Annotated in this window: 38 protein-coding genes (1 of these 38 only partly in view); 17 read left to right on the top strand and 21 right to left on the bottom strand. The window is 40.6% G+C overall.

Translation table 11 applies throughout. The features are described from left to right. A protein-coding gene (ftsH, locus tag H6G73_RS02350) for an ATP-dependent zinc metalloprotease FtsH (protein WP_190601338.1) crosses the window boundary here: on the bottom strand, positions 1-321 show its start. Its footprint begins 1,617 nt before the window's first position; the window shows 321 of its 1,938 coding nt (coding positions 1-321); the start codon lies at positions 319-321; the stop codon falls past the left edge of the window. Between the two features lie 332 nt (positions 322-653). Between ftsH and H6G73_RS02345 the strand changes: the two genes are divergently transcribed. Both H6G73_RS02345 and H6G73_RS02340 read left to right on the top strand, forming a co-directional pair. Beyond that, positions 654-845 carry a hypothetical protein gene (locus H6G73_RS02345; protein WP_190601337.1) on the top strand — a complete coding sequence of 64 codons (192 nt, stop codon included), beginning with the start codon at positions 654-656 and terminating at the stop codon, positions 843-845. Between the two features lie 191 nt (positions 846-1,036). Then, entirely contained in the window at positions 1,037-2,164 is a 1,128-nt protein-coding gene (locus H6G73_RS02340; protein ID WP_190601336.1) for an AI-2E family transporter, read from the top strand. 92 nt (positions 2,165-2,256) lie between these two features. Here H6G73_RS02340 and H6G73_RS02335 read toward each other — a convergent pair whose 3' ends face one another. From H6G73_RS02335 to hisD, 4 genes are all read right to left on the bottom strand, one after another. Then, a complete protein-coding gene (locus H6G73_RS02335; protein WP_190601335.1) occupies positions 2,257-4,947 on the bottom strand; it encodes a pentapeptide repeat-containing protein in 2,691 nt (896 codons plus the stop codon). A 123-nt stretch (positions 4,948-5,070) separates the two neighbouring features. Beyond that, complete coding sequence (locus H6G73_RS02330; protein WP_190601334.1) at positions 5,071-9,261, bottom strand: PAS domain S-box protein; 4,191 nt, start codon at positions 9,259-9,261, stop codon at positions 5,071-5,073. 610 nt (positions 9,262-9,871) lie between these two features. After that, complete coding sequence (locus H6G73_RS02325; RefSeq protein ID WP_190601560.1) at positions 9,872-10,300, bottom strand: universal stress protein; 429 nt, start codon at positions 10,298-10,300, stop codon at positions 9,872-9,874. 174 nt (positions 10,301-10,474) lie between these two features. Beyond that, complete coding sequence (gene hisD, locus H6G73_RS02320) at positions 10,475-11,776, bottom strand: histidinol dehydrogenase (RefSeq protein ID WP_190601333.1); 1,302 nt, start codon at positions 11,774-11,776, stop codon at positions 10,475-10,477. 434 nt (positions 11,777-12,210) lie between these two features. Here hisD and rpsT point away from each other — a divergent pair, with 434 nt between their 5' ends. The 5 genes from rpsT to H6G73_RS02295 all read left to right on the top strand — a co-directional run bounded on the left by rpsT (position 12,211) and on the right by H6G73_RS02295 (position 23,912). Next, complete coding sequence (gene rpsT, locus H6G73_RS02315; protein WP_190601332.1) at positions 12,211-12,504, top strand: 30S ribosomal protein S20; 294 nt, start codon at positions 12,211-12,213, stop codon at positions 12,502-12,504. 198 nt (positions 12,505-12,702) lie between these two features. After that, on the top strand, positions 12,703-13,488 hold the full coding sequence (locus H6G73_RS02310) for a TatD family hydrolase (RefSeq protein WP_190601559.1): 786 nt from the start codon (positions 12,703-12,705) through the stop codon (positions 13,486-13,488). Positions 13,489-14,343: 855 nt separating this feature from the next. Further along, entirely contained in the window at positions 14,344-17,700 is a 3,357-nt protein-coding gene (gene rpoB, locus H6G73_RS02305) for a DNA-directed RNA polymerase subunit beta (protein ID WP_190601331.1), read from the top strand. A 117-nt stretch (positions 17,701-17,817) separates the two neighbouring features. After that, positions 17,818-19,695: a DNA-directed RNA polymerase subunit gamma gene (locus H6G73_RS02300; protein ID WP_190601330.1), complete on the top strand. Its 1,878-nt coding sequence runs from the start codon at positions 17,818-17,820 to the stop codon at positions 19,693-19,695. A gap of 152 nt (positions 19,696-19,847) precedes the next feature. Next, positions 19,848-23,912: a DNA-directed RNA polymerase subunit beta'' gene (locus tag H6G73_RS02295; RefSeq protein WP_190601329.1), complete on the top strand. Its 4,065-nt coding sequence runs from the start codon at positions 19,848-19,850 to the stop codon at positions 23,910-23,912. Positions 23,913-24,045: 133 nt separating this feature from the next. Here H6G73_RS02295 and H6G73_RS02290 read toward each other — a convergent pair whose 3' ends face one another. Beyond that, a complete protein-coding gene (locus tag H6G73_RS02290; protein ID WP_190601328.1) occupies positions 24,046-24,465 on the bottom strand; it encodes a hypothetical protein in 420 nt (139 codons plus the stop codon). 18 nt (positions 24,466-24,483) lie between these two features. Next, positions 24,484-26,748, bottom strand: coding sequence for an ATP-dependent helicase (locus H6G73_RS02285; protein WP_190601558.1), 2,265 nt, complete (start codon positions 26,746-26,748; stop codon positions 24,484-24,486). A 384-nt stretch (positions 26,749-27,132) separates the two neighbouring features. Between H6G73_RS02285 and H6G73_RS02280 the strand changes: the two genes are divergently transcribed. Then, a complete protein-coding gene (locus tag H6G73_RS02280) occupies positions 27,133-30,030 on the top strand; it encodes a PAS domain S-box protein (RefSeq protein ID WP_190601327.1) in 2,898 nt (965 codons plus the stop codon). A gap of 26 nt (positions 30,031-30,056) precedes the next feature. After that, a complete protein-coding gene (locus H6G73_RS02275; protein WP_190601326.1) occupies positions 30,057-31,178 on the top strand; it encodes a hybrid sensor histidine kinase/response regulator in 1,122 nt (373 codons plus the stop codon). Between the two features lie 67 nt (positions 31,179-31,245). On the opposite strand, the gene H6G73_RS02270 is transcribed toward H6G73_RS02275, so the two are convergent. Then, positions 31,246-32,325, bottom strand: a complete 1,080-nt coding sequence (locus H6G73_RS02270) for a RuBisCO accumulation factor 1 (RefSeq protein WP_190601325.1) — start codon at positions 32,323-32,325, stop codon at positions 31,246-31,248. 344 nt (positions 32,326-32,669) lie between these two features. Here H6G73_RS02270 and H6G73_RS02265 point away from each other — a divergent pair, with 344 nt between their 5' ends. The 3 genes from H6G73_RS02265 to H6G73_RS02255 all read left to right on the top strand — a co-directional run bounded on the left by H6G73_RS02265 (position 32,670) and on the right by H6G73_RS02255 (position 35,651). After that, positions 32,670-33,572: a response regulator gene (locus H6G73_RS02265; RefSeq protein ID WP_199317579.1), complete on the top strand. Its 903-nt coding sequence runs from the start codon at positions 32,670-32,672 to the stop codon at positions 33,570-33,572. A gap of 122 nt (positions 33,573-33,694) precedes the next feature. Beyond that, complete coding sequence (gene ubiE, locus H6G73_RS02260; protein WP_190601324.1) at positions 33,695-34,384, top strand: bifunctional demethylmenaquinone methyltransferase/2-methoxy-6-polyprenyl-1,4-benzoquinol methylase UbiE; 690 nt, start codon at positions 33,695-33,697, stop codon at positions 34,382-34,384. Positions 34,385-34,409: 25 nt separating this feature from the next. After that, complete coding sequence (locus tag H6G73_RS02255; protein WP_190601323.1) at positions 34,410-35,651, top strand: DUF445 domain-containing protein; 1,242 nt, start codon at positions 34,410-34,412, stop codon at positions 35,649-35,651. Positions 35,652-35,869: 218 nt separating this feature from the next. Here the strand turns inward: H6G73_RS02255 and H6G73_RS02250 are convergent, their stop codons facing one another. The 5 genes from H6G73_RS02250 to H6G73_RS02230 form a co-directional block, all read right to left on the bottom strand. Further along, on the bottom strand, positions 35,870-37,459 hold the full coding sequence (locus tag H6G73_RS02250) for an iron uptake porin (protein ID WP_190601322.1): 1,590 nt from the start codon (positions 37,457-37,459) through the stop codon (positions 35,870-35,872). A gap of 142 nt (positions 37,460-37,601) precedes the next feature. Next, positions 37,602-38,192 carry a Crp/Fnr family transcriptional regulator gene (locus H6G73_RS02245; RefSeq protein ID WP_190601321.1) on the bottom strand — a complete coding sequence of 197 codons (591 nt, stop codon included), beginning with the start codon at positions 38,190-38,192 and terminating at the stop codon, positions 37,602-37,604. A gap of 555 nt (positions 38,193-38,747) precedes the next feature. After that, the gene (phoU, locus tag H6G73_RS02240) at positions 38,748-39,416 is read right to left on the bottom strand and encodes a phosphate signaling complex protein PhoU (protein WP_190601320.1); all 669 of its coding nucleotides are present in this window, start codon (positions 39,414-39,416) and stop codon (positions 38,748-38,750) included. 30 nt (positions 39,417-39,446) lie between these two features. After that, positions 39,447-40,781 carry a sensor histidine kinase gene (locus H6G73_RS02235; protein WP_190601319.1) on the bottom strand — a complete coding sequence of 445 codons (1,335 nt, stop codon included), beginning with the start codon at positions 40,779-40,781 and terminating at the stop codon, positions 39,447-39,449. Positions 40,782-40,840: 59 nt separating this feature from the next. After that, entirely contained in the window at positions 40,841-41,593 is a 753-nt protein-coding gene (locus H6G73_RS02230) for a winged helix-turn-helix domain-containing protein (RefSeq protein ID WP_190601318.1), read from the bottom strand. Positions 41,594-42,202: 609 nt separating this feature from the next. Here H6G73_RS02230 and H6G73_RS02225 point away from each other — a divergent pair. Both H6G73_RS02225 and H6G73_RS02220 read left to right on the top strand, forming a co-directional pair. After that, on the top strand, positions 42,203-43,180 hold the full coding sequence (locus H6G73_RS02225) for a hypothetical protein (protein ID WP_190601317.1): 978 nt from the start codon (positions 42,203-42,205) through the stop codon (positions 43,178-43,180). A 192-nt stretch (positions 43,181-43,372) separates the two neighbouring features. Next, the gene (locus H6G73_RS02220) at positions 43,373-44,467 is read left to right on the top strand and encodes a hypothetical protein (protein WP_190601316.1); all 1,095 of its coding nucleotides are present in this window, start codon (positions 43,373-43,375) and stop codon (positions 44,465-44,467) included. 772 nt (positions 44,468-45,239) lie between these two features. Here the strand turns inward: H6G73_RS02220 and hisA are convergent. From hisA to H6G73_RS02205, 3 genes are all read right to left on the bottom strand, one after another. Further along, positions 45,240-46,013, bottom strand: a complete 774-nt coding sequence (hisA, locus tag H6G73_RS02215) for a 1-(5-phosphoribosyl)-5-[(5-phosphoribosylamino)methylideneamino]imidazole-4-carboxamide isomerase (protein ID WP_190601315.1) — start codon at positions 46,011-46,013, stop codon at positions 45,240-45,242. Between the two features lie 87 nt (positions 46,014-46,100). Continuing rightward, a complete protein-coding gene (locus tag H6G73_RS02210) occupies positions 46,101-46,403 on the bottom strand; it encodes a DUF3593 domain-containing protein (protein WP_190601556.1) in 303 nt (100 codons plus the stop codon). Further along, positions 46,400-46,735 (bottom strand): DUF2499 domain-containing protein, encoded by a 336-nt coding sequence (locus H6G73_RS02205; protein WP_190601314.1) that lies wholly within the window; start codon positions 46,733-46,735, stop codon positions 46,400-46,402. Before H6G73_RS02205 ends, H6G73_RS02210 begins: the two co-directional genes overlap by 4 nt. A gap of 32 nt (positions 46,736-46,767) precedes the next feature. On the opposite strand from H6G73_RS02205, the gene csaB reads away from it, so the two are divergent. Both csaB and H6G73_RS02195 read left to right on the top strand, forming a co-directional pair. Beyond that, complete coding sequence (gene csaB, locus H6G73_RS02200) at positions 46,768-47,811, top strand: polysaccharide pyruvyl transferase CsaB (RefSeq protein ID WP_190601313.1); 1,044 nt, start codon at positions 46,768-46,770, stop codon at positions 47,809-47,811. A gap of 69 nt (positions 47,812-47,880) precedes the next feature. Continuing rightward, on the top strand, positions 47,881-48,456 hold the full coding sequence (locus tag H6G73_RS02195) for a Uma2 family endonuclease (protein ID WP_190601312.1): 576 nt from the start codon (positions 47,881-47,883) through the stop codon (positions 48,454-48,456). A gap of 11 nt (positions 48,457-48,467) precedes the next feature. On the opposite strand, the gene H6G73_RS24320 is transcribed toward H6G73_RS02195, so the two are convergent. Both H6G73_RS24320 and H6G73_RS02190 read right to left on the bottom strand, forming a co-directional pair. Beyond that, positions 48,468-48,923 carry a sensor histidine kinase gene (locus tag H6G73_RS24320; protein WP_242034095.1) on the bottom strand — a complete coding sequence of 152 codons (456 nt, stop codon included), beginning with the start codon at positions 48,921-48,923 and terminating at the stop codon, positions 48,468-48,470. A gap of 6 nt (positions 48,924-48,929) precedes the next feature. Further along, positions 48,930-50,306, bottom strand: coding sequence for a c-type heme family protein (locus H6G73_RS02190; RefSeq protein WP_242034094.1), 1,377 nt, complete (start codon positions 50,304-50,306; stop codon positions 48,930-48,932). A 378-nt stretch (positions 50,307-50,684) separates the two neighbouring features. Here H6G73_RS02190 and H6G73_RS02185 point away from each other — a divergent pair, with 378 nt between their 5' ends. Beyond that, positions 50,685-51,551, top strand: coding sequence for a hypothetical protein (locus H6G73_RS02185; protein WP_190601311.1), 867 nt, complete (start codon positions 50,685-50,687; stop codon positions 51,549-51,551). 137 nt (positions 51,552-51,688) lie between these two features. Here the strand turns inward: H6G73_RS02185 and H6G73_RS02180 are convergent, their stop codons facing one another. The 3 genes from H6G73_RS02180 to H6G73_RS24695 form a co-directional block, all read right to left on the bottom strand. Beyond that, positions 51,689-56,365 (bottom strand): phytase, encoded by a 4,677-nt coding sequence (locus H6G73_RS02180; protein WP_199317576.1) that lies wholly within the window; start codon positions 56,363-56,365, stop codon positions 51,689-51,691. A 530-nt stretch (positions 56,366-56,895) separates the two neighbouring features. Then, positions 56,896-57,315 (bottom strand): NUDIX hydrolase, encoded by a 420-nt coding sequence (locus H6G73_RS02170; protein ID WP_190601310.1) that lies wholly within the window; start codon positions 57,313-57,315, stop codon positions 56,896-56,898. A 27-nt stretch (positions 57,316-57,342) separates the two neighbouring features. After that, positions 57,343-57,468: a hypothetical protein gene (locus H6G73_RS24695; protein WP_256443759.1), complete on the bottom strand. Its 126-nt coding sequence runs from the start codon at positions 57,466-57,468 to the stop codon at positions 57,343-57,345. Positions 57,469-57,671 lie beyond the last annotated feature (203 nt).

Raw genomic sequence — 57,671 nt, 5'->3', positions numbered from 1 at the left:
GTCGCGGAGGATTTTGGGTAAATCTAAATCTATAGCTACAGGAGTAGTTAAAAATACTTGTGGTGCTGACTTACCATCGGGAGTTTCAGCTTTGATAGAATATTCAATGCGATCGCCCCCCACAATTGCTTTGTCTACTTTACCAGCTTCTACCTGAGCAATAAAATCACTATAGGGAACTTGTGGTAACCGTGGCCCAAACAAGCTAGGAACTATAAAGTTCAACAGTAATAACAATGTCAACAAAATTAAGAAACTGCCACCAAACTGACGTAATTTCGGCTGTTTCAACTTATTCTTATTATTAGTTTCTACGGGCATTTTGATTTAACCTCATTACTCATTAGTCCAACAAATTTGGATTTTAGATTTGTCATTTGAGATTTTTTACACCTACCAGTGGAGGGAAATAAACCAAACTACCTCAATCCAAAATTCACAATTTAAAATCTAAAATTGGCATTGGCCATAGCATCATTTTGGCAATCACACCTACACAATCTATCTGGCACTGGCTATAAAGTAGAAAGTGACAATAGCAGAGTAAAAATGTGATTATGTAAAGTTTTGTATCTGATGACTATTGTAGAGATGAAATAGTAGACTCTAAATTCGTGTACACCCCACCAAAAAATGTGTATTGCCGTACTTCCATGAAGAATCAACTAGTATTTTTACTCAAATTACTGTTATTATCAGCCTTGCTGTCGGCTCTGATTAAATATCTGGGGCCAAGTTTATTCATTCCCGCCACAGATTTAAACGCACTAATTATAGTATTATTACCTACCGTCATCGTGGCAACTATATTGATATCACGGATGACTACACAGCAACAAAATTAAATTTCTATCCACAAGGAGAATTGCTAAAATCAGCTTACCTGTTGTCACTGGGCAAAAATTACTAGCCAGTTACCGCAGATTGATTTGATTTTGGATTGGCAGTTGTTCAGTCTCTCCAGAATTTTCCTACCTGCTAGCAATAGCTACAACACCAGAAAATAGCATCTCATCCAAGCTTTGGGAGTTAGCCTGTGAATCTCGGTCAATGGATCGGTTTAATTGCCATCATGATATCTTTGTATATATTGTGGCAAATCCGTGAAGTATTATTACTTATTTTTGCTGCGGTAGTTTTAGCAACGACCTTAAATCGGTTAGCACTGCGTTTCCAAAAATTTGGGATGAAGCGAGGTCTGGCAGTTTTATTGTCAGTGGCAATTTTTTTTGCTGGAGTCATAGGCTTTTTCTGGTTGATTGTGCCACCCTTTGCCCAACAGTTTCACGAATTAACTTATCGGGTGCCCCAAGGTTTTAACCGCTTCAATATGTGGGTGGATGAGTTAAGAAATAGAATTCCAGAACAGATAGCGCCCTACATCCCTGATATTAATAGTTTAATCGAACAAGCCCAACCTTTATTAAATCGGGCTTTAGGTAACTCTTTCGCCTTTGTTTCTGGTTCTTTAGAAGTAGTCTTAAAAATTTTATTAGTGTTAGTTTTAACAGGCATGTTATTAACTGACCCTACCGCTTATCGCAAAGTATTTGTGCGGCTTTTTCCATCATTTTATCGCCGTCGGGTAGATGGAATTTTAGATAAATGTGAACTCTCTTTAGAGGGATGGATTACAGGTGCTTTTTTTGCTGTGTGTGTAGTGGGATTGATGAGCATGGTCGGCTTATCAGTGTTAGGAGTTAAAGCCGCATTAGCCTTGGGTGTGTTAGCAGGATTTATGAATTTAATTCCTAATTTAGGCCCAACAATGAGTGTAGTTCCAGCTATGGCTATTGCTTTATTAGATAACCCTTGGAAAGCAGTAGCTGTATTGATTTTGTACTTTTTTATCCAACAGATAGAAAGTAATTTTATTACGCCTGTAGTCATGGCACACCAGGTATCTTTGCTGCCAGCAGTAACTTTAATTGCTCAACTATTTTTCGTCACATTCTTTGGTTTCTTGGGTTTATTTTTGGCTTTGCCTTTGACAGTGGTCGCCAAAATTTGGGTGCAGGAAGTGTTAGTTAAAGATGTGTTAGACCAATGGGGAAAGCAGGAAGAAGATGATACAGAAAATAATACAGAATTGGTCATAGTTTCCGAGTTTGCCGTAGTTAGCGAACATCAGGAAGTTGAAGGTAATAAAGATGAGGAATCATAAAGTAAATTTTAGTAGGGTACTTTATAGCAACGCTTAACGCACCGAAAAGAATAGAAGGCGAAATATTTTCAATACCTATTGAGTCGAATTGATTAAATTTTCCCTTCAAGAATAGTCCCCTGAAGATTAGCTCCTTGAAGATCAGCACCTTGAAGATTAACTCCTTGAAGATTAGCCCCTTGAAGCTTCGCTATTTGAAAATTAGCACCTTCAAGATTAGCACCTTCAAGATTAGCTACTTGAAGATTAGCTCCTACGAGATACGCTTCTACAAGATTCGCCCTTTGAAGAATAGCTCCTTGAAGATACACTCCTGAAAGAATAGCTCCTTCAAGATTAGCACCTTCAAGATTAGCTAATTGAAGAATAGCTCCTACGAGATACGCTTCTACAAGATTCGCTCTGTGAAGATTTGCTCCATAAAAATCTTGAAAACAAAGAATGCAGCCTTGTAAGTTTAAAAAACTCAGTAACTCTAAACAAAATACATTGCTAAACCCCAATCTTTGCCCCCGTAAACGAGAGATCCAAATGCCAAAAGTTTCAGCAGCAGGCCATTGAATGTTTGATACTTTTTTTGTGAATCTGGCACAAGCATTTAAAACGGCTAACAACAATTCTTCTGCATTGCGGGCCTGTTGATTTTCTTCTTGAAAATTTGGTCGAGGAGTCAATCGTTCCATTGGCATTCCGTGGCGTAACATAAAACCAATGAGATGAGATAATTTATCCTGCCAAGCTTCCACATCAGCTATATTTTGCTGTATTTCATCCGCTAAAAATCGAAACAGATAATCATCTATGGGGGATGCACCACAAAGAATTGCCCAGCGTGTTAAAGCCTCCTTTTCATCCCACCCTTCATCTGGATCATTTTTTCTTTGTTCTAACTTTTTAGCAATGAGTTTGACTTCCCTGACAATACGTCTAGATGTTAAATATTCACCAAAACTTTTGTGAGTAAATTCAAAGGTTTTATCTCCTTGGTAATTAGTACCACTTTGACGGAAATAAAAGGCAGCTAAAAGGCGAGTTACACCTGATTTTGCACCTTCTTGAGAATTTTCTAATAAATTCTTTAACCCACTATGTTGACAATGGCTTTCAATTTCTTTCACAGTGGTAGTACGTCCATTGCCATGCCAGGAAGACAAAGCAATTTCCTCTAAAATTCTGATAAAATCTTTCTCTTCTATTCCTGCTAATGCGCGATGTCTATGACGTTCCCAACCACGTTTGTAAACGGCTTTAAGCAAATCTTCATAAATAACGTTGAGGTGAATATCTTCAGAAAACTGAACTTTACCCCTGACATAACTCAAAGCCACTAAATAATTAAGTAAAGGCTGAGTAGTAATTTCTATCAAATTTTCTCTGTCTAATTCTGCTGGTAAACAATTATATTTCTGACCTGTAGCTCTACCATATTTGCACCACCAATCTTGCCTTTGGTCTGTTGTTAACAGCTTTTGCCCATCAACATAATTTTTTTCATTTTGCTCTTTTTGACCAACAAAATAGGGGAGAATATGTAATATTTGTTGTGGTTTGCGAAAATCACTACTATTAGCTTGAATTACTAATTCTCGACCACTAATTAATACTCTTAATCGTATTTGATTACTACTGTTAAACCTCTCTGTTTTTCTTTGTACTTCCTGAATGAATTGTTGAGCAGTTTCAGATGCTATTTTGCCTTGCATGGCTAGTTCATCTAAGCCATCAAAAATAATTAATAATGTTGGTTCGGATTTATCCCTTTCTAATGGATTAGAGGGCAAAAATCCATCATCTCGAACAAACTTACCCACAGCATCAACTAAATCATCAGAAGGATTAAATTGATGCAAGGGGATAAATAAAACTGGGATATCTCCTTTTTCAGCTTGGGTAGCGGCAAAGATTTTAGTGAAGGAAGATTTTCCACTTCCTGGTCCACCACTAATCACGCGAATAGCATCATCATGGTCAGTCGTTTTTAACCAATTTGTTAATTCTTGCTCTAAGTCAACAACTATTCGCTGATATTGATCCTGATCTCGTAACCCTCCATCAAAATCATCATCTTTGTTTCTTTCAAGTCGTTGCTTATAGTAAGCACGTAGCGGCACATAAATCTGTTTTAAACTAAATACTTCATCAAATATAGGTTCTTCTACTTGTTTTTGTAGCCATGCTAAATATAGTTGCCATGCTTGCTCTTTTTCAACCATTGTGGTGAATGGTGTATCTCCTGTTTTTAAGCAAGCGTATTTTTCAGGATGTTTTGACCATTCTTGATGAAGAGAAAAAATAAAATATGCAGGGAAACGATTACTGATAGTTTTGGCTTTATCTGCGTTAAGACTAAAATATTTTAACCAATGCTCTAAGGCTGTTTGTATTGGTTGAATAATCGATAATTGTTTGGGGTTTTTGAAAAAATCTTTATCAATACTTACTGCTTGAGATTCTAGAGTCTGGTCGAGAAAGTCATAAAATAATTCAAAATCACTGTCATTTGGTTGTTCAATTAGTGAATCTTTGTTACCTGCCACTAAATCAAATAATGCCTGTTTCAATGAACTGTAAATTAATAACCAGGCAATTTCTTCAGGTGTTGCTGTTAATCCCAGTGCTGTGGTAGCTTCAACCACATCCTTTGTTACCTCTCCCCAGTTACCCAAAGCACCATCGATTGTCGCTTTTCCTAAAGACTTAAATAGTTCTTTAAAATCAGCATTAATACTTTTGTTCCAAACCCTAACCGGCTTACTCACTGAAAGTCCAGATTCTGCACCCATTGTTCTGATGTGTTGTCAAACTCAAATATTTATTAACCGCAGATAAACGTAGATAGACACAGATGTAAAAGAGATGTTTTGACAGAACGTCTCTACATTGATTTTCACTCGCTTTTAACTGTATCATCTAAAACCAAGATTAAATAAAGCCTTTTGCAATACTTCAATTTTGACTGGTTTGCAGATAAAATCATTCATACCGATGGCTAGACATTGGTGACGAGTTTCTGTAGACACATCGGCAGTTAAACCAATAATATATGGTTGGGAGTCGCTACACAAATTGCGAATTTTTTCTGTTGTCGCTAACCCGTCCATTCCAGACATTTGTACATCAATGAAGATAATGTCAAAGTTCTGCTGTTGTAATATCTCTATTGCCGCTTCACCACTTTCTACTGCTATAGCTTCATAACCTAAGCGTTTCAACATCATTAAGGCAAATTTGCAGTTAATGACATTATCATCAACAACTAAAACTCGAACAGCATTTTTTGAAGATGAAATATTTGCTGCCCAAGGTTGTTTGATAGTTGCAGAAGTGGAAGAGGGAGGTAATTTGACTTGAATATCAAACCGAAATGTACTACCAACACCAAGGGTACTTTGTACAGTCAGTTCTCCACCCATTAATTGAACAAATTTGCGGCTAATGGGTAAACCTAACCCCGTTCCACCTTGCTGCTTTTTGCCAACTTCTGATTGTCCAAATACTTCAAAAATGGTTTCTAATTCTGGAGTGGCAATACCATATCCAGTATCTTCTATGGTAAAGAATAATCGACATTCTGGACTGGTGGCAACTAATGTTTTTTCTGGGTGGACACGCAAGGTTACACTGCCCTGAGTGGTAAATTTAATGGCATTACCCAATAGATTAATCAACACCTGACGTAATTTCGCGTCATCGGTGATAATTTCTTCCGGCAAGCGATCGCTCATTTCTAATTGTAGAGACAAGTCCTTAAATTTCGCTTGTTGACTGAGCATATCAATAACATTAGTCAGCAGTTGTCGGAGATGAAAGCGATTCTCTTGCAAAACAACTTTCCCGGCTTCAATTTTTGACATCTCCAACACATCATCAATCAAGGATAGTAGATGTTGACCGCTACTATAGATTGTGCTGATAAAATCTTTTTGTTCGTCTTGCAGGGACTCATCAAATTCTAGTAACTGGCTAAAACCAATAATGGCATTGAGGGGAGTCCGTAATTCGTGACTCATACTAGTCAAAAATTGGCTTTTAGCACGATTAGCTGCTTCTGCTACTTCTTTAGCAACGATTAATTCCTGTCGCCCTTGCTGACTTTCTAAATGGGAAGAAATAGCTGCCGCAGCCGCACTAATTAAGTTGACTTCTGCCTGTTCCCAAATGCGGGCATGGAGGCAATTATCAAAGCCAATCAAACCCCAAAATTGACCATTTACTAACAATGGCAAAATGAGAATTGCTTTAATATCTTGCTGTTCCAAATGTTCTCTTTCATTGATGGGCAAATCAGCAACCACAGCATTAATAATCTTGCCATTAGATAAGTTGTCTAACCAAGGAGAAGAAAAGTTTGTGTAGGGTAAATTTTGTAAAGAGGGATTATCTAGCTCTGACTTCACACCTGTCTGACACCATTCAGAACGCTGACTCATGAGTAAATTGCCATCAGCATCAAAATGATTTTCAAATAAATAAACACGGGATGCCGCAGAATTTTCCCCTAACCATTGGAGAATTTTTTGATAGTAATTGATATCAAGTTCATGCACTAGGAGATAATTTTGGACATTCACTAATGCAGACAGAAACCGTTCTCTTGCTGCTACAGATGCTTCTGCTAATTTGCGCTCAGTTAAATCTGTATTTGTCCCAGAAATACGCACAGGATGACCAGATTCATTCCGCAAAATGAAACCACGGGAATTGACTGGTACATAATCGCCATTTTTATGGAGGAGGCGAAATTCTACTTCATAGGCATCAACATTTTGTTCTAGCTGCTGATTGAAAAAGTGATTAACTCTATCTCTATCCTCTGGGTGCATCAGCTTTTGCCAAAGTTCAGCATCTGCATCAAGTTCACCTTCCGTGTAACCCAACATATCCCACCAACGGGGGGAATAATAGAGTTGATTGGTCAGCATATCCCAGTCCCACCAACCATCGTTTGCCCCTTTTAAAACCAAAGCAAAACGTTCTTCACTTTCTTTTAGAGCAATTTCTGCTAGTTTGCGATCAGTGATATCTTGTCCGACAGATTGCAATTCAATGAAGCGATTTTCTGCATCGAAAATCATACATTTATTCCACTGCGTCCAACGGACTTCCCCTTGAACAACTACTCGATTTTCCATAGTCAACCTTGGGTTCTCCGGGGACATAGTGGCTAATTGGGCCATGACTGCCTCGAAATCATCTGCATAGACTAATGGTTTATAGCTTTGTCCTAGAAAGTCTTGAGCATTAATCTCAAAATAGCGACAAAAGGCATGATTAACAAATGTGATTGTGCCATCAGGACGACTGCGGACAATTAATTCAGTTTGTGACTCGACAATGGCACGAAATAGGGCTTCTTGTTGATGTAATTCTGCGGTTTTGATGGCAATCTGTGTTTCTAGTTCTGCATTATAGTTAGTGAGAATGTTTTCAGCTTTCTTCCGTTCTGTAATATCTTGAAAGGCGGTAATAGCGTAGGCGATCGCTCCATTTTGATCAAAAATTGGTGTAGCCCATACCTCTATGGGTATGATTTGGTAGTTGCAGTAAATTCCTAAGTCTTCATTCTGCACATACTCGCCTTGTAAGGCTAAGATAGCTGGTAATTCCGCTTCGGGACACAGTTGATTACTGCTAATTTTGTAAATTTGATAGGCAGCTGCTAGATTAGCATCATCTTCTTCAGGAATTTGTTCTAGTCCCAGTAAAGACTTTGCCACCCTATTCAAGTACAAAACCGAACCATCCCGTTGATGGACTCCCACCCCAATGGGTAGACCTTCTAGAAATTGGGCCAGTTGGGCTTTACTATCTGCTAGTTCTGTAAATGAACGCTGCAACTGTTGGGACATTTGGTTAAAGGATTGTGAAAGTTCACCAACCTCAGCGATGGGAGTGATAATAGCTAGTTCTGCTTGAAAGTTACCTTGGGCAATTTCTTTAGCCGCAGCGTTTAATTGGAGGAGGGGACGGGCTATTAATTGTGTGGTTAATAATCCAAATGCGGTAGAGAGCAAAAAAGCTACACTAGACAAGAAAACAGTTTTCTTAGTCATAGCGTGAATTTGCTGCATAAAGTCTGATTCTGGTAAGACTACCACCACAAACCAGTTCAACCCCAAGCGATCGCGCCAAGGAGAAATTAAGATAAAATATTCTTGACCATGAATATTTATGTGGATGCGTTGGTCGGCAGTAATAGCGGCTAAATCAGCAAATTTTTCCTTGATTTTGAGACCAATTTGCCGAATCACAACATTGTTGCTTTCAATAATAGCTAGGCGTTTGGCTTCTCCCTTTTCCATCCGATAGGGTCTGGTTTTGACCGAACTAGCCACCAGCATTCCTGATTTTTCCACAATAAAAGCTTGACCAGAAGTGCCTAGTTTAATCTTGCTCAAAAACTTGCTGATGTGAGACAAACTCAAATCAATTCCCAAGGCACCGATAAACTTACCTTGACGGTCATAGAGTGGATGACTAGCGGCAATGGACATAATTTCTGGGTTGGTATCCCAGTTGTAAATCTTACTCCACAAGGGTTTACCGCTTTTGACAACATCACTGTACCAAGCTTCATTAGCTGGGTTAAATTCCTGAACAGAAACGAGTTTAGTGCGATCGCCTACTCCATTCGTATCATACTTATAGGATTTCCCTGGTTCCCCTCCCAAGGGAATCTCTTCAATTTGCACCCGACCTAAACCATAATCACCTGCCCCTATGTATTCCCCTCTCGCTGTGGCAAATTGAATATAACTAGCACCAAAAATTTGCAGTTGTTGAGCAAAATATTTCCCTGTTGCCTGAAAATTAAATAAATTCAGTTGTCTAGCTTGATAGGCTTGTGCATTTAGTTGATTAACTTTTAAAGGCATTTCCAGATAATTGACCAAATTTTGCTCAATCCGGCTATCAATTTCTGACTGCAAATTGACTATTAGTTGATTAACGGCCTGTTTGCCATTTTGATAGGAAAAATAACCTACCAAAGCTACAACACCCGTAATTTGTAATACAAAAGGAATTACCAATAAGCGTTTTAATGATGCTGTACCGAGTTTATTGACAATCCACAACTGAGAGGGGCGGAAGTTCATAACGTGGGCAAGCTGGACCTATACCATTACTGAGTATTTATTAGTATAGCCTTTCACTTTGATCCCTTACAGTGGTGTAAGCACAGGTGCTAGGTCAAGAAAAACCCAGTCAGGGGGACTATATTCGTCCATAGATTTAGAGTTACTGAGTCAAAATATGCCGTTGCTGAAACCAAATATGAATTTAGTAGTAGAGGCTTTCTATAGAAGGTTTATACAAGGGTTTTGACAGCATCAAAAATCATTTTTATATCTCAAATCAGCAACGCCCAACATAAATTTTATATTTAGGAGAAGGAACAGATAAGGAATACAGATTTTTGCGTACATTTTATGTACTCGAATCATAAATAACTCTATGCTATGCGAGGGCTTTCAGGTTTTGAAATTTTTCATACATTCAATCTTTGATTTAAATGCAGTAGCATAAAACCATCACAGGAACCAAATATATCAAGTTAATAAATCAGGACTGACGCAAAATATCTCTTAAGCCCTCTATCCTTCATCTTCTATATTCTGTGACTTGTGCTTAAGTCCTAACTTTGTCTAGGGATTTAGCAATGCTAAACCCCTAATAGAGTTTTTATTGCGAATAATGAATTAAGAATTACCTACCTGGTTTAACTACTAACACCGAACAATTAGCTTCCTCCATCACTTGGGTACTGACAGAACCTAAAACGATTCGTTTCATTCCTGTTAACCCCCGACTACCAATGACGATTAAGTCAGCCTTGTAAATGTTAGCCAAACGAATAATTTCATCTGCTGGCTCACCTGTTACCAATTCTAATTCTGTTTTAACTGATATTTTTTCTTGGTATGTTTGTAACTGCTTTTCAATATGGAAGTAAGAAAATTTAGGCGATTCTGCTTGAGGGCGGTCAGCTGGTAATTCCAGTTCTGAATCTGGTGTAGGAAATACATGGCAAAGAACCACTTTGCTATCTGGTGACAGTACCAAATCTTCTAATGTCTGTATTACTCGTCCTGCAATTTCTGAGCCATCCAGAGCCACCAAAATAGTTTTTAACACTGCTCTTTTCTCCTCAAGAGTTACCCGTGAAATCAGCACATAGGGAAAAATATTGGTTTTTATACCAACAGTTTCCCACATGTTACCGTTAGGTGAGTAAAGTCACAAACTTTCAGTGTGTATGTTTGGTATTAATTTTGGCAACCGTAGGTAGGGTAAATAAAGTATATTAAATTACTCTTCTTTTTGCACTCTTCTGCGTACTGAATCAGCATGAGAGGGCAATCCCTCCGTGGTTGCTAATATGTCGATAGCACTACCTACTTTTTCTAAAGCAGTGTGTGAGTATTGAATAATACTTGAGTGCTTCATAAAAGTTTCTACTCCCAAAGCAGAAGCATAGCGGGCTGCACCAGATGTCGGTAAGGTATGATTAGGCCCTGCCAAATAGTCTCCCACTGCTTCTGGTGTGGAACTCCCCAGGAAAATTGCCCCAGCATGACGAATATGGTTAATTAATGCCCAAGGATCTTGAACTTCTAACTCTAAATGTTCAGGAGCAAATTCATTGGAGAGTTCTGCGGCTGCTTCTAGTGATTCTACAACCACGATTAGACCATAGTGAGCGATCGCTTTTTCTGTGTCTATGCGGCGTGGATGATCAACCAACTGTCTTTCAACGGCCACTTTCACGTTTTTGGCTAAGGCTGCATCTGTAGTTAATAAAATTGCCGCCGCCATGGGGTCATGTTCTGCCTGAGCTAACAAATCTGTTGCCACATGGACAGGATTAGCTGTTGCATCGGCAATAATCAGCACTTCACTTGGCCCTGCCAAGGAATCGATGCCCACCGTTCCATAAACCAGCTTTTTCGCCAAGGTGACGTAAATATTTCCAGGGCCTGTAATCACATCAACCTTAGGGATGGTTTCTGTACCATAGGCTAAAGCCGCGATCGCTTGCGCCCCCCCAACCCGATAAATTTCGTCTATTCCTGCTTCTTGGGCAGCTACCAACACCGCTGGATTGACATTTTTACCAGCCCCTGGCGGTGTTACCATCGCCACACGGGGTACACCAGCCACTTTCGCTGGAATGGCATTCATCAGCACTGTACTAGGATAAGACGCACGACCACCGGGTACATATAAACCTGCTCGGTCTACGGGAGTGTAGCGTTTGCCCAGCACTATTTCATCATCGCCAAAATGCACCCAACTTTTTGGTACACGTTGACGGTGAAATGCTTCTATTTGGCGACAAGCTAGCCGAATCGCTTGCAGCAAATCTTTCGATACCTGTTGGTAAGCAGCATCCAGTTCTGAACCTGTCACCCTAATTTCTTCCGGCTTGAGAGTTTGGTGATCAAATTCGGACGTGTAATGCAATACAGCTTTATCGCCTTGGCGCTTCACTGCTTGCAACACTTCCCGCACTGTTGCTTCTTTGTGAAGCACCTGTTCATCCTGGGTGCGGCCGCAGATTCGTTGCAGTTCTGCTTTAACGTCTGCCTGCTGAGTAATGATTCGCAGCATGGAGTAAGGACAATGCCAAAATTATAATATTCCTGCCTGAGGTTCAAAACTGCTGTGTCCCTACAAGAGACACGGCTAATTTTAATTCTCTTCTTTAGCTTAACCTGGATTTTTTTGATACTACCAAGATTGCCAACATAAATATCTTGCTGGAAATGGCAGTTTTATTTCATAGAAGTATCTTATTCTAACCCATTTACGACCCTGATGAAATATTTATTGAGTTGCAGCATTAGGACTACAGCCATGCTGCCCTGGCAGGAGTTGATAATTCTATCTATCCTTACCTACCCTGCCTCTCTGGCTTTGTTGCCCCAAAAAATTTTTAGTCAAGTAGAATTTTTGGCAGAAATTATAACATTGGCAACAGGGATGCTATATTAGTAAGTCTAGTAGTGTGTGTACATAATTATTAGTCTTTTCTGGAATCCACTGTGGCGAATACAAAGTCTGCTCTCAAGCGCGCCCAAATCGCAGAACGTAATAGACTGCGTAATAAAGCATATAAATCAGCTGTTAAGACGCTGATGAAAAAATACTTTGCTGCTGCTGATGCCTATGCAGCTAATCCTACCCCAGAACTCAAACAACAAGTAGAGGAAAGGATATCTGCTGCTTACAGCAAAATTGATAAGGCTGTGAAGTCAGGTGTCCTTCATCCCAACAATGGGGCAAGGAAGAAGTCGAGATTAGCTCACAAGCTCAAACCTGCACAAAAAGCAGCATAGACAGTCGTACATCCATTGGTCATTCAGGGCTGATCAGTCACCAATTATCCAATTGGATTTTTAGGGTTGTGGCGTTCCAACAGTTCATAGTTATGGATTGAGTTGGATGCCCAAACCGAAAAAACTGGATAAATGAAATGTAGATTTAGACCTACGCTAATGGGTCACGGCTGAAGCCTAATGACTAATCAGCAAATTATGCAGCTTATTGATACCCACGTTCACATTAACTTTGAGGCTTTTCAGCCAGATTTAGCAGCAGTGCGATCACGCTGGCAAGAAGTAGGGGTAGTACAGTTAGTTCATTCCTGTGTTCACCCTGGAGAGTTTGCTAGTATTCAAGCCATAGCACACCAGTTTCCTGAAGTAAATTTTGCCATTGGTTTGCATCCTTTAGATGCTCACAAGTGGCACGACCAAACAGCTACAGAAATTAAAACTTTGGCTCAGTCAGAACCAAAAGTAGTAGCTATTGGCGAAATGGGACTGGATTTTTACAAGGCAGATAACTATGAGCAACAACACGTAGTGTTTGAAGCTCAATTAGGGATTGCTTGTGAACTGAATTTACCGGTGATCATCCATTGTCGGGATGCAGCACCAGCCGTAAAAACAGTGTTGCAAAAATGGCGGGATAGCCAAGGAGAAAGATTGCGGGGTGTCATGCATTGTTGGAGTGGAACGCCAGAAGAAACCCAATGGTTTTTGGATTTAGGCTTTTATATTAGTTTTAGCGGTACAGTTACCTTTAAAAACGCTAAAAATATTCAAGCAGCGGCGAAAATGGTCAGTAGCGATCGCCTATTAATAGAAACAGATTGTCCGTTTCTGTCTCCAGTTCCCAAACGTGGTGAAAAACGCAATGAACCTGCCTATGTTCGTTACGTGGCAGAACAGCTAGCGACACTCCGAGGAGAAACTGTGGAAGCGATCGCTCATCAAACCACCCAAAATGCCTGTAAATTATTCAAATTGGCAATATAAAAATGCCTGATTAACGGCTTTTTTTATCGCTAATTCAAAAATAAGACTCTAGGAGGATAAAAATGTGCTAATATTATTCCCTCCAAAACATTTAGCTTGCGCCATAATGGTAAAGGAAGGAATCCTCCTAAAGCAGAAAAAGTGCTGTTACCAACTTGACTATTCATCAATTCCCTTCAAAGTCAAAATGCCAAATTCAAAATCCTGCAATCGTTAGGAGTCAAAACCCCACATCGGACTATTGACAACCAACAAATGACAGACTTAAGTCGAATTTTGGATTTTTAATTTTGAGTTTCCCAGGGCTTGCCCATTCACCTAATCTCTACAAACGGATGCTCTTACAAGATGACAAATCGTGGCAACCTAGGTTGACTGGACTGCATAACAACAGCAGAAATCTCTGTATAAAACCTATAGAAAATTCTTAAGTGTAATTGCCTTGTGAATAAAACCCACCAAAATAAAACCGTACTGATTCAAAATCAACTCTCACGGATTCAGCAGTTTTGGGTTCTCACTGTGAGTATAGATGAAGTTTTCTAAAGATACAACAGTGAGCATCTGCTTATACTCATAAAGACGCTATTTGGAGGGGAAAGTGAGAAAAGCCAATCAAATAAAGAAACGCTTTTACCATAGGCTCTATTCACCATCAAAATTTCTCACAGAATTTTTGCCATCCTCACTTTCCCAACATAGGGCTGTTACCCCCTTGTCAAAATCTGATACTCCAGATTTAATTGCTGCGGCCAATGAGTGATAGACACAGGGTCACAACCAGCAACCCAGTGACCCGCAAACAGGACAAAGGACAACTGACACAAGTTTAACCAGGTTGACAAAGGTAGAGGCATGACTAACGAAACACTGATGGAACCCGCCTTTCTGTTACCCGATTTAATTGAAATCCAGCGTTCCAGTTTCCGCTGGTTTTTAGAAGAAGGGTTAATAGAAGAACTGAACTCCTTTAGTCCAATTACAGACTATACTGGCAAATTAGAACTGCACTTTTTAGGTCAAAACTACAAGCTCAAAGAACCAAAGTACAGTGTAGAAGAAGCAAAACGGCGGGACAGCACCTATGCAGTACAAATGTATGTACCCACTCGGCTGCTGAATAAAGAAACAGGAGATATTAAAGAACAAGAGGTATTTATCGGTGATCTGCCCCTAATGACAGATCGCGGAACATTTATTATCAATGGGGCCGAGCGGGTTATAGTTAACCAAATTGTTCGTTCCCCTGGAGTTTATTACAAATCAGAAATAGACAAAAACGGACGGCGGACATATTCAGCTAGCTTAATTCCCAATCGGGGAGCTTGGCTAAAATTTGAAACAGACCGTAACGATTTAGTATGGGTACGCATCGATAAAACCCGTAAACTATCAGCCCAAGTATTACTCAAAGCCCTGGGTTTATCAGACAACGAAATCTTTGATGCTCTCCGCCATCCAGAGTATTTCCAAAAAACCATTGAAAAAGAAGGGCAGTTTTCCGAAGAAGAAGCCCTGATGGAGTTATATCGCAAACTGCGACCAGGGGAACCACCCACAGTATTAGGTGGGCAACAACTCCTTGACTCTCGCTTCTTTGACCCCAAGCGCTACGACTTAGGCAGAGTCGGCAGATATAAACTCAACAAAAAACTACGATTATCTGTACCTGACACAGTTCGGGTCTTAACCGCCACAGATATTCTCGCCGCCGTTGATTATCTAATTAACCTGGAATATGACATTGGCAGCATCGATGACATTGACCACTTAGGTAACCGTCGGGTACGAAGCGTCGGTGAACTGCTGCAAAACCAAGTGCGTGTAGGTTTAAACCGTCTAGAAAGAATCATTCGGGAACGGATGACCGTATCCGATGCAGAAGTTCTTACCCCAGCTTCCCTAGTCAACCCCAAACCACTAGTAGCAGCCATTAAAGAGTTCTTTGGTTCCAGCCAACTCAGCCAGTTCATGGACCAAACTAACCCCTTAGCGGAATTGACCCACAAACGTCGTCTTTCTGCCCTGGGTCCAGGCGGTCTGACTAGAGAAAGAGCAGGGTTTGCAGTACGGGATATTCACCCCAGTCACTACGGACGAATTTGCCCCATTGAAACACCAGAAGGCCCCAACGCTGGTTTGATTGGCTCCTTGGCTACCCATGCACGGGTTAACCAATATGGCTTCTTAGAAACACCATTTAGACCAGTAGAAAATGCCCGCGTGCGTTTTGACTTGCCACCAGTCTATATGACGGCGGACGAAGAAGACGACCTGCGGGTAGCGCCAGGGGATATCCCTGTAGATGAAAATGGCTACATTATCGGACCCCAAGTACCAGTCCGGTATCGTCAGGAATTCTCCACCACCACCCCAGAACAGGTGGACTATGTAGCAGTATCGCCCGTGCAAATCGTGTCTGTTGCGACCAGCATGATTCCCTTCTTGGAACATGACGACGCAAACCGGGCACTGATGGGTTCCAACATGCAACGTCAAGCAGTACCTTTGCTGAAACCAGAGCGTCCTTTAGTAGGGACAGGGTTAGAGGCACAGGGTGCAAGAGACTCTGGGATGGTAATTGTCTCTCGTACTGATGGAGATGTGGTCTATGTAGATGCGACAGAGATTCGTGTCCGAGTCAGAGAAAAGAAAACAGAAGATCCTTCCCTCCCCCCAGCATCTGGAACTGCCTCCCCCGCAGCTAAACCTCAAGAAATTAGATATACCCTATCTAAATATCAACGTTCCAACCAAGATACCTGCTTGAATCAGAAACCCTTGGTGCGAATTGGCGAAAAGGTTGTAGCCGGACAGGTATTAGCAGATGGTTCCTCCACAGAAGGGGGTGAGTTGGCACTAGGACAGAACATCATCGTCGCTTATATGCCTTGGGAAGGCTATAACTACGAAGACGCGATCTTGATTTCTGAACGACTCGTACAGGATGACATCTACACCTCCATTCACATTGAAAAATATGAAATTGAGGCGAGACAAACCAAACTGGGACCAGAAGAAATCACCAGAGAAATTCCCAACGTGGGTGAAGATGCCCTCCGGCAATTAGATGAACAGGGGATTATCCGCATCGGTGCTTGGGTAGAATCAGGAGACATCCTTGTGGGTAAAGTGACACCCAAAGGTGAATCTGACCAACCCCCCGAAGAAAAACTGCTGCGGGCAATTTTCGGTGAAAAGGCCAGAGATGTCCGCGATAACTCCCTGCGGGTTCCCAACGGTGAAAAAGGCCGGGTAGTAGATGTACGTTTATTCACAAGGGAACAAGGAGACGAATTGCCACCAGGAGCAAATATGGTGGTGCGGGTGTATGTTGCCCAGAAACGCAAAATCCAAGTGGGCGACAAAATGGCGGGAAGACACGGTAACAAGGGGATTATTTCCCGGATTTTACCGATGGAAGATATGCCTTATTTACCCGATGGTTCCCCTGTGGACATCGTGCTAAATCCCTTGGGTGTACCCAGCCGGATGAACGTAGGACAAGTATTTGAATGTTTATTAGGCTGGGCTGGCTATAACTTGGGAGTCAGGTTTAAAATCACACCTTTTGACGAAATGTACGGCGAAGAATCATCTCGTCGTATTGTCCACGGTAAGTTACAAGAGGCAAGGGACGAAACAAGTAAGACCTGGGTATATAACCCCGACGACCCTGGCAAAATCATGGTTTATGACGGACGGACTGGGGAACCTTTTGACCGACCTGTAACAGTGGGTGTAGCTTATATGCTCAAACTGGTGCATTTGGTGGACGACAAGATTCACGCTCGTTCGACTGGTCCTTACTCCTTGGTGACACAACAGCCCTTGGGTGGAAAGGCGCAACAGGGTGGTCAGCGTTTTGGAGAAATGGAAGTTTGGGCATTGGAAGCCTTCGGTGCAGCTTACACCTTGCAGGAGTTGTTGACAGTGAAGTCAGACGATATGCAGGGAAGAAACGAAGCCCTCAATGCCATTGTTAAAGGCAAAGCTATTCCTAGACCCGGTACTCCTGAGTCCTTCAAGGTATTAATGCGAGAGTTGCAGTCCTTGGGCTTAGATATTGCCGTGCACAAAGTAGAAACCCAGGCAGATGGTAGTTCCTTGGATGTGGAAGTAGACTTAATGGCAGACCAAGCCGCCAGACGCACCCCACCTCGACCAACTTATGAGTCGCTGTCACGGGAATCCTTGGAAGAAGACGAATAACAATGAAAAATTAAGAATTGAAAATTACAAATTGGGAATTTGCCGATGTTAATTTTTAATTCTTAATTCCTTTGTTTGACTCTTTTTTAAATTTTTAATTTTTCATTTTTAATTGTCATGAGATCCGCCCAATCTAATCAGTTTGACTACGTAAAAATTGGTTTAGCATCACCAGAACGCATCCGTCAGTGGGGAGAGCGCACATTACCAAATGGTCAGGTAGTGGGTGAAGTTACCAAACCAGAAACTATCAACTACCGCACCCTCAAACCAGAAATGGACGGCTTGTTCTGCGAGCGCATCTTTGGGCCAGCTAAGGACTGGGAATGCCATTGTGGCAAATACAAACGAGTGCGTCACAGAGGCATAGTCTGTGAACGCTGTGGTGTGGAAGTTACCGAGTCCAGAGTACGCCGTCACCGGATGGGCTTTATTAAACTCGCTGCACCGGTAGCCCACGTTTGGTATCTCAAGGGCATACCTAGCTATATTGCTATTCTCCTGGACATGCCCCTGCGGGATGTGGAGCAAATTGTTTATTTCAACTCCTACGTAGTGCTTGCCCCTGGTAATGCGGAAACTCTCACCTACAAGCAACTCCTGAGCGAAGACCAGTGGCTAGAAATCGAAGACCAGATTTATAGCGAAGACTCCCAACTTATGGGAGTAGAAGTAGGTATTGGGGCAGAAGCTCTGCTCCGGTTATTAGCTGATATTAACCTGGAGCAGGAAGCAGAAAGCCTCCGCGAAGAAATTGGTGGAGCCAAGGGACAAAAACGGGCAAAACTGATTAAGCGTCTGCGAGTGATTGACAACTTTATCGCTACTGGTTCCTTGCCCGAGTGGATGGTGATGTCAGTTATTCCTGTCATTCCTCCAGACCTGCGCCCCATGGTACAGCTAGATGGGGGTAGATTTGCCACCAGTGACTTGAATGATTTATACCGTCGGGTAATTAACCGCAACAACCGCCTAGCGAGGCTGCAAGAAATCCTTGCCCCGGAAATTATTGTCCGTAACGAAAAACGGATGTTGCAAGAAGCGGTGGATGCGCTGATTGATAACGGTCGTCGGGGACGGACTGTAGTGGGAGCCAATAACCGCCCCTTGAAGTCCTTATCAGACATCATTGAAGGTAAACAAGGACGTTTCCGTCAAAACCTACTAGGTAAACGGGTGGACTATTCAGGGCGGTCAGTAATTGTGGTAGGGCCAAAACTGAATATCCACCAGTGTGGCTTGCCCAGAGAAATGGCCATTGAACTGTTTCAACCCTTCGTGATCAACCGATTGATTCGTTCCGGTATGGTCAACAATATCAAAGCGGCGAAGAAGCTCATTTCTCGGTCAGACCCAAGTGTTTGGGATGTGTTGGAAGAAGTGATAGAAGGGCATCCGGTGATGTTAAACCGTGCGCCGACACTCCACCGTTTGGGGATTCAGGCTTTTGAACCGATTTTAGTAGAAGGAAGAGCGATTCAGTTACATCCCCTGGTTTGTCCCGCCTTCAACGCTGACTTTGACGGTGACCAAATGGCGGTTCACGTGCCTCTGTCTCTAGAGAGTCAGGCAGAAGCACGGTTGTTGATGTTGGCTTCTAACAACATCCTTTCCCCTGCCACCGGCAAACCAATTATTACACCCAGCCAAGACATGGTATTGGGGGCATATTACCTCACTGCTGAAAATCCTCATGCTATCAAGGGTGCGGGTAAATTTTTTGCGTCCCTTGATGATGCCATCATGGCTTACGAGCAAGAGCAAATCGACCTCCACGCCTATATTTATGTCCGATTTGACGGCGACGTGGAAACCAACGAGCCAGATAACGAACCCTTGGAAGTAGTGGAAAATACTGATGGTAGTCGCAGTTTGGTGTATAAATTCCGTCGCGTTCGCCAAGATAGCCAAGGCAATTTAATTTCTCAGTATATCCGCACCACCGCAGGGCGCGTGATTTACAACAAAGCGATTCAAGAAGCACTGGCAAGTTAATAAGAAGTATGGCTAACGCCACGCTGCGCGAACAGAAGAATGGCTAACGCCACGCTGCGCGAACAGAATTAAGAACAAGCAGAAATTTACCAAGTCTGATTCTGTAACTCCTGTAACTCCTGTAACTCCTGCAACTCCTGCAACTTCTTCTTATGACTGAAAAAATGGTTTTTCGTAATCGTGTAGTTGACAAGGGTCAACTGAGAAATTTGATTTCCTGGGCTTTTACCCATTGTGGGACGGCGCGGACAGCGGTAATGGCGGATAAGTTAAAAGACCTGGGCTTCCGTTACGCCACCAAAGCGGGGGTGTCTATAAGTGTGGATGACCTGATGGTTCCTCCTTCCAAGCGATCGCTCCTGGAGGCAGCAGAAGAAGAAATTCGTGCCACGGAAGCTAGATACCAACGTGGGGAAATCACCGAAGTAGAACGGTTCCAAAAGGTAATTGATACTTGGAACGGTACTTCCGAAGCTCTCAAAGATGAAGTTGTCACCTATTTCAAACAAACCAATCCCCTCAACTCCGTGTACATGATGGCCTTCTCTGGAGCACGGGGAAATATTTCCCAGGTGCGGCAGTTGGTAGGGATGCGGGGACTCATGGCAGACCCCCAAGGGGAAATCATTGACTTACCCATCAAAACCAACTTCCGGGAAGGATTAACAGTAACGGAATACATTATTTCCTCCTACGGTGCCAGAAAAGGTCTAGTAGACACCGCTCTGCGAACTGCCGACTCTGGTTACCTTACCCGTCGTCTGGTGGACGTTTCCCAGGACGTAATTATTCGGGAAATTGATTGTGGTACCACCAGAGGTTTACCTTTGGGAGCCATGACCGAAGGGAACAAGACTCTGATCAAACTCTCCACCCGATTAATGGGCAGAGTCGTGGCAGCCGATGTAGTTAATCCCCAAACCAAAGAAGTCATTGCCCCCCGCAACACCCCTATTTCTGATGAACTAGCCCTAGCCATTGAAAAGGCCGGAGTTACAGAAGTAATGGTGCGCTCTCCTCTGACCTGTGAAGCGGCCCGTTCTGTGTGCCAACACTGCTACGGCTGGAGTCTAGCCCATGCCAAGATGGTAGATTTGGGTGAAGCAGTGGGGATTATTGCCGCCCAAAGTATTGGTGAACCAGGTACACAGTTAACCATGCGTACCTTCCACACTGGGGGTGTGTTCACTGGAGAAGTAGCCCAACAGGTACGTAGTAAAGTAGACGGCACCGTCAAAATCCCTCGCAAACTCAGAACTCGCAGCTTCCGCACCAGACATGGGGAAGACGCTCTGTATGTAGAAACCAACGGTACCCTGACCATAGAAGGGGACAAAACCCAAGGCACTGGCGAGAGCCAAGACATTCAAGTGACCCAAGGCTCCACCCTGTACGTCAGCGAAGGTAGACATGTCAAGGCTGGACAGTTAATAGCTGAGGTGGCAATAGGTGGACGCACCACCAGGGCCAACACAGAAAAAGCTGTGAAAGACGTAGCTTCTGACCTAGCGGGAGAGGTGAAATTTGCTGAAGTAGTGCCAGAACAAAAAACTGACCGTCAAGGCAACACCACCACCACAGCTGCCAGAGGTGGTTTGATTTGGATTTTATCGGGAGAAGTTTATAACCTGCCCCCCGGTGCAGAATTAGTAGTGAAAAATGGTGATGCCGTAGGTACTACTGGAGTCCTGGCGGAAACCAAATTGACCACCATTCACGGTGGGGTTGTCCGTCTCCCAGAAGCTACCCCTGGCAAGAGTACCAGAGAAATTGAAATCATTACTGCTTCCGTTGTGCTTGACCAAGCCACGGTGACAGTCCAAAGTTCCCAAGGACGTAACAACTACCTGGTAACAACAGCCAACAACCAAGCCTTCAACCTCCGGGCTACCCCAGGTACTAAGGTACAGAATGGACAGGTAGTGGCAGAATTGATTGACGATCGCTACCGTACCACCACTGGCGGCTTTTTGAAATTCGCTGGTGTGGAAGTAGCGAAAAAAGGCAAAGCCAAGCAAGGCTATGAAGTAGTCCAAGGTGGCACACTGTTGTGGATTCCTGAAGAAACCCACGAAGTCAACAAAGACATTTCTCTGCTGCTGGTAGAAGACGGGCAGTTTGTAGAAGCCGGGACAGAAGTTGTTAAAGACATTTTCTGTCAAACCAGTGGGGTAGTGGAAGTTACCCAGAAAAACGACATTCTGCGAGAAGTAGTAGTCAAGCCTGGGGAATTGTTAATGGTGGATGACCCAGAGGCAGTAATGTCTCTCAACGACACCTTTGTCCACCCAGGAGAAGAATTCCAAGGTAGTGTTGTCACCGAACTACGGTACATCCAGTATGTGGAATCACCAGAAGGGCCAGCCCTGTTGAGTCGTCCTGTAGTCGAATTTGCCGTTCCCAACCAGCCTGATGTTCCCTCCACCACCACAGTCAGCCAGCAAACTGGGCGCTCCATTCAGTTGCGAGCAGTGCAGCGAGTGCCTTACAAAGACTCAGAACGAGTTAAATCCGTAGAAGGGGTAGAACTGCTGCGGACTCAATTGGTGCTGGAAATTGAACAGGAAGGCGAGCAAGACCACAACGCCTCACCCTTAGCCGCAGATATTGAACTGGTGCCCGATACCCAAGACCCAGACATCCAAAGATTGCAGTTAGTAATCTTGGAATCCTTGATTATTCGTCGGGATATTGCCGCTGATGCCACCCAAGGTAGCACCCACACTACCCTAGAAGTAGAAGAAGGAATGAGCATCGCCCCTGGTTCTGTGGTGGCAAGGACACAAATCCTCTCCAAAGAAGGGGGGATAGTCAGAGGTGTACAGAAAGGCACAGAGGCGGTACGACGTTGTTTAGTGCTACGTCAAAATGACCTGATCACCATCCCCATCAATAGCCCACCCCAAGTCAAAGCCGGCGACCTGGTAGTAGAAGGTACTCCCATTGCTACTGGAGTATTTGCGGCTGAATCTGGACAAATAGTGGAAGTGAAGAAAGGTGCAGGGGCGCAGGGAAGCAGTGGAGAATCTGCTTTAACTGCTGCCAATTCTTATACTGTTACCCTCCGAGTCGGTCGTCCCTATCGAGTCAGCCCTGGAGCGGTGTTGCAAGTAGAAGATGGGGACTTGGTACAACGGGGTGATAACCTGGTGTTGCTGGTATTTGAAAGAGCCAAAACCGGGGACATTATTCAAGGTTTGCCCAGAATTGAAGAACTCCTAGAAGCCCGGAAACCCAAGGAAGCCTGTGTGTTGGCCCGACGTTCTGGGGAAATGAAAGCTGTCTATGGAGACGGTGACGAAGCGATCGCTATTAAAGTAATAGAATCCAACGGAGTAGTTACCGACTATCCTCTCGGCCCTGGACAAAACCTCATCGTTCCTGATGGCGCTCATATCCTCGCTGGTCAGCCCCTCACCGATGGCCCCTCCAACCCCCACGAAATCCTGGAAATCTTCTTTAGCTTAGGCTCAGAGGATGGAGTTTACGCCTGTGCTAGTCACGCCTTGCAAAAGGTGCAAAACTTCTTGGTGAACGAAGTGCAGATGGTGTATCAGTCCCAAGGTATTGATATTGCCGACAAGCACATCGAAGTGATAGTCCGGCAGATGACCAACAAAGTCCGCATCGACGATGGTGGTGACACCACGATGTTACCTGGGGAGTTGGTAGAACTGCGCCAAGTAGAACAAGTCAACGAAGCTATGGCTATTACTGGTGGTGCTAGGGCCCAATATACCCCTGTGTTACTAGGTATCACCAAAGCATCGCTGAACACCGACAGTTTCATCTCTGCCGCTTCATTCCAAGAAACCACCAGAGTCCTGACGGAAGCAGCCATAGAAGGTAAATCTGACTGGTTGCGTGGTCTGAAGGAAAACGTGATCATCGGACGCTTGATTCCTGCTGGTACAGGTTACAACACCTACGATGAACCCAGCACCATCGACGACTACACCACTGATTTAGGTAGTGGAGTGTTGGATGAAGTTGATGACCCATTGGATATGGTGTTAGATGACCGCACTGCCAAACTTTATAACCTGGATGCTCCAGGCTTGGCAGATGGTAGTTATGGCGGGCCTAGTCGGCGGGATACCAAGTCAATTCTGGATGATGATGAGTTGATTGCTGATGAGGTGCGTGACTTTGTTGATGAAGATGATGAGTATGAAGAAGTAGAAGAAGATGACGATGATGATTTTGATGATGATTAAGGCTGATTAATTCAGTGATTAATTGGGCGCGGTTAAAGCGCCCTTTTTTATTAGTTAGGGTTTTTTATCAAGATTTTTTAGTTTCGCGCCAAGCCGCAAAGACGCAAAGAAGAAGGCAGAAAGTTTTGATAATTCAAAATTCACCCACATTCACCTTAATGCCAGAATCAAGTCTTGGCACTTTTAAATACTCAACTGGTTCGCCAGCTTGGCGATTTTGGTTATTTGTATTTGGGCATTCTTTAAAAAATTTTTCTGGATTATTCAGGTATTCAATGGGGTTGATTTTTGCACATTCTTCTTGGCGAACGACAGGAATTGAGTCTGCTTTTTGTTGTAAGTAATTTTGTGGTGATTCACTCTGCCATTTACTATCAATTGTGGCTGGTTGGGTCAATAAATTTTCTGCTTGATTGCCTTGATTAGTTGTGGTTTGTTCTGGTGTATTAGGATCAGGATTAATAATATTTTGATGATTTTCGTTAGCTTTGGCACTGTATGTCCAGAGAGAAGAAATGATGAACACAGCTAAAGTGACAGTTGGCAATCTCATAATTTGAAACGTCTATGATTAACTAAATTGACGCTTTAAGGCTGTAAATACAGGACAAGGGGCTTGTTCTTGTAAATTCTCTGGTTTACTCCAGGTAAATGGTGCTTTTTGGGCAGCAGACATCCACAGCAATCGCTTGGCTCTAGTCATGGCAACGTAGAGTAAACGATATTCTTCCGCCATTTTTAGGTATTTTGCTTGTTCCCAAGCTTCTCTGACATTGGGTATGTGTTGAGAATCTTGATGGAGTGCGGCGCGGATTTGGGCCCGTGCTACTTCTGATAAGGTAAAGTCGCCTAAAAATTGGCTTTGGGGAGGAACCCAAAATCTACCAGGAATTAAATTTTCATGGAGGAAGGGTAAAAATACATAATCCCAGTCTAGCCCTTTGGCTTTGTGCATGGTAATAATTGTTAACTGTCCTGGTTGGGTGTATTGTTCTTCCACGTTATCGGTTTCTACTGGTTCAAAGCGTTCGGAACTGACGATTTCACTTAAAGTGGAGAGGATAGAACCCATGGAATTATTGCCAGCTATTTGCTGATTTACCCGTTCTGCTAGTTTGTCGGCGGTAGCTAATTCTGCTTGGTCGTAATTTAATGTCAGGGCGAGAAAAGAAATAATTTGATACAAGGGGAGTTCGAGACGAGCGCGGAGTAAGCTGCGGCAAAGATGGGCGGCTTTTTGGACTGATTCTGGTTGAGGTGCGGCTAGGGGACCAGGATAAAGAAATTCTTCTGGTAAACTGGCGAGGGTATTGAGGTCTTGGGTGGGAATTAACTGGCGTTCTACTAAAACATCAAGAGCAGCTTTGAGATAATCGGGGGAGTGGGGGCGATCGCAAAATTGCAATAATGCGAAAATTTCTTGGGGTACATGGGAGCGTCTTTCTCTTTCTCCTACGTCATAAAGTTTAATTTTATGCTCTTTACATATCGGTTCTAAAGCCGCAGCTAACCACCTCCCTTGGCGATTTTCCCTAACTAAAATTGCCCCACGGAACTTTTGCGGGTCTGGGGTAAATAACTCAATGACTCGCTGGGAAATTAGCTCGACTGTGTGGTAAATATCACGGGGTGTATGTAATTCCAAGCCTTTGACCACTGGTGCAGGATTAGCGTCTGTTTGTGGGTCATCTGCATCAACAGGGTGGATGATTTGGTGACGAAATGGGGTTTGTCCGGTTTTAGTTTTGCTTGACCACTGACTATTGACCCACTCCAGAGCAAAATTAGCAGCACTGATAATCATTCTGGTGCTGCGACCAGCTTGATCCATTGTTGCTAGTCGTCCCGACTGTTCACATTGTCGGCAAAAATCTCGAAAATAAATCGGATCTGCGGGGGTGAAGGTGGAATTTATGGCTTGGTTAGGGTCGCCAACACGGACTAAATTCAATAATTCCGGAGTATTATTAATATTTTCAATGTTTTCTCCCTCTCTAGCCAGCATTTCTAATAACTGAGTTTGCAAGGGACTAGAATCTTGAGCCTCATCTTCAAATACGGCAAAAACTTGATTTTGTTCGATGTGACGAGCGTTATCATTTTGGAGCACCCGCAACGCTGCTAAAATCATGTCATCGTAATCAATAAAGTCCTGCGATCGCATCAAGTTTTCATATTGCTCATACAGTCCAGCGGCAATTCGTAAAATGCCATAATCATCTTTGGTTTTTTCACTCCACTTCCTTAAGTCTGTGGGAGCAATGCCAGAACTTTTCGCCTCATGAATGACTGTATAAGCTAAATCTGGCAGGACTTCCGTGCGTAAAACGGATTGCCGGCGTAGTCTTTCGGTTTCTTCACCGTCAAATTCCTGTCCTTCCAGTAAATTTAAATACTGTTCTGCATGATTGCTAATCCACTGTTCCACCGCAGTCCGAATGAAGCGATGACTTTGGTTGGGGGTAATTAAGCTGACATTTTCTAACTGTAAACCTGACAGGTCTGGGTGACGACTGGCGATATTTAAGGCTAAACCATGTAAGGTAAAAACAGCGAAACCTGTTTGTGGTAAAGCTAATTTTCTTAAGTTTTCGCGAATTTTCGCCTTAATATTGGCACATGCTGAACGAGTAAAAGTGACGACTACTAATTGGCGGTGATACTTATTGCCTGTAGTCAGGGAATACTGATAGTGACGAGCTATGGCAATAGCCGCAGCCGCAGCCATACCTGTGGATTTTCCTGCACCAGGAACAGCGGAAACTGCCAGTGGCCCAGATTTCCAGTCAGCCATTTGCTTTTGTCCAGAACGCAAACTATGGCGAATGTCGTTCATCTTTTGCTGTAGATGAGTGAGCAAAAGTGAGTGAGTAGCAATGCTGCTGTCAACAGGTGGCTGAGATAATTCGGAATCTAGAGATTCTGGACTCACACTAGGAGTAAATTTTGATTGTTAATGAAGATGAATAATTAACAGACGGTAGTCCTTATGAACTAGCGTACACCATTCAGTATGGAAAAAATGATTTTCCCTGGACTCATACCTACTACTTCAGCCTAGAAGTCAGCATCAACGGATCTCTTCCCGCAAACTAATGTTACATTGGTTAATGTAAAGATACTTTAAAAAATTTATACCCTAATTAAATTCATAGAGTTCAACAGGGGACTAGGCACTGTTCAATATAAATTCTTTTGATCATGAGTTTTTGATAGGAACATGAATCAGTCATGTCATATTTTTATCATTGATGACTGCGCTACAGATATCGCTGTTTATCGTCAATTTTTAGCGCAAGATAACCAATATAGATATGAAATTTACGTATTTTCCACAGCTTTAGTGGCGTTGGAGCATTGTCAACACACAATGCCCGATTTGATTATTTTAGATTTTATGTTGTCGGATATTAATGGCTTGGAGTTCTTGGGTAAACTCAAGCTAGTCACTGGTAAGGAACAGTTACCAGTGATTATGATTACTCGCTATGGGGACGAAAATATTGCGGTACAAGCCATGAAAGCTGGTGTACAGGATTATCTGGTCAAGGGAAAACTCACCTGTGGTGCTTTTTTGCGTGCTTGTCATACAGTTTTGGAAAGGTTGCAATTCATCCAGCAAATTGCACAGCAGCAGGAACAGCAAAAACTACTAGGAGCGATCGCTTTGCGGATTCGTCAATCTTTAAGTTTGGAAGCAGTTCTGAATACCACTGTTGATGAAGTGCGTAAATTCCTCAAGGCTGACCGGGTACTTGTGTATCGCTTACAACCAAAAAATGGTGGAGTGATTGTGGCTGAGTCGGTGTGGCCAAAATGGCGTAGTTGTTTAAATATCCATTTAGAAGACAACTGTTTCGCTAGGCCAGTATATTCAGAATTAGAGACACCATACCGTTCTGCGGTGACAAATATTCGAGAAGCAGGACTGTCTAGTTGTTATGTTCAGATGTTAGAAAGCTTTCAAGTGAAAGCAAAAATTGTCGTTCCCATTTTTTCCTACACCCAATCATCTGGGAAAGGACATCAACCACCTTGGGGATTATTGATTGCTCACCAATGTTCTACCTCTCGACAATGGCAAGAGTCGGAAATCGAGTTACTAGACCAGTTATCTGTACAAATAGCGATCGCGATTCAACAAGCAGAACTCTATCAAAACTTAAAATATCTCAATACCCAACTAGAAGCCAACGTTCAGGAACGCACCAAAGAATTACAATCCAGTGAGCGCAAATTTCGAGCAATTTTTGAGCAAATATTTCAATACATCTTTTTACTAGACCCTCATGGCTTAGTTGTAGAAGTTAACCAATCTGCAATTGAATATTTACAACTAAACCGGCATGAATTAATTGGTAAACCGTTATGGGATGTGCCTTTTTTTAACCGATTCATCGAATTAAAACAATATTTTCACCAAGGAATCAAAGCTGCCTGTGTAGGTCAAGTGAGTCGCTATGAACTGACTCTGCCTCATGGTGAAAATCGTGAGCAAACTTTGGATTTCTCCATCAAACCGATTCTAGGAGATAAAGAAAAAGTAATTTTTCTACTAGTTGAAGCGCGGGATATTACCCAACATAAAAATGCAGAATCAGCGTTACAAAAGCTGAATCAAGAGTTGGAAATGAGAGTTCAGCAGCGCACTCTTGATATAGAAGCAGCGAACAAACAATTAATACAAGAAATTCAAGACCGGAAAATTATTGAAGCTCAAGTATTACAACTCCAACAACGGCTAGAGTTTCTCCTATTTTCTACCCCAGGGGCAATTTATACTAGCAAAGTAGCTGATGAATATGGACCCACTTTTATGAGTGGTAATGTGACTTCATTGTTTGGTTACGATCCAGCAGAATTCATAACTAATTCAGATTTTTGGTTTGACCATATTCATCCAGAAGACCAACAGCATGTACTGTTTGAATTAGAAAAAATCTTTACTAGAGATAGAATTGCCTTTGAATATCGATTATTAGATAAACAAGGGGTTTATCGCTGGGTATTTGACCAATCGAATCTAGTGCGTGATGAGCAAGGAAATCCTTTAGAAATTATCGGTTATTGGTTAGATATTAGCGATCGCAAACTAGCAGAGTTAGAAATTATTCAAAATCGGGATTTACTCAAAGCAATTTTTAACGAATCCACAGATGCCATGTTTCTAGTGGATGCTAAATCTTTAGCCATTATTGATTGTAATCAAAGAGCAGTAGAACTATTTGAATTTCATAGTAAAGATGAATTGGTTAATACGGAAAGACTGGATCTCCTCAACTATCAATTTAGTACAGAAGAACTGAAGAAAATTTCCATAGAACTAAATCGGGATAGGGTATGGAATCAAGAATTAGAATATACCACCTGCAAAGGTAACTTGTTTTGGGGTAGTTTAGCAGCTAAACAAATTAGCGTTGCTGGGAGAGCAATGAATTTAATTCGGGTGAGTGATATCACCAATCACAAACAAGCAGAGGTACAGATTAAGCGATCGCTCGAAGAAAAAGAAACCCTCCTCAAAGAAATTCACCACCGGGTTAAAAACAACCTACAAATTATCTCTAGCTTACTCAGGATGCAGTCTCGTCGCTCATTAGACTCTAGAACTGCCGTCTTGTTTGAAGAATCCCAAAACCGTGTGCAGTCAATGGCACTAATTCATGAACAACTTTACCAATCACCCAATCTTGCCCAAATAGATTTTCATACCTACATTACCAACTTAACAGACAACTTATTTCGTTCCTATGGCATGAGTCAAGGATTAATTCGTCGGCAAATAGAAACAAACAATATTTATCTTTCTCTAGATGTAGCAGTTCCCTGCGGATTAATTATTAATGAATTAGTCTCTAATTCCCTCAAGTATGCTTTTCTCAATGTGCAAAATGGCAAGGTGACTATTCATCTGCATCCGAATGATGATCATACTGTGACATTAAGCGTGAGTGATAATGGTATTGGTATACCAGAAAATCTTAATTGGGAAAATAGTCGTTCTCTCGGTTTAAGAATAGTTAATAATCTCACCCGACAACTGAAAGGAAATATCCGGTTTGAAAGCAACTGTGGCACAAGTTTTCATATTACCTTTGCTCACAATCATCAAAAATAAACACTTTTATTATTCCCAGGTTAATTATGTCTCCTATTCAAGTTTTGATAGTCGAAGATGAACAACTAGTCGCTGATGATCTGCGAGAAACTCTAGAGGATTTAGGATACAATGTAATTGGGTTAACTGCCACTGGAGAAGAAGCAATTATTGATGCTGAATCCTTGCTTCCTGACTTAGTATTAATGGATATCCGTCTAGCAGGTGAAATGGACGGCATCACCGCAGCTAATGTTATTCAATCCCGGTCGAATATTCCTATCGTCTATCTTACTGCTAATGCTGACCATGCCACTTTAGAAAGGGTGAAAGCTACTCAACCATTTGGCTATATTCTTAAACCTTTTAATGAAAAAATTCTGGCCACAACCATTGAAATTGCCCTTTCCCGTCATGCCGCAGAGGCAGAGGTTCAAAAGGCTTTAGTAGCTGCCCAGGAAGATAAGAAAACAGCAGAATATCAATCTAATTTAAAATCTCAATATCTTTGTATCGCTGCTCATGAATTCCGTAATCCCCTGACAGCAATTAAGCTCGGCACAGAAATCCTCAAACAATATGGTCACAAATTACCGGACCAAAATAAACAAATTCATCTTGATCGCATTGCTTCAGCTACAGAAAGTCTAAATGATTTATTGGATAGTATTCTCACTTTAGGTAAAGCAGAAGTAGGGAAATTAGATTTTCATCCTGAAGGATTAAATTTAGTTGATTTTTGTCAGGAATTAATTAACTCTCTCCAAGCCAATTTAACAAAACAGCATAGTTTACAATTCACTGTTGATGGAGAAATTGATGTTGCCTATTTAGATAAAAAAATCCTGTGGCATTTATTAAATAATCTTCTCTCTAATGCTATCAAATATTCTCCCCGGGGTGGCATAGTCTCCCTTAAACTTTATCGAGCAGAAAATCATTTTTGTTTTCAAGTTCAAGACCAAGGTATTGGCATTCCCCAAGATATACAATCCCAAATATTTACACCTTTTGAAAGAGGTAAAAATGTTGGTCAAATTCCTGGTACTGGATTGGGTCTAGCTATTGTTAAACAATGTGTGGATATCCATGGAGGAGTGATTACAGTTAATAGCATAGTTGGACAGGGAACCACTTTTCTAGTTAAGCTCCCTGAACATTTAAGTTGATTTAAATCACTTCAACATCGTCATTATGGGTTACTCAAAAAAACCAATTCCCTGAAAGCAAATTATCTTATTCATCAATTTGCCATACATCTTTAGTGAATTCCTGATCTAAAATCTTCTTGGCACGAACAATGATAATAATTTTGCCCAGGAGAGAAAGTTCTGGTTGAGTTTCAAACCATTGAAAATCAATTTCCTGACCATTATCAAACACAAAATAGCTGGAAGCATCCCATTGACGTTGAGCACGGTCTACTACTATTAAAACTGGTTCTGATTTGGCTTGGTTTGGGAAAATGTCACTTTTAGCCATGATGACGATGGGGTCTTCTGCTCCCAGTAACATTTGCCATCCAGGTAAGGGAACCCAAGCTTGATTTCCAGCATGTTTAACTATGCCAAAGGGTTCAATGGAGGAAACAAGAGGTACTGCTTGTAAATCTGCTGCTGTTAAAGGTAGTTCTCCAACTACAGGTAAAATTCGTGGTAAATCTTCGTCCGACTCTAACCGATAAAAAGGTAACGTGGGGGCCGGACGTTTGGGAGTGACTGTAAAATCAACTAATAGTTGTTCTAGCTGGGTTCTTGCTGTTTGGGTCTGGGCAAAACGCAATCCTCTGGCAATGAGACGCGATCGCTCCTGTAAATCTGAATTTTGCTTCGCTAATTTCCATGATTGATAGGCCACCGCATCCCCTGGATGAGCACTAAAACCATCTGGTAGTTTTGGCAACCAGGAAAAATCTTTCACAGCTTTGGCAATTTCTCTCGCTTCCAAAGCATCCAATTTGTACTTGAAGGTGAGATCGGCAGTAGTGGCCCGGTCTTCTTGGGACAGGGAACGTAACTCATACAGGATATCACTGGCTTTGCTGCCATAATAGGCCAGGGTCTCTGGAGAAGCACCACACTTTTCTAGAGAACTATAGACCTGAGCACCAACAATGACTTGGTTTTGCTGAATTGGCTCAAATCCAGTGGCTTCAAAAATTACTTGGGAATTATACCCAGCTTTTTGCAGAGTGGCGATCGCTATCCCCCATTCTACCCAGTTACCCTGTTTTTGCCTTAACTTGACTAGTAATTCTTGTGCTTGCTCATCCGCAAGATTGTCTGGATTTTGCTTATTGGGTGAGAGTTCAGTCATAATCTCAAATTTGATCGGAAATTTTGATATTGTAATTATTGATGAGCAAATGATACTCCTGGTGATTCCTCGTGGTTCCGTTTTTATTCCTCATCCCACATCGTGTTGATTGCCAAGGAATTCCAGCTACTTCCGTTTAAATACGGATATAGAATCTTATTTTAATCTTTAACCGTGCCAATTAAAAAAAATAAACTGTAATATGACAATTAAGAGTTATACACTAAGTTAAGTAAGGTAGTAACACACACATATGTATCACCAAGATAAATAAATCCTCAAATTTTAAAGCCCTTATTTTTACAAATAATTCCAATTTTGAAACTAATAAGTCGGGGAATCAATTGATTACTTTAGATAGATCAAAAAAACTAAAAATTTTAGTAGTAGATGATGAACCAGATAATCTCGATCTGCTTTATCGCACTTTCCGTCGTGATTTTCAGGTACTCAAAGCCGAAAGTGGTTTGAATGCTTTGGAAGTATTGGCAAGTGAGGGAGAAGTGGCTGTTATTATCTCCGACCAAAGAATGCCAGAAATGAAAGGTACAGAATTTTTGAGTCGGACTGTCCCCCAATTCCCTGACACGGTGAGAATAATTCTCACTGGATTTACAGATATTGAAGACTTAGTAGAGGCAATCAATGCTGGACAAGTCTACAAATACATTACTAAGCCTTGGGACCCTGGGGAATTAAAAGCAGTGGTACAAAGGGCGGCAGAAACCTATGATTTGCTCAAACAAAGAACAGAAGAATTACGCCGTGCCCAAGGACAAATTAACATATTAAGTGTCTTGGTAGAAGTGACTCAAGCTGCTACAAGTTTAGAGAGCAGTTTAGCACCAATTGCTAAAGCTTTTACTGAAACCTTCGCTGCTAATACTTGTATTTTGCAGTTAATAGCAGACAATTCTTTAACGGGAACTCAAGGAGTTTATAGTGATCATGGTGTGATGGCCAATTGGTTATCACAAGACCCATTAACTAGCCAAGCGATCGCTACTGGAGCAACCCAAATAGCATTAAATGTTGCCAAAGAACCCGCATTAGAAAGCAGCAGTATTTATCAAGAAACTGGGATAAAAGCTCATTTAGTTACGCCCATTACTTACCGAGGTAAGGTTTTGGGCGTTTTATCCCTGCAATGGCTACAACCTGTAATTTTACGAGAAGATGAACTCAAACTCATTCAATTGTCAGGGGAATTAGTAGCGATCGCCCTAGCGAGCAGTTCATTACAATAACCTACAGCTAAATCCATAGCGTGAAAAGGGTGTGGTATTTCCAATCATTGACTCCACACCCTACAAACTGCTGACAACAGCAAAGCAACAAACAAAACCCTCAATCCCCACCGCAAACTTGAGTGACTAACGAAATTCGTACCATTTTTGACCGGATTGCCCCTGTGTATGACCAACTCAACAATTGGTTAAGTCTGGGACAACACCATATCTGGAAAGAAATGACCGTCAAATGGAGTGCCGCCCAATCAGGAAATACTTGTATAGATTTATGTTGTGGTAGTGGTGATCTAGCCCTACGGTTAGCACGACGAGTCGGCAAAACAGGTAAGGTCTATGGAGTAGATTTTTCACCCAATCTCCTGGCCACAGCCCAAGAACGTAGCCAAAACTATCCACAAACAGCGATCGCTTGGGTAGAAGCTGACGTACTCAACTTACCCTTTGAAAATAGTCAATTTGATGCGGCCACAATGGGTTATGGCTTAAGAAACGTCCAAGACATCCCCCGCAGTCTCCAAGAAATATATCGCGTCCTCAAACCAGGAGGGAAAGCCGCAATCTTAGACTTTCATCGGCCTAGTAACGCCCAACTACGCGCCTTTCAGCAGTGGTATTTGCAAAACTGTGTAGTTCCTATGGCCACCAACTTAGGCTTAAAAGAAGAATATGCCTACATCAGCCCCAGTTTAGACCGTTTTCCTATTGGTAGCGAACAAGTGGAACTAGCTCATCAAGCAGGATTTTCCCAGGCAACACACTATCCCATTGCTAACGGTATGATGGGAGTATTAGTAGTCAGGAAAAGTTAAAATTCATCCTTAAGCCGAAAATCCTGTGGATTGGTCTCACCTCTGGCTGTATATCTCACCTCCCGTTCTCGGTGGAGTCATTGGCTATTTTACTAACGATATAGCCATCAAAATGTTGTTCCGTCCCTACCAAGCAATTTATGTTTGGGGACGCAGAATACCCTTTACTCCCGGCTTAATTCCTAGTAACCAGAAACGGTTGGCAATCAATATTGCCAATACAATCATGGGGTCGCTGTTAACACCAGAGGAATTACAAAATCTAGCCCGCAGATTATTAGAACCATCACGAGTAGAAGCTGGTATTCTCTGGCTCTTGCGGTTAGCAGTCGAGCAAATTCAAGGTGATAACAATGAAAAAACCGTCAAAGTTGTAGCGGGAATTTTACGTGATTTATTAGGAGAATCTTTACCTCGATTACTTAAAGTTTTAGCCCGAAAGGAAGATTTTTTAGAATCTCAAATTAACCAAATTTTTGACAAAGTCTTATTAGAATTTCAATTAAGTGAAGAACAAGCCAGAAGATTAGCTGATTGGCTAGTCCAAGTGGTTTTACCTCCAGATGTATTACGACTAGCAATCATTGATTTTTTAACAGATAAAACTATACAAACAATTGATGAAAGCTTTCGGGAAAAAACTAGTGGCACTTATTGGGTAGTTGCCAACGTCTTTGGCTTACGCAATACTCTCACCAGGTTAAGAACATTTTGTTTAGATGACAAAGAAGCGACTAATCAGCGTCTACAGGAATTAATCCAAGATTTACAAATGCGCGATCGCTTCAAAAAATTCCTACTCGAATTATCTTTGCAAAACTTACCCATTGGCACAGTTAGACAACTGCGAAAAACCACCAGAGATAGCGTCCGTCAATATTTACAAACCAGTGGTCGGAATTTGCTGCAAGGTCTAACAGAATCTGCTGATTGGGAAAACATCGCTGTTTTATTACTGAAACGCTTAAGTAACTCTGCTGTGGTTAACACTTCATTAGAAGTATTGGCACAGGAATTGGCTCTAATTTTAGAGCGTTATTTAGAAAAAGATTTAGAAGCGATCGTTGCCCAAGCTATACCGATTTTATCCATCGATCAAGTGATAGTGGAGAGAGTGAAATCAACTTCACCTGCTGATTTAGAAGCAGCTATCGAAGGTATTGTCAAAAACGAATTACAAGCTATTGTGACGTTAGGTGGTGTTTTGGGTTTTGTCGTAGGTTTATTTCAAGTCGGATTTTTAATTTTGACTCAAAACACAATGTAGAGAATTTATATAGCAGGTGACAGAGCTAAAAGCCTGTAGCGGGAGCAAGATTAATCTATTTTCGTTAGGACTTACGCAAGAACTCTCTGAAACTCTTATTCCTTCTTGTTCTTTGCGTCCTTCGTGGTTTGTTCTTTCATGATTTTACGTAAATCATGAAAATAAATAGGGGTTTAGCTATGCTAAACCCCTGCCAGATTATTTAATTCAACCTAATCTTAGAAAGTGAAGGTTGTACGCAGAGTACCTACGTAAACTGTATCATTGTTGTCGTTATTTTCAGGATTGAAGATAACTAACAAACCAGGAGTAACAAGAATGTTGTCAGAAATCTTCATCTTGTACAGACCTTCTAAATGATAGGTAGTACCAGACTCGGAAGCAATTTTGCTACCACCAGTTACTTTGGGTGGTTGACCGAAAATCAGACCTAGAGTGTTACCTTCTCTACCGAAGTCTTTAATACCTAAAGTAGCACCCCAATACCAAATATCTGCATCTCTGCCTGTGTCTCCAGTCAAAGCATCAGCCATGGTGTAACCTGCCCAACCGCCTAATGTGATCTTCGCACTGGGTTGGAAGGTTAATTGTAAACCGAAGTTATCGGATTTAGTACGTGAATTACCAAAGGGCTTGTTTGCAAAGTCACTACCTGTGCTTTGGAACAAGTTAACACTATCTCTTTGATAAGTCCGAGCGTATGCAAAACCAACATTCAGAGCTTGATTTGGCTTGAAAGATAATTGACCGAAAATGGTGTTACCACCGTCAAACAAACCGTTCCCTTCAGATGGGTCGCTAGCAACGTTTCTACCTTGAGCTATGTAAGCTGCGCTTAAGGTGAAAGGTCCATCAGGGTTAACGTTAACAGTAATACCAGCACCATCAGCAGCTTGGCGATAGATGGGGCTAAAACGTCCGTAGCGAGATAAAGCACCAGTACCACTGCTTCTGAAATCAGGGTTGAAAACGTTGACGTTCTCGTTTAACTCAGCACCAGTTGCGTCAACCTTGACTCTGATTTTTTCACCCAAGTTGAAAGCGTAGTTCAACTTGTCAACAGTAACAGAGTTATCTTCACCACCGTCATACCCTAGACGAGTTGTGTTGGTTCCAGTTACATCTTTGTTTGAACCAATATTTTTAGCTTCTAAACGGGTTTGTAATTGGTCTGTACCCATAAAGCTGCTGTTTAAGCTCAAACGTACTCGGTCAGAGAAAACAGTGTTGGAATCTAAATCACCACCACCAACTTTCTTATCACCAAAAGCTTGAGATACGTTGAAAATTGCTTCCCCTTGCAGTTTGGTGGTGGTGGAGAATTGATTTGCTTCTAGCTCAGAAGTGCGAGCTTCTAGAGCGTCTACACGACCACGCAGGGTTGCTAATTCAGCAGAAAATTCTTCTTGCAAACGCTGTAAGGTAGCCAAGTCTTGCTTGTTAACCATATCAGCAGTTGCTGTAGCGATGAGTTCGTTAACCCGATCTAAACAGGAGTTCAAACCTGCTGCGAATTCATAACGGGTTAAGGCACGGTTACCACGGAAAGTACCGTTGGGATAACCAGCAATACAACCATAACGCTCTACCAAAGATTGCAAAGCTTGGAAAGCCCAATCAGTGGGTTGTACATCGGAAAACTGAGATACGGAAGTTACTTGACCAATGCTGTTTGTTTCTTTGGTTAATTGAGCAACGCTAGTAACTTGCTGCTCGTTAACTTCAGCAGCGATAGCACTGTTGCTAGCTAAAAGGGTAGCAGCGATCGCTGGACTAACCTTGAGAACATTCCAAAATTGTTTTGTCATCTCTTAAACTCTCTCTCACACCTAACGAATCTGAGTTATGATAAGATCCCTTTTTACCGTCAGGGAATTTACACATAATTCTTCAAGGGCGATTATACCTGATTTACTCTACTTCACACAAGACGGTAATTAATTTTTGATACTAGACTATGGTGAACTGATCTTCGGGGTACCGAAGAATAATATTGCGTTTGTGACGGAGTAGTTTTCCCTCTGCCTCAAACTTTTGTAGAAGACGAGTGACTGTAACTCTTGTGGTATTTAAAACCTCAGCCATTTCTTGATGAGTTAGATGTAAATCAATTAATTGACCGGATTCTAAGTTTCGACCAAATTTTTGGGCTAGCCATAAGAGAAACTGCCATAACCGGAGTGAAATTGGTTTGCGATGTATCAGACTAAGTAATTGCTCTGTTTGTTGAATGTGATGAAATAAAGCTTTGATTTCTTGACTCCAAATTTGAGGAGGTAAAATACTCACCTCTACACTAGTCAAACATTCGATTTGATACGGATTAATTTTGGATAAAGGATAACCAATTACATCTCCCACCCCCCAGTAACCTAAGGTAATTGATACTCCCTCTTCGCTCCAGGTAGCAGTCCGCACGATGCCTCGCTCAATTCGCCACAGGACATCATGATTAAATGGCATGATTTCTCGACGAGTAAACAACTGTTGAGTTAATTCGTTATCAACGTTTCTTTTGGGAATTTGGCTTGTATATGTCATTGCCAGTTTAGATGGATAAAACGATGGGAGTCATGACTTTAAACTATTGATTTTTATGCAATGAAGTGTAATTTTTAACTATTGAACAAATATGAATATTCAATTGTCACCATCAAATAAAAATATTAAGGGTATAAACTATAATTCAAAGCAAGATATAGTGGAAAAATAAGTATGAATATCACGTTACGTGAACTAATTCACTTGCTCAAAATAGTAAATTTATATATAAAAAATTAGTAATTTTTACTTCTTTTTACTGGCTGGTAGCAGATATTTTTATATGTCCCATACACAACGAGGGATTACTAATCTAAAATTTTTAATCTCACATGGTATATGTACTAATTTTCAATTTAAACGAAATAGTTTAAGAACAGGTAAGGTATTAGTGAAATTTATATTATTGCAGTCCAAATGATACAACATCCTGTCGGCGGTTGCTTGGGAACATATGTGATAGGGGGAAATATTAAGCCAAAAATTACCCTAGCCGAATCCAAACACACGAAAAACTGGAAACTCTCAATCACAAGTCTTTCTGAATTTATGCCATCACGAACGTTGACCTGTGACAATATATGCAACTCTTTGACCAATATTGGTGGCATGATCTGCCATCCGCTCTAAGCAACGAATTGCTAAAGTGAGGAGGAGTATTGGCTCAATTACTCCTGGTACATCCTTTTGGTAAGCTAAAGTTTGATAAAGCCTCTCATAGGCATTGTCTACAGCATCATCTAAGTATTTGACTCGTTGACCACTGGTTTCATCTAAATCTGCTAAAGCTACTAAGCTAGTTGCCAGCATTGCTTGAGCATGATGGGACATGATGGCAATTTCTGGTAATGAGGCATGAGGTGGATAAGGAAAGATTTTAATGGCAATTTCTGCTAAATCTTTGGCGTAATCTCCTATCCTTTCTAAGTCACGAACTAACTGCATATACGCACTCAGACACCGTAGTTCTTTCTCGGTGGGTGCTTGTAACATAATAATAGCTGTGCAATCAGATTCTATTTGTCTATAAAAACGATCAATCTTCTTATCTAATCGAGGAAGTTCTTCAGCTGCTGTTAGATCACGGGCAAATAAGGCTTGGTGACTGAGGCGAAAGGATTTTTCTACCAAAGCACCCATTCGTAATAAATCCCTTTCTAAACGTCTAATGGCGCGTTCTGGCTGCGACATTTCGGGTTGTGGATTATAAAAAACAGCTTTCACACTTATATTCTCAAACTTGATTATATTGTTTTAACTATAATCTTGCCTGGAAAAGTTGGCTACGATTTCGGGAAGGAGAATTTGTATCCAGGCCCCTCCTGTTTGAGGGTGGTTCATAGCTTTGATTGTCCCACCATGGGCGATAATAATCTGGCGCACAATTGCCAAACCCAGGCCACTCCCAGCTATTCCCGTTGTTGCGGTGCTTCCCTCTGTGGCTGGAGAACGATATCGGGCTTTATCTCCTCGGTAAAATCGGTCAAATACATAAGGTAAATCACTCAAAGCAAAACCGTCTCCTGAGTCAATGATATTAATTTCCAAGCCTGGAGATTGGGAATTGCTGTAGAGAATATCTGGGGATGAGATAATTTTAGTCTCAATATAGATGGTGCTGTGGGAGAGACTATATTTAATGCAGTTATCTAGCAAGTTGACAAATACTTGATACATGCGAGATTTATCTGCATTGATGGAAATGGTGGGTGGTCCAGAGTAAATCATTTTTAAGGACTGTCTCTGAACTAATGGTTCTAGGGTTTCCCAAACGGAGGTAATGAGCGATCGCACTTCCACCAATTCTAAGTTTAAATGCATGGTGGGGTTGGTTTCCATTTGGGTTAGTTCTAACCAGCTTTGGACTAAATTAATGAGTCGGTCTACTTCCTGCATTAAGCGATTTACCCAGCGGTCTAAGGGTGGTTCTAGACGGGTTTGCAGGGTTTCTGCCACCAGACGAATGGAGGTAAGAGGGGTTCTTAACTCGTGGGCTAAATCGGAAAAGGAGCGATCACGTTCTTGGTTAAGATCCAATAAAGGCTGACGATTTTCTAAAAATACCCCCACCCGTCCTTGGGGCAAAGGTAAACTAGAAGCCCGCAGTGCTAAAGACTTCAACTCGACAATTGCATTAGCATCTTCACAGGAAGGATGAAAAACCCATTCTCGTACCTGCGGCTTTTGCCAATCACGAGTTTGCTCAATTAACTGGTCTAATTCATAAGACCTTACCAACTCCAGCAACAACCGCACCTGTCCTGGTTGCCATCTTTGTAAATGTAATATTTCCTGGGCTTGCTGATTGCACCACAACAGTTGATTTTCTTCATCAACCTGCAAATAACCTAATGGCGCAAAATCCAGCAATTCCTTGTAAGTTGCTAAGGACTGCTGTAAATCCTGCTGTTGTCGCTTCACCATCGACATATCCTGCCGAAAGCGAGACATAAACGGTAAAGCAATCTTGTAAGAATGTGAGTTTAATGGTTGAATGACTCGCTCCAGATAACGATTTAGCTGAACCTGTTGCCAAAACCAAAACCCAAGGCCGACCGCCAAACCCAGAAAAAATCCCAATAAGAGCATTTAAGTTGTTAGTCTTTAACTGCTATATGATTACTAAAAACTAACAACATCACCAGGAATTAGCCAAACCTGTAACCAAAACCTCTCACAGTCACAATATACTCTGGATGGCTGGGATCTTGTTCTAGCTTTTCCCTTAACCAGCGAATGTGAACATCTACCGTCTTGCTATCACCAACGAAATCTGGTCCCCATACTTGGTCTAACAACTGTTCCCTTGACCAGACCCGACGGGCATAACTCATAAATAGTTCCAACAGCCGGAATTCCTTTGGAGATAAGCTCACCTCTTGTCCACGTACCATCACCCGGCATTCCTGGGGATTTAAGCTGACATCTTTATATTTCAACACAGGGGCTGGAGGCAATGTACTCAGGCGTTGACGGCGTAGTAGCGCTCTACACCGCGCCACTAGCTCACGCATACTGAATGGCTTGGTCAAATAATCATCTGCACCTACCTCTAAACCTAATACTCTGTCTGTTTCGCTACCTTTAGCGCTCAAAATTAAAATCGGTACAGAGTTACCTTGATGCCGAAGTAAGCGGCAAATATCTAGTCCATTAATTTGTGGCAGCATCAAATCCAAAATCACCAAATCTAAAGGCGATTCTCCGGAATTGGATTCATAATGCTTGAGAAATTCCACTGCTGCTCGTCCATCACTAGCAGTGACCACTTCATACCCCTCTTCTTCCAAGGACACCACTAGCATTTCGCGGATGAGTTCTTCATCTTCCACAACTAGAACACGGCTACTCTGTCCTATATCAGTTCTGGCAGAATATTTAGTTAATTCGCTGGTATACATTTATGACACAAAATTGCTGAACTGTGTACTGATGCAAATCAAATTGAGCAGGTATCAGTGCATTCAGATTGATTGCAGTTTAGGTGCTAGCAGTAAATGTAACTTAAATTACATAAACATGTATATTATAAAGCACATTACCAGACAAAACACAAGACTGAAAGCGTGAGTAATTAGGAATAAAAAATTAAAAATTTCAGGACAGAAGTTAGATCAGTATTTTGGGAATTGAGACTGTGAGAGTTGATTCTATAAGAGTTAAGTTGATGCTGAAGTATTGACAATAGGATGGCACTTGATTATACTTTTAGTACAATTGAACTAAACAAATGTCATAGCTACCCAACATATAGCAATATTGACATCAACATCTGTATTATCCCTGATTTTGGTATTCACACTGTTCTAAAAGTGCATATTCAAAAACTACCCTAATGTCTGCATAGGCTGTGTCCTGGTATAGCAATGGACAGAACGGTTAGGACATTAACTAACACTAAAATCGAGACAGCCAAAGGCTTCTAGCACTGTCACCTGTCACCTGTTAACTGTCACCTGCTATATGTCTAATTACCAAATTAATTATTTTCTCTGGAAGGGAGTGGAATCATGACAACAAACAGTATCCAAAATAAGCAACAATTAGTGCAAACCTTTCAACAAATTCGGGCTGAACGCAAAAAAATAGAACTAAAAATTGCGACTAAGCAGGAAGAGGCAGAAAAAGCCAAAAATCAAGAAATACTGGCATTAGCTTCTCAATATACTGTAGATAGTATCGTTAAAGGTTTAGCGGATTTACAGTTAGAATTTGGCAGTATTGTTAATGCTCTTTCAGAAAAATTAGCCAGTGAGAATGCTAAATTAGACGAACTGAATCGGGGGATAGAGATTGAAAATCAACACCTCAAGGAATTGCAGCAAATTAGGGTGGTGGCTGATACATTAGATATTCTCAATCAAGAGCATCAAGAGAAATTGAGACTATTAGATCAAGATACTACGCAGAAACGGGAAGAATTAGAAAAAGAAAGTACCTATAAACGCAAAGAATGGCACAAAGAACAGGCTGAATTTACAGAAAAAATCCAAGCTACTAACGAATTATTAGTGAAGGAAAGGCAGAAAGAAGAAGAAGAATATTTATATAAATTGGAAACTACAAGAAAATTAAATACTGATGCCTATGAAGCCAAGAAGCGGCTTTTAGAGAGGGAAATAGCAGAAACTCTAGAACAAAAAGAAAAAGATTGGCAAGAAAGAGAGAAAGTTCTGAGTAGCAATCAAAAACTCTTCACCGAATATCAACAGAAGGTGGCAGCATTCCCCACTGAATTAGAAGAAGCAATTAAAAAAGCCAGGGAAGAATCAATTAAGGAAACTAGCCAAAAAGCGAAAATCGAAGCGGATTTATTTGAAAAAGAGTGGGAAGCCAGCAAACAAAGTTATGAATTAATAATTCAATCTTTAGAGGAGACGATTAAGAAACAGATTGAACAAATCGAAGGAATTTCCACTCAGTTACAGACGGTGTTAAAACAAGCACAGGATTTAGCAATGCGAGCTTTTGATAGTTCTAGTAAGTAATTTCTAGTACATGAATTTTCACCTAAGCCAGTCATAGAGAAATATCAATTCTTTTGTAGGGTGTTTTATGCACTGTCAATCATTACAAGTGCTTTCCCTACGGGGCAAAATATCCATTTTTCAACCTAGATTAGATATTTAGTATCGGCTTACTTAAATAGTTCAAATTTGAAGCGGGAATTTTTCACCATTATGCCAGTCAAAAAACCGAGCGATAAGAATACTAAGGCAGAGATTCTGCAAGCTTACGAAGAATTAACAAAGGAGCAAGAATTTCTTAAATCCCAACTAGAAAAAGTACAGAAAGAAACTCAATCTCTAGCTAAAGAAAAATCCAAATCTGAACCTAAGCCAGAACCCAAAACTAATATTATGCAGCCACAAACTACAGTTCAACAAAAAATGAATAATACAATTGAAAGTTTAGTGAAAATTCAGTTAGGGTTTGGCAGTGCAGCAAATGAATTGTCGGAACAGTTAACAAAAAGGGCTGCTAGTTTAGCGGATATTAGACAAGCTGTAAATACAGAAATTGAGCAATTATCCCAGTTACATAATTTAGAAATTTCTGATGATATCTTGGATAATCTGATTCAAAGTTATGAGGATAATGAAAAGACTTATCAGGAAGAATATAACCAACGCTATGAAGTATTATCTCAGGAAATATTAGAACTGAAAAATGCTTGGAGTAAAGAACAGGAAGAACATCAACGATTGATTAAAGAGCGTAATGAAAATTTCCAAAAAACTCAACAAAGGAATGAAGCGGAATATAAATATGACTTGGAATTACAGCGTAAATTGGCAATAGATGAATATGAGCAAGCTCAAAAACTATTATATAAAGAATTAGAAGAATTACAACAAAGTACAGAAAAGCAGTGGTCAGAACGAGAAAAATCGATTGCAGAAAGAGAAAAGGAATTTGGTGAATTAAAAGCAAAGGTAGAGGCTTTCCCGAAGGAGAAAGAATTAGCAATTAAAAAAGCAACTGATGAGGGTAAAGGTATTGCGAGTTATCAAGCTAAAGTGAAGGCTGATTTATATGCTAAAGAAGTGGATGGTCAAAAGCGTTTTTATGAACAGAGAATTCAATCCTTAGAACAGACAATTAATAATCAAGAAACAAGACTGAAAAATCTCTCGCAACAACTAGAATCTGCTTTAAAACAAGTTCAGGATTTAGCTGTAAAAGCTATTGAAGGCAGTGCAAATATTAATTCTTACCAAGCGATTAAAGAGATAGCTTTAGAACAGGCAAAAAGTCAAGCCAAAACTAAATAAATCTGCTTTATAGGGGTGGAAAATTCACCCCTATGATGGCAATAATCAACAAAATGAAGTAAGTTTCGCAAATAAGAAAATTTATGTTGGTATATCAGAGAGTTGTATTTGCCATATTTATACGTATTTTCTTCTAAATTATTCCTTTTTTTCATACCTAAATTACTCTGTTTTTGGTTTACCTAAGTTCTGGGGTGGTTGTAATCTTCTAGGGGAACGAGTGTAGTTTCTACGTCGCTTGTTATTGTTGTTAGTATTTTGGTTAGACATAAAGCTTGGTGGTAAAATTACTACTAGAAAATACTTACATGAGCAATATTACCCTTTCCAGATATTTTTCACATCAATTTTATCGAAAAAAACCAAAAAAATAGAGACGTGTGATATTTACGCCTCTACGGTCAGAGAAAACCCATTATTTGTAATAAAAATCAATAACTCAGTCAGCAAATAAGTAAAAAAATAACCCAACTCTAATGTAACTATTTTCTGGATATAGCGATCGCCCGTGTGAGGACATCCACTGATAATCAAACCCAGATAGCAAAAGACTTTTCACACTCCTGCCTGTGGCCTGATAGTTGGGAATACAAGCTGAATTCTCTCAATTTCGGAAAAAAAGAAAAAATAACCGACTATTCAGCCGGTTAGACAGTTGAAGTAAATACTGGTATAGCCCTAGACAAGATAGTTAAGACATTAACTACAACTAAAACTTAGACACACAAAGGCTTTTAGCACTGTTACCTGTCACCTGTCACCTGCTATAAATTTACGCGAAGGTAGAAAAGCCTAAATTAGGGGGAATATCTTGAATACGTCCTGCACCAACAGCTTTTACTGCTTCGGTGAGGGCAATATCTCCAGTATACAAAGCTTTCCCAACGATCGCTCCTGTGACACCTTGGGGTTCTAAAGCTAACATACTTAATAAATCAGTAACAGAACTAACTCCCCCAGACGCGATGACAGGGATAGAAATTGCACCAGCTAATTCTCGTAGCGCATCTAAGTTGGGCCCAGAGAGAGTACCATCACGATTGATATCAGTGTAAATGATGGCTGCTGCACCTAATTCTTGCATTTGCACTGCTAGTTGGGTAGCTAATACCTGAGAAGTTTCTAACCAACCTCTAGTAGCAACTAGACCGTTACGGGCATCTATACCCACAATAATCTGTTGGGGAAACTCTTGACACAGTTGTTGGACTAACTGGGGTTGTTCCACTGCTACAGTACCCAAAATTGCCCACTGTACACCGAGACTAAATAATTGTTGCACACTGGAGCGATCGCGCAAGCCGCCACCCACTTCAATGGGGACAGAAACAGCACTAGCAATGGCTTCTATAGCAGCTAAATTCACTATATGACCAGCTTTTGCACCATCCAAATCAACTAAATGTAATCTGGTTGCACCTTGGTCTACCCAGAGTTTAGCCACCTCTACAGGGTTTTCGCTAAAAACTTGTGATTGTGCGTAATCTCCTTTATAAAGTCGGACACAACGACCTTCTAATAAATCAATTGCAGGTATTACTTCCATAATTTCTCATAGCTAATTGCTAATAGGTGATGGGAAAAATTATCACTGTTTTTCCCATCTTTGCATTCTCCTGTCTGACTAATAATTTCAGACTTGGGAATTTTTCTGCTTTAATTGCTGCACAGCTTGACGGAACCCCACCACAACCAAAATGTTAGCAAGGGTTAAAAACACCTCTGCACCCCCATGCAACCAATCTATATTTGCTAAAGCTTCGCCATAATGAACTTTGGCATAAATCCCCGCTGGGATAGTGACAAATACAAATACCAAAGTCCCGTAAAATCCATATAATGCTAAGGGTGGCATTTGTTTACTGCGGGTCAAAAACCACAAAAAACCCAAATAGGGGAATAAAGACAGGGCAAATAAAGTATCTTTGGACATTATGACTTTGATTTGATAGGTTGGGTTTCTACTGTGTTGGTTGATTTAGCAGTACGCCAAATCCAGAATGCTGCTGCCCAAAGAGTAAAATTACCAACTAAGGTCATGGTAGCTTGGAGAGTAACTAACCATTCCAGAGATTCAGCGTTGTCGAAATAATGCCAGGTGCAAGCACACATAGCACTGATTAAAGCTGGTAACATGGCAAAGGACAATCCCCACCAACTGCGATTACCTGTGAGTTCGCCGTAATTCCAGATTAACCAAATAGCGACAATCCATTCAATGACGCTAGAAACGTGAATAATCCAGGTGGGAATTGATAGTGCGTGCATAGAAATTCAAAATCCAAAATCCACAATCAAAAATGGTCAAGATGAGGGCGTTATTATCTGGGTATTACGGTAAAGGTAACGGTGGAGACGAAGCTTTATTAGCAACGCTTTTGCAAATGCTACCACCTGATGTAACGCCTGTGGTGCTGTCTGGAAATCCTGAAGAAACTAGCCGACGCTATGGGGTGGAAAGCTACAACCGCATGGCGCTATTCCCGGTTTTAAAGGCTTTGCGTTCTTGTGATGCCTTCATTTGGGGTGGTGGGAGTTTAATGCAGGATGTAACTAGTCGCATCAGCCCTTTCTATTATGGGGGATTAATGGCACTAGCGCAGATGCTGGGGTTAAAAACTGTGGCTTGGGGACAGGGAATAGGCCCATTGGTGCATCCCCAAACTCGATGGTTAGCGCGACGCAATTTTGCTGGTTGTACTAAAGTTAGTGTACGCGATCGCTCCAGTTCTGCCCTCCTATCAGATTGGGGAATACCTCATATTCTTGCACCCGACCCGGTGTGGGCCTTAGAGTCCAAACCAGTACCAGAACTTGCAGACTTACCCACACCGAGAATTGCCCTCACCTTAAGAAATCATCCCCACCTCACTCCAAAGCGGCTAACTAACCTAACTCGCGCCTTAATCGATTTGCAAACAGCCACCCAAGCATTTATTTTATTACTGCCATTTCAAAAAAGCGAAGATTTAGAAATAGCTGAACAAATTCAACCCCAATTAAAAAATAGTAGTCAAACTATCTGTTTAGAAGACCCACAACTATTAAAAGGTGCATTTCGCGGTGTAGATATGGCCATAGGTATGAGGCTACATAGTTTAATTATGGCAGCCAGTGAAAATTGTCGCTGTTTTGCCCTTAGTTATGACCCCAAAGTCAACCGCTTAATGGAAAACTTAGCAATACCTGGATGGGATTTAAAGGATTTGCCAGATGATGCGAATTTAATTAGTCAAACCTGGATTGATTATTATCAACATGGTCAAGCTTTGTCATCAGAGAAAATCCAATCTTTACTTAATAATGCTTTTTTGCATCGAGAATTATTAAGGGAAATCCTTTAGTTTAAATACTAAACAAAATTTTTTCACTATAATTGAAATAAATGTGATATCCTCTTCAAATCTATTTCTATGACAGCCATCACCGTCAACTTAAACCCTATCATCCAACTTACCGATCACCAATTTTATCAACTCTGTCAGGAAAATCCTGACGTAAAATTTGAACGTAATGCCAAAGGAGAAATAATTATCATGTCACCCACAGGAGCAGGTACAGGAAATAGAAACTCAGAAATCAATGCTGATTTCGTAATTTGGAATCGTCAAAGAAAATTAGGTAAAGTTTTCGATTCCTCTACCTGCTTTAAACTTCCCAATGGTGCAAATCGTTCTCCTGATGTAGCGTGGATAAAAAACGAAAGATGGGATGTACTCACACTAGAAGAACAGGAAAAGTTCTCCCCAATTGCCCCAGATTTCGTTTTAGAATTAATGTCACCCACGGATAGCTTGGCAGAAACACGAGCGAAAATGATAGAATATAGAGACAATGGTGTAAGATTGGGGTGGTTAATTAATCAAAAACTGCATCAAGTCGAAATCTATCGTCCCGGTCAACCAGTGGAAATATTAGAAAAGCCTCAATATTTATCAGGTGAAGATGTTTTAGCTGGCTTTACATTAGATTTGCAAATAATTTGGTAATCAATATATATTTAACTAACCTGCTGCACAGGAATCTGAATATAAAAACTAGTCCCTTCCCCTGGTTCTGATTCACACCAAATCGAGCCTTTGTGTTTATCGACTACTATTTTATAACTAATTGATAATCCTAAACCTGTTCCTTGACCAATAGGTTTAGTTGTAAAAAACGGATTAAAGATTTTGGCTTGGATATCTGGGGACATTCCCATACCATTATCAGTAATTTTGACTCTTACAAATTGGTTATCAACCATTAAGGTTTCAATAGTAAGTTGTGGTTGAAACGTTTCTGATTCTGTTGATGTTAAATCAGCTTGTGCACATCTATTGACTAGAGCATCTAAGGCATTAGCCAGCAAATTCATAAATACTTGGTTGAGTTGGCCAGGGTAGCATTCAACCAAAGGTAAATCACCATATAATTTATTCACATCAATGGCTGGGTGTTTTGAGCTTGCTTTCAACCGATGCTATAAAATTATCAAAGTGCTATCAATTCCCTCATGAAGATTGACAGATTTCATCTCCGCTTCATCTAAACGAGAGAAATTACGTAAATTGAGAACAATTTGGGAAATACGCTCACTACCCATCTTCATAGAGCTTAACAATTTCCTTAAATCCTCTGTCAAAAATTCTAAATCAATTTCATCAAGATAATCTTGAATATTCTCTTCTGGTTGAGGATAGGTTTGTTGATAAAGTTTTACCAATGTAAGCAAATTGTCAGCATAAACATTAGCATGTTCAATATTACCATTGATAAAACTTAAGGGATTATTGATTTCATGGGCAATTCCCGCTACTAATTGACCTAAACTAGACATCTTTTCAGTTTGAATCAATTGCAATTGAGCTAATTGTAATTCTTGCAATGTCTTTTTTAATTCTGCTGTTCTTTCAGCAACTTTGTTCTCTAAATTAGAATAAGAATCCTCTAAAGAATCAGCCATACGATTAAAGACTTTTGCCATCATTCCCAGTTCATCACCTGCTGTATCATCAATACGAACTGTCAATTCTGGATTGATGCCAGCTTGCTTCATAGCCTGAGAAACCTTGCTAATTCTTTTACTAACTAACTTATCAAACAAGAAATATATCAGAATTATTAGTACGACTGTTAAGCCAATAAATGTTCCTATAACTGTAGTCAACATAGAAGCTTGATTGGCTCTTAAATCTTTGGTAGGAACATAAATCATTAATGCACTGACAATATCTCCCACCGGCCAGTTAAATCCATGGGTATTTCCATACTTTTCTACAACTTCCTTGGGTGCATCTTCTGGTTTACCATGACACTGCAAGCAGCTTGGTTCCATAGTTATTGACTGTGCTACATAAAAAAATTCTTGATTTGTATCTTGCTTATATCCTGTTAATTCTTTAATGGCTGGATTAGCTTTAAATCTAGCTATTATTTCTGTTTCAAAATCATCAGCTTGATTTTGTAAATTTAAAGGACTGGCCGCAGGTTGTTTATAAATATATCCGGGTATTTTCTCATTAAAAAATTCAAATATGCTCCGAGTGGCAAACGCATTTGATTTAGCTTCAAAAATCATGGCTGTGGTATGCTCTTCTACAGCCGGAGCTAATTTGTTAATTACATAATTACGACTTGCTTGTCCAAAATTAAGAACTAACTCACTACGGTTACGTGCTTCTTGCTCAAAAGCTTTCAATTGTAATTTATTTAATTTACATACCCCTAGTCCCATCACCAGAACTAGACAAATAATAACTGCTAAAGTAAATTTAAATTTAATAGAAATACAAAACACATTCTTAAATATACGCCTAAATTCATGAAAATAAAAGTTACTTAAATTATTTTGTTTCATTTTACACTTTTATTTTACTTAAACAGTGTTTGTGTAAATTATTGATTCAATCATAACCCTGTTTCTTTATCCAAACCTTTTCTCAGTTAAAGGTTGCATATACATATACACCGAGTTCAGAAGTTTTTCCTTTTACTCTTGCTAAAACCATATATAAACTCATTAGAGTTGCTACATCAAAGATTATCCACCTTATTATCTATAATGAAAATACTGTATATTAGTTGTATATATTTAAACGCGAACACAAGCATTTAGTATAAGTTTGCACTAATTGCATAATATGCAATATTTTATACAATGAATATATTTAACCTAAACTGTTGTAGTCAATGGTTTGGGGTGTATCTCTGCAAATTCACAAGACAATTTCAGTCAATGAGTACAAAATTTACAGGTAAAATTCATAGAATCACAATCAAACAAGGTAAAGCACCTTATGGATTTATTGCTCCTGATACACCAATACCTGGACATAAAGGGAAAATACGTTTTTTTGGAGACAAGTTAGTTGGAACTACAATTGATCAACTAGAAATAGGCAATTTAGTAGAATTCAGTCTTAAAGAATGGAAGAAAAGATTTGGTTCTGTTGAAAAAGTAGCTGAAGATGTAAAAATTATAAATTATAGCAATTTAGGTTCTAGTGATTCTCTCAATAGCAATAAACTTTTTATTTCTAGTAAAAATAGAGATAAAGTTTCTCTATTTTCTAATTTAAATGTTAAAGATTTTAAGTTAAGAATTATTACTGCGTTAGGACTTGGTACTGGTATATCAGACCCAGCAGAATTTGAGGATTATAGCTTCATGCTATTAAGACTTTTGGGCATTCATAATTTATACCAATACGATAAAAAGAGTCAAGCGGGCAAAGCAGATGGTTTTTTTATAGTGGGTAGCCTTGCAGTTATGTATGATTGTACCCTACGAAAAAACTTTGAAGAACACAAAAAAGAACAAATTGAAAATTATGTGAATAAATTAAAAAATTCCCAAATTACAATAGACGTTAAAATAACAGATGGACGTATCAAGAAAAAAACTCTTCAAATACAAGGTAAGAACCGCCAGGTGTGGATAATTACCCAAAATCAAACTAGAGAATTTTATGATGTTGATGGAATTCGTGTTAAAGAGGTTTCCATCCAAGATTTATTAAAAGTATTTAATAAAAGGCTACATTCAGATTCATTTGAAGAAGATGAACTTTCTGCAAATTTAGCAGTAATTGATAAAACATGATTTTATTTTTATAAATATGGTGAATGATTTCCGGTAGTGAATCGCCATACCCTGAATAATCACGTAGAATTTGCAATTCCCCTTCTCTTATCAAGAGAAGGGGTGAAGGCATTTAATTTATAGGTGTTAAACCCATATTATCCAATCTGGAAGTTACTAGCGGTGAGATTAGCTGCCGTAACTCCTAATAAAGAAACTACCTCCGTATTGCCAATTTTCAATAAGGTGTCGTTACCTACTTGAGAGAGAATTAGGTCACTAAATTGAGTGACACCAGTAATACCACCCATACCAATGACATCTGTTCCTGGTGAAAAGTCAGTCACAATATTTTTAGTAGTGGGGAGAGTGCTATTAGCAATCCAGAATTGGTCAATACCAGTACCACCTGTTAAGCGATTTCCACCCTGTTGACCTGCAAACAGTACATCATCACCATCACCACCAAATAAGTGGTCGTTGAGATTTGAGTAGAGTTGGTCATCACCAGAACCACCATAGAGACGGTTATTACTGCCACTACTGCTGAGGTTGTCGTTACCAGACCCACCAAATAGGAATTGGTTTGAACCTTCTACTACTTGCAAATTATCAGCACCTGCTGCCCCAAAAAGATTATTGCCGCTAGTACCTTGAACTACTTTTAGCTGGTCGTCTCCATTGCCACCATCAGCGTTAGTATTACCAGCATCACCATTTTGACCAATAAAAATTTGGTCATTTCCTTCTCCTCCTAACACAGAAGAGTTACCACCTGTGAATACGGTGTCATCACCATTGCCAGCAATAATGGTGTTTTCTGCTGTTGCTTCTACTGTGTCTGCACCATCACCAGCAAATAAAACTTTTTCTGCATCTAAGTTGACAGTATCGCTGTTGGTAGAAGCAAATTGCAGAGGTAACTGAGGGACAATTGGCAGATTATTGGGTAGTTCTAAAATGCCGAGTTTTTCTGTGGGTGTATTGCCGGTAATGTTGAAGTCATTATCATTAATTAACGCTAGGGTATTGGGTGCGACTAGTGCCAGTCCCTCTAATTTCTCCACCCCAGTGTAACCCAGTTGAGCAGCATTAGCGATGAGGGTTTTGGTGACAGGATTGATATTAGCCGCTATTAATTCAGCGAGAGTTAACTGTTCAATAGTTTTACCGCTGGGCAAGGAGAAGTTAGCAGAATTATGGATGTTAGTGGCATCTGCTAAGTTGATTTGATAGATAAGTTTATTGGCATCTGCACTAGACCTGTCATCTCGTTCAACGACGGCAAATTTACCGTTACCTAATGAAACTGCATCGCCAATTTTATCTGTTTTGGCGTTACCACTACCTGTAATATCGTCGAGTAAATACAAATATTGGCCAGTAACAGTTTTAGATGTGATGTCAAATTCCAAAATTCTCAGATTTCGGGAATTTCTGGATGTGGTATCTCCACTATTATCAGGATTATCGATCGCACTTTGAATAAAGGCATAAAGTTTGTTACCTTCCAATGCTACGGCTTCAAACCCTCTATTATTACGGCGTTGGGCGTAAACTTCTGGTAATACCTCTGTGCCAAATGTTCCTGCTGGTTGGTCTGGTTGGGGTGCAGTGGCAGTTCCTTGGGGAATAAACCGTTCAATGAGTTTCCCATTACTATCAAAGTGATAAATTGCTGGACGATACTCATCTACCATCCAATAGTCACCGTTGTTGGCAACAACAATACCTTCTAAGTCTGCACCAAAAGGATCATTAGTTAGTGGTTGATTATTTAAATCAACGCCAATTTCATCAGTATAAGCTGTACCACCAGTCCCAGCTTGTAGGTTAGGCAGTCCTGTTAAGGGCGTTGTACCATCTGCACGGAATAAACCTGTTCTCTTGGTGATGTTGATTTCACCAGTTGTACGGTTTAATTCAAAACTAATTATTTCTGGTTGGAAGTTAGGTAATAAAAATGGTCTGTTTTGACCTGTAGGTTCACCATTGGGGCCACGGTCTGTGTGGGTAACGAACTTCCAGTTACCGTTAGCAGCAATTCCTTGGAAATATAGTCCAGAGAAGCCACCTAAGAAAATATCTTGTCCTGTGGAAGTTGTGCCTAATTTAGGCAGGTTGGTAAATTCGTAGTTGGTTAGCCTTGGCTGTAGTTGAGGTGTGCGAGGGTCGTAACTAGTTGTGTCGATGTTCAGAGGGTCAGGAAAAGCGTTAGCAATGTTTTCCCAAGGTACGAATTTGAAGTTGGAGTTGATGTTTTCTCCTTCATTATCTAGTACAACTGGTTCGTTGCTGCCATCTTGGGTGACAAAGAGGCCAGAGGGGAAGTTGGGGCCTAAAGGTACATTCACCACATCTGCACCGTCTGACTCTTGGACGCTATCTATTGTGCCGTTGTTACCAATGGCAAAGGTACCTAAATAATCGTTATTACCTTCACGGGTGTAAGCTACAAAGGTGTTGTTACCTTGGCTAGAGGTGAGGAGATAGCCGGTACCATTTTGACCATAGTAAATGGTTAATCCTTCTACATCTGCTTCTAGATGGCTACCACCTAAGTCTTTAACTTTATCAATGAGTTTACCAGTAGTGCCACCGTCAGGTTCTGCGGAGAATTTCCAAATACCCACATTTTCTTGACCGATGTACAGGAAGCCTGTTTCTTGGTCAGCAACCATACCCTCGGTTTGAGGTTCTAGGTCTGCTGTGGTAGGAATTGTAAATTCTCTGACTCTTTCTGCCCCAATTTTGCCGTTACCTTTATCGATTAATTTGAATTGGGCCACATCTCCGGTTTCTCGACGATTCACGAAGACGTAGTAATCTTGGGTGAAGGGACTGCGGTAAAGGGCAACTCCGTAAGCACTACGGGAGGATGGTTCATAGGGTGGTGTGAAGGGTGCGGCTTGGAAAAGAGTGCCAATGCTGCTGTCGGTGATGTCTTCTAAATACTTACTATCTGTGGGGTTGGGGTTAATTTTGAAGATGGCAAGTTTATCATTATTGCGATCGCTTGCCACGGCAATATCTACTACATTATTCCCCAATTTAAACCCATATTGCAAGTCAATATTGTTGTAGCGAATATTGCCAGGATTTACGGTTTGTAACAAGTTGCCAGATAAGTCATAAACTCGCAGTCCAGCATTTTTCACTGCGGTCAGGACGAAACTATTAGCAGAGTTAGTCGCATTGACATAAATAGCTGGATCATCTGCATCAGCATCTTGCTCATCATTGTCCAATAAATCAGGGCTGGTTTCTATGATTGGGGCAGCTGCTGGAAATATTTCATACAAACTCACTGTCTGACTGACTTCATTAGCAACCCCTAACAAGGGCCGATTATTAGGACTATTTTCAGCAGAGATAAATTTTAAACCTTCAGGACTAATATCATCCTCATAACGAATATATTGTACAAATTTCGGGGCAGTGGGTGTACTCAGGTCATAGACCATTACACCTCCACCAGCACGTTCTAAACCCACAAAACCATAGGGTATGCCATCGATTACACCGACAATTACTGCTTCTGGTTCTGGGCCTTTATTATCGGAACGAGTATCAAAATCTTCAGGATCACCATTATTAGCATTGAACAATTCCGGTGTTGCTTTTGCTAAAAATTGTTCAATTTGATCACCACTATCATATACTAACTGACCTTGGTCATTCCAAATACTAAAAGAACGACCACCATAGGCATAAAGTTGATCAAAGTCACCATCTCCATCTGTATCACCTAAGGTGTTAGTAATGACTAACCGACCTAAATTTTCTTCTTTCTTCAGTTCATCGCCATTTGGGAAAGCTGTGGGATCAAGAGTGACATCATCTACTCTGCTTTCTTCATTGAAAATATCGCCTTCATCTTTACCAGTGACAATGCCATCATCCGTAGGACGGATGCGAGAATCTCCTTCATTAGCAGTAATATAATAGGTTTTACCATCAACTTGAAAAGAGCTAATTTCATCTGGTTGGTACATACCAAAAACGTTCCATTTTTTGATATTTATTCCTCCATTAACGGCGCTATCTTTATCACTAGCATCTAGCCCATTTCCAGGTAAATTATAGTTTTTAAATCCCAAAGGTACTATTTTTTCAACAGTTCCAGTTTCAATATCAACTACGGCAAAAGCATTATTTTCTTGGAGAGTAACAAAGGCAGTTTTATTATCAGGGTCAATAGCAATATACTCTGGTTCAAAATCTTGAGCGGCTGAAGAATTAGTACCATTAGCTAATTTACCAAAAATCCTAATACCTTGAGATTTTAATGTAGCTTCTTGACCATTAAAGGCAGTGAAATTAGCAGTTTTTACCTTGGTATTATCTAAAGCTGTAATGTCTCCGGAAACATCAATAATACTAATTGACCCCTCTGGATCAATTGTATAATCTTCACTTGGTTCTCCTTCGTTGGCAACAAGTAATTTACTGCCATCAGGAGTAAAAGTAAGCATATCAGGTAAAGCACCTACAGTAACTTCTGCAAGTTTGGTCAAAGTAGCAGCATCAAAAAAAACAACTTTGCCAGGGTCGGTAACTGTATTTGCAGAAATAGCTACAGCAACAATACTATTCGCAGTTCCTACCCCTTTTCTCACCGCTACACTTTGAACTCCTGCGCCAAAACTAGATAAATCAATATTGTTAAATTTAGTTGGTTCTAGCGGGTTGGAGATATCAACTACTTGGATAACGGGTTTTCCTTCTACTTCACCAGTCACAAACAGGCGTTTTGATTTAGGGTCAAAATCTGTAATTTCTGCACCGTTTAGCTCAAGACTAGCAATATGGTTTAATTGAATGAGATTATTCATGGCTACATTTATGGCTAAAGTTCCGAGAAATAGCTGGTGAATTCAAATTTCAATAGATACTTTTGAATAATCCGAAAAAAGTATATTCAATAGCACCTATAGAAGTATTAGAAGTAACACACAAAAATCAAGTTACAGTAGCCAAATTAAGAAATTACTAACTCAAGGTTAAGAGATTCATGAAATATATTGAAAATATTAATTCATTGAAAAATATTATTTGCTCAGTATTTATTTTTATATTTCTGCTTTGAAAAACAGGGTTTTTGATATTCTGTATTCCTTATCTGTTGCCTGTTCCCTCTCCCAAATCTAAAATTTATTTTGCACGACTACTTATCAATCTATAAGATAAACTAAATCTAAGTTGGCGAAAATAAAATAAATATGGTGAAAAGTTAATCTTTACTGCTCTTGCTATGCAAATTTAATGTGTCAAAATTTAGCAGTTAACTTTTCTAGTTTAAAAACAAAATCCCCTATTGTATCAGGGGATTTTTCTCAGCCTAGTTAATACAAAACTAGAAAATTTAAATTTTTACTTGCTCTTTAGAGGTTTTAATAATTCTTCTCAGCGATGGTTTTTTAATCATTCTAGCTGCTTGGTTGACCTCCAACCACTGCCTTTTTCTTTTTGTCGCTTCTGGCCAATCTTCTAATATGGTTTCTACTGGTAATAAAAACAAATTTACTTGATAAGTATTACCACGCTTACGATATTTATAAGCACCTAATTTCTCTGTATTCACCTGACCCACCACTCCCGCTTCTTCCCAGGCTTCTTTTGCCGCAGAATCATGGGGACTCATACCTTTACACAGTCCACCTTTGGGAATGACCCAGCTTTGTTGTTTACGAGTAGTAATTAATAAAACCTCTATTTTGCCATTTTGCACACGATACGGGATTACACCCGATTGTTTCAATACTTTAGTAGTTTTTCGGCTCATTGGCATGGATTCCTTGTGAATCAGTATTTAAAGTTTAATTTTTCTGGAAACAAAAGTAGCTATGGTCAACATACCTCTGGGGTAGTTACCCCCATATTCACAATCTTGACTATAAATTTCTTTGACCTTAATCACATCTTTCTCTTGAGACATAAATACTTCCGTATAATATTTGACTTTATAATGATATTATTAATGCAAATAGAAGTTATTTTAAACCACAATATGACTAGATGTCATAGCTCAAATTCAACTTCTTGTAAATAACTCATATTTATTTTCCTCTATCTTTGTACAATGCAGAAAAAACTCCAGAGATACGGAAATAACTCTGGAGTAAGACGGATACATTTACC

This window comes from Richelia sinica FACHB-800, assembly GCF_014698825.1.
In the GTDB taxonomy this organism is placed as follows: domain Bacteria; phylum Cyanobacteriota; class Cyanobacteriia; order Cyanobacteriales; family Nostocaceae; genus FACHB-800.
This window is presented reverse-complemented; position numbering and strand designations above follow the sequence as displayed.

Coding starts and splice junctions, on each gene's coding strand:
- H6G73_RS02195 (WP_190601312.1), top strand. CDS start 47,881: ATGACAGCCATCACCGTCAACTTAAACCCTATCATCCAACTTACCGAT.
- hisD (WP_190601333.1), bottom strand. CDS start 11,776: ATGCTGCGAATCATTACTCAGCAGGCAGACGTTAAAGCAGAACTGCAA.
- H6G73_RS02345 (WP_190601337.1), top strand. CDS start 654: ATGAAGAATCAACTAGTATTTTTACTCAAATTACTGTTATTATCAGCC.
- H6G73_RS02290 (WP_190601328.1), bottom strand. CDS start 24,465: ATGAGATTGCCAACTGTCACTTTAGCTGTGTTCATCATTTCTTCTCTC.
- H6G73_RS02335 (WP_190601335.1), bottom strand. CDS start 4,947: ATGGGTGCAGAATCTGGACTTTCAGTGAGTAAGCCGGTTAGGGTTTGG.
- csaB (WP_190601313.1), top strand. CDS start 46,768: ATGGTCAAGATGAGGGCGTTATTATCTGGGTATTACGGTAAAGGTAAC.
- H6G73_RS02280 (WP_190601327.1), top strand. CDS start 27,133: ATGAATCAGTCATGTCATATTTTTATCATTGATGACTGCGCTACAGAT.
- H6G73_RS02235 (WP_190601319.1), bottom strand. CDS start 40,781: ATGCTCTTATTGGGATTTTTTCTGGGTTTGGCGGTCGGCCTTGGGTTT.
- H6G73_RS02310 (WP_190601559.1), top strand. CDS start 12,703: ATGCAGCTTATTGATACCCACGTTCACATTAACTTTGAGGCTTTTCAG.
- hisA (WP_190601315.1), bottom strand. CDS start 46,013: ATGGAAGTAATACCTGCAATTGATTTATTAGAAGGTCGTTGTGTCCGA.
- H6G73_RS02330 (WP_190601334.1), bottom strand. CDS start 9,261: ATGAACTTCCGCCCCTCTCAGTTGTGGATTGTCAATAAACTCGGTACA.
- H6G73_RS02250 (WP_190601322.1), bottom strand. CDS start 37,459: ATGACAAAACAATTTTGGAATGTTCTCAAGGTTAGTCCAGCGATCGCT.
- H6G73_RS02295 (WP_190601329.1), top strand. CDS start 19,848: ATGACTGAAAAAATGGTTTTTCGTAATCGTGTAGTTGACAAGGGTCAA.
- H6G73_RS02185 (WP_190601311.1), top strand. CDS start 50,685: ATGAGTACAAAATTTACAGGTAAAATTCATAGAATCACAATCAAACAA.
- H6G73_RS02205 (WP_190601314.1), bottom strand. CDS start 46,735: ATGCACGCACTATCAATTCCCACCTGGATTATTCACGTTTCTAGCGTC.
- H6G73_RS24695 (WP_256443759.1), bottom strand. CDS start 57,468: ATGTCTCAAGAGAAAGATGTGATTAAGGTCAAAGAAATTTATAGTCAA.
- H6G73_RS02180 (WP_199317576.1), bottom strand. CDS start 56,365: ATGAATAATCTCATTCAATTAAACCATATTGCTAGTCTTGAGCTAAAC.
- H6G73_RS02225 (WP_190601317.1), top strand. CDS start 42,203: ATGACAACAAACAGTATCCAAAATAAGCAACAATTAGTGCAAACCTTT.
- H6G73_RS02170 (WP_190601310.1), bottom strand. CDS start 57,315: ATGAGCCGAAAAACTACTAAAGTATTGAAACAATCGGGTGTAATCCCG.
- H6G73_RS02285 (WP_190601558.1), bottom strand. CDS start 26,748: ATGAACGACATTCGCCATAGTTTGCGTTCTGGACAAAAGCAAATGGCT.
- H6G73_RS02270 (WP_190601325.1), bottom strand. CDS start 32,325: ATGACTGAACTCTCACCCAATAAGCAAAATCCAGACAATCTTGCGGAT.
- H6G73_RS02275 (WP_190601326.1), top strand. CDS start 30,057: ATGTCTCCTATTCAAGTTTTGATAGTCGAAGATGAACAACTAGTCGCT.
- H6G73_RS02220 (WP_190601316.1), top strand. CDS start 43,373: ATGCCAGTCAAAAAACCGAGCGATAAGAATACTAAGGCAGAGATTCTG.
- rpoB (WP_190601331.1), top strand. CDS start 14,344: ATGACTAACGAAACACTGATGGAACCCGCCTTTCTGTTACCCGATTTA.
- H6G73_RS02245 (WP_190601321.1), bottom strand. CDS start 38,192: ATGACATATACAAGCCAAATTCCCAAAAGAAACGTTGATAACGAATTA.
- H6G73_RS02230 (WP_190601318.1), bottom strand. CDS start 41,593: ATGTATACCAGCGAATTAACTAAATATTCTGCCAGAACTGATATAGGA.
- H6G73_RS02300 (WP_190601330.1), top strand. CDS start 17,818: ATGAGATCCGCCCAATCTAATCAGTTTGACTACGTAAAAATTGGTTTA.
- H6G73_RS02190 (WP_242034094.1), bottom strand. CDS start 50,306: ATGAAACAAAATAATTTAAGTAACTTTTATTTTCATGAATTTAGGCGT.